Source organism: Myxococcus sp. CA051A, from assembly GCF_013336705.1.
Lineage (GTDB): Bacteria > Myxococcota > Myxococcia > Myxococcales > Myxococcaceae > Myxococcus > Myxococcus llanfairpwllgwyngyllgogerychwyrndrobwllllantysiliogogogochensis.
Genome location: NZ_JABUMS010000011.1, coordinates 1 through 55875, shown reverse-complemented (window position 1 = coordinate 55875; position 55875 = coordinate 1). Strand labels below are relative to the sequence as shown.

General features: G+C 69.1%; 47 protein-coding genes and 1 pseudogene (1 of these 48 only partly in view). 27 read left to right on the top strand and 21 right to left on the bottom strand.

Annotated elements, in window-relative coordinates; genetic code table 11:
* Nucleotides 1-1173 carry the 5' portion of a TldD/PmbA family protein gene (locus tag HUA74_RS29000; protein ID WP_174457155.1) on the bottom strand. It extends 309 nt beyond the left edge of the window, so 1173 of the gene's 1482 nt are visible here — the first part of the coding sequence; its start codon is at nucleotides 1171-1173; its stop codon lies beyond the left edge, outside the window.
* 175 nt (nucleotides 1174-1348) lie between these two features.
* On the opposite strand from HUA74_RS29000, the gene HUA74_RS28995 reads away from it, so the two are divergent.
* The 3 genes from HUA74_RS28995 to HUA74_RS28985 are packed head-to-tail and all read left to right on the top strand — an operon-like array spanning nucleotide 1349 to nucleotide 5340.
* Complete coding sequence (locus HUA74_RS28995) at nucleotides 1349-3466, top strand: FHA domain-containing protein (RefSeq protein WP_174457154.1); 2118 nt, start codon at nucleotides 1349-1351, stop codon at nucleotides 3464-3466.
* A 40-nt stretch (nucleotides 3467-3506) separates the two neighbouring features.
* Nucleotides 3507-4838, top strand: coding sequence for a cyclic nucleotide-binding domain-containing protein (locus HUA74_RS28990; protein WP_141647399.1), 1332 nt, complete (start codon nucleotides 3507-3509; stop codon nucleotides 4836-4838).
* Nucleotides 4839-4845: 7 nt separating this feature from the next.
* Nucleotides 4846-5340, top strand: a complete 495-nt coding sequence (locus HUA74_RS28985; protein ID WP_174457153.1) for a hypothetical protein — start codon at nucleotides 4846-4848, stop codon at nucleotides 5338-5340.
* Between the two features lie 18 nt (nucleotides 5341-5358).
* Here the strand turns inward: HUA74_RS28985 and HUA74_RS28980 are convergent, their stop codons facing one another.
* Nucleotides 5359-6939 (bottom strand): tetratricopeptide repeat protein, encoded by a 1581-nt coding sequence (locus tag HUA74_RS28980; RefSeq protein ID WP_174457152.1) that lies wholly within the window; start codon nucleotides 6937-6939, stop codon nucleotides 5359-5361.
* A gap of 92 nt (nucleotides 6940-7031) precedes the next feature.
* On the opposite strand from HUA74_RS28980, the gene HUA74_RS28975 reads away from it, so the two are divergent.
* Nucleotides 7032-8003 carry a homoserine kinase gene (locus tag HUA74_RS28975; protein WP_174457151.1) on the top strand — a complete coding sequence of 324 codons (972 nt, stop codon included), beginning with the start codon at nucleotides 7032-7034 and terminating at the stop codon, nucleotides 8001-8003.
* A 41-nt stretch (nucleotides 8004-8044) separates the two neighbouring features.
* On the opposite strand, the gene HUA74_RS28970 is transcribed toward HUA74_RS28975, so the two are convergent.
* The 3 genes from HUA74_RS28970 to HUA74_RS28960 all read right to left on the bottom strand — a co-directional run bounded on the left by HUA74_RS28970 (nucleotide 8045) and on the right by HUA74_RS28960 (nucleotide 11537).
* Entirely contained in the window at nucleotides 8045-8512 is a 468-nt protein-coding gene (locus HUA74_RS28970; RefSeq protein ID WP_174457150.1) for a DUF4440 domain-containing protein, read from the bottom strand.
* A gap of 71 nt (nucleotides 8513-8583) precedes the next feature.
* Nucleotides 8584-9111, bottom strand: coding sequence for a hypothetical protein (locus tag HUA74_RS28965; protein ID WP_141647394.1), 528 nt, complete (start codon nucleotides 9109-9111; stop codon nucleotides 8584-8586).
* 65 nt (nucleotides 9112-9176) lie between these two features.
* The gene (locus tag HUA74_RS28960; RefSeq protein WP_174457149.1) at nucleotides 9177-11537 is read right to left on the bottom strand and encodes a tetratricopeptide repeat protein; all 2361 of its coding nucleotides are present in this window, start codon (nucleotides 11535-11537) and stop codon (nucleotides 9177-9179) included.
* A 25-nt stretch (nucleotides 11538-11562) separates the two neighbouring features.
* Here HUA74_RS28960 and plpQ point away from each other — a divergent pair, with 25 nt between their 5' ends.
* The 4 genes from plpQ (at nucleotide 11563) to HUA74_RS28940 (ending at nucleotide 16717) form a co-directional block, all read left to right on the top strand.
* Entirely contained in the window at nucleotides 11563-11964 is a 402-nt protein-coding gene (gene plpQ / locus HUA74_RS28955; protein ID WP_141647970.1) for a motility regulator PlpA, read from the top strand.
* Nucleotides 11961-12512: a DUF192 domain-containing protein gene (locus HUA74_RS28950; RefSeq protein ID WP_174457148.1), complete on the top strand. Its 552-nt coding sequence runs from the start codon at nucleotides 11961-11963 to the stop codon at nucleotides 12510-12512. The genes plpQ and HUA74_RS28950 overlap by 4 nt, the downstream gene beginning before the upstream one ends.
* A gap of 153 nt (nucleotides 12513-12665) precedes the next feature.
* Nucleotides 12666-15023 (top strand): alkaline phosphatase PhoX, encoded by a 2358-nt coding sequence (locus HUA74_RS28945; RefSeq protein ID WP_174457147.1) that lies wholly within the window; start codon nucleotides 12666-12668, stop codon nucleotides 15021-15023.
* A gap of 29 nt (nucleotides 15024-15052) precedes the next feature.
* Nucleotides 15053-16717 carry a hypothetical protein gene (locus HUA74_RS28940; RefSeq protein ID WP_174457146.1) on the top strand — a complete coding sequence of 555 codons (1665 nt, stop codon included), beginning with the start codon at nucleotides 15053-15055 and terminating at the stop codon, nucleotides 16715-16717.
* Between the two features lie 7 nt (nucleotides 16718-16724).
* On the opposite strand, the gene HUA74_RS28935 is transcribed toward HUA74_RS28940, so the two are convergent.
* Together HUA74_RS28935 and HUA74_RS28930 are read right to left on the bottom strand one after the other, a co-directional pair.
* The gene (locus HUA74_RS28935) at nucleotides 16725-17918 is read right to left on the bottom strand and encodes an EAL domain-containing protein (RefSeq protein ID WP_174457145.1); all 1194 of its coding nucleotides are present in this window, start codon (nucleotides 17916-17918) and stop codon (nucleotides 16725-16727) included.
* A gap of 134 nt (nucleotides 17919-18052) precedes the next feature.
* Complete coding sequence (locus HUA74_RS28930) at nucleotides 18053-19291, bottom strand: hypothetical protein (RefSeq protein ID WP_174457144.1); 1239 nt, start codon at nucleotides 19289-19291, stop codon at nucleotides 18053-18055.
* Nucleotides 19292-19363: 72 nt separating this feature from the next.
* On the opposite strand from HUA74_RS28930, the gene HUA74_RS28925 reads away from it, so the two are divergent.
* Entirely contained in the window at nucleotides 19364-20392 is a 1029-nt protein-coding gene (locus HUA74_RS28925; protein ID WP_174457143.1) for a zinc-binding dehydrogenase, read from the top strand.
* A 7-nt stretch (nucleotides 20393-20399) separates the two neighbouring features.
* On the opposite strand, the gene ybaK is transcribed toward HUA74_RS28925, so the two are convergent.
* Genes ybaK through purE form a run of 3 tightly spaced genes read right to left on the bottom strand, consistent with a single transcriptional unit; the run spans nucleotide 20400 to nucleotide 22517 of the window.
* Nucleotides 20400-20876, bottom strand: a complete 477-nt coding sequence (gene ybaK, locus HUA74_RS28920) for a Cys-tRNA(Pro) deacylase (RefSeq protein ID WP_174457142.1) — start codon at nucleotides 20874-20876, stop codon at nucleotides 20400-20402.
* A gap of 4 nt (nucleotides 20877-20880) precedes the next feature.
* Nucleotides 20881-22023, bottom strand: coding sequence for a 5-(carboxyamino)imidazole ribonucleotide synthase (gene purK / locus HUA74_RS28915; protein WP_141647977.1), 1143 nt, complete (start codon nucleotides 22021-22023; stop codon nucleotides 20881-20883).
* A complete protein-coding gene (gene purE / locus HUA74_RS28910; RefSeq protein ID WP_141647982.1) occupies nucleotides 22020-22517 on the bottom strand; it encodes a 5-(carboxyamino)imidazole ribonucleotide mutase in 498 nt (165 codons plus the stop codon). The genes purK and purE overlap by 4 nt, the downstream gene beginning before the upstream one ends.
* A gap of 207 nt (nucleotides 22518-22724) precedes the next feature.
* Between purE and HUA74_RS28905 the strand changes: the two genes are divergently transcribed.
* A complete protein-coding gene (locus HUA74_RS28905) occupies nucleotides 22725-23966 on the top strand; it encodes a hypothetical protein (RefSeq protein WP_174457141.1) in 1242 nt (413 codons plus the stop codon).
* Between the two features lie 103 nt (nucleotides 23967-24069).
* Here HUA74_RS28905 and HUA74_RS28900 read toward each other — a convergent pair whose 3' ends face one another.
* Both HUA74_RS28900 and cglC read right to left on the bottom strand, forming a co-directional pair.
* On the bottom strand, nucleotides 24070-25491 hold the full coding sequence (locus HUA74_RS28900) for a VWA domain-containing protein (RefSeq protein ID WP_174457140.1): 1422 nt from the start codon (nucleotides 25489-25491) through the stop codon (nucleotides 24070-24072).
* An 86-nt stretch (nucleotides 25492-25577) separates the two neighbouring features.
* A complete protein-coding gene (gene cglC, locus HUA74_RS28895; protein ID WP_174457139.1) occupies nucleotides 25578-26099 on the bottom strand; it encodes an adventurous gliding motility lipoprotein CglC in 522 nt (173 codons plus the stop codon).
* A 257-nt stretch (nucleotides 26100-26356) separates the two neighbouring features.
* Between cglC and HUA74_RS28890 the strand changes: the two genes are divergently transcribed.
* The 8 genes from HUA74_RS28890 (at nucleotide 26357) to HUA74_RS28855 (ending at nucleotide 36746) form a co-directional block, all read left to right on the top strand.
* Nucleotides 26357-27181 carry an outer membrane beta-barrel domain-containing protein gene (locus HUA74_RS28890; RefSeq protein WP_141649328.1) on the top strand — a complete coding sequence of 275 codons (825 nt, stop codon included), beginning with the start codon at nucleotides 26357-26359 and terminating at the stop codon, nucleotides 27179-27181.
* Nucleotides 27178-27960, top strand: a complete 783-nt coding sequence (locus tag HUA74_RS28885) for an outer membrane beta-barrel domain-containing protein (RefSeq protein WP_174457138.1) — start codon at nucleotides 27178-27180, stop codon at nucleotides 27958-27960. Before HUA74_RS28890 ends, HUA74_RS28885 begins: the two co-directional genes overlap by 4 nt.
* Nucleotides 27960-30008 carry an adventurous gliding motility protein GltC gene (gltC, locus tag HUA74_RS28880; protein WP_174457290.1) on the top strand — a complete coding sequence of 683 codons (2049 nt, stop codon included), beginning with the start codon at nucleotides 27960-27962 and terminating at the stop codon, nucleotides 30006-30008. The genes HUA74_RS28885 and gltC overlap by 1 nt, the downstream gene beginning before the upstream one ends.
* Before the next feature lie 109 nt (nucleotides 30009-30117).
* A complete protein-coding gene (locus HUA74_RS28875; protein ID WP_174457137.1) occupies nucleotides 30118-31398 on the top strand; it encodes an MFS transporter in 1281 nt (426 codons plus the stop codon).
* 1 nt (nucleotide 31399) lies between these two features.
* The gene (plsX, locus tag HUA74_RS28870) at nucleotides 31400-32446 is read left to right on the top strand and encodes a phosphate acyltransferase PlsX (RefSeq protein ID WP_371745607.1); all 1047 of its coding nucleotides are present in this window, start codon (nucleotides 31400-31402) and stop codon (nucleotides 32444-32446) included.
* A complete protein-coding gene (locus tag HUA74_RS28865; RefSeq protein WP_141644869.1) occupies nucleotides 32443-33486 on the top strand; it encodes a phosphatase domain-containing protein in 1044 nt (347 codons plus the stop codon). The genes plsX and HUA74_RS28865 overlap by 4 nt, the downstream gene beginning before the upstream one ends.
* A 615-nt stretch (nucleotides 33487-34101) precedes the next feature.
* A complete protein-coding gene (pcnB, locus tag HUA74_RS28860; RefSeq protein ID WP_174457136.1) occupies nucleotides 34102-35820 on the top strand; it encodes a polynucleotide adenylyltransferase PcnB in 1719 nt (572 codons plus the stop codon).
* Nucleotides 35817-36746, top strand: a complete 930-nt coding sequence (locus tag HUA74_RS28855) for a DMT family transporter (RefSeq protein WP_174457135.1) — start codon at nucleotides 35817-35819, stop codon at nucleotides 36744-36746. The genes pcnB and HUA74_RS28855 overlap by 4 nt, the downstream gene beginning before the upstream one ends.
* Before the next feature lie 6 nt (nucleotides 36747-36752).
* Here the strand turns inward: HUA74_RS28855 and HUA74_RS28850 are convergent, their stop codons facing one another.
* A complete protein-coding gene (locus HUA74_RS28850; protein ID WP_174457134.1) occupies nucleotides 36753-37961 on the bottom strand; it encodes a DNA polymerase IV in 1209 nt (402 codons plus the stop codon).
* A 60-nt stretch (nucleotides 37962-38021) separates the two neighbouring features.
* Nucleotides 38022-39023: an aldo/keto reductase gene (locus tag HUA74_RS28845; protein WP_174457133.1), complete on the bottom strand. Its 1002-nt coding sequence runs from the start codon at nucleotides 39021-39023 to the stop codon at nucleotides 38022-38024.
* Nucleotides 39024-39105: 82 nt separating this feature from the next.
* On the opposite strand from HUA74_RS28845, the gene HUA74_RS28840 reads away from it, so the two are divergent.
* Both HUA74_RS28840 and HUA74_RS28835 read left to right on the top strand, forming a co-directional pair.
* The gene (locus tag HUA74_RS28840) at nucleotides 39106-40026 is read left to right on the top strand and encodes a LysR family transcriptional regulator (protein ID WP_174457132.1); all 921 of its coding nucleotides are present in this window, start codon (nucleotides 39106-39108) and stop codon (nucleotides 40024-40026) included.
* Between the two features lie 30 nt (nucleotides 40027-40056).
* Nucleotides 40057-40686, top strand: coding sequence for an HAD-IA family hydrolase (locus HUA74_RS28835; RefSeq protein ID WP_174457131.1), 630 nt, complete (start codon nucleotides 40057-40059; stop codon nucleotides 40684-40686).
* 114 nt (nucleotides 40687-40800) lie between these two features.
* Here the strand turns inward: HUA74_RS28835 and rpsD are convergent, their stop codons facing one another.
* A complete protein-coding gene (gene rpsD, locus HUA74_RS28830) occupies nucleotides 40801-41433 on the bottom strand; it encodes a 30S ribosomal protein S4 (RefSeq protein WP_141644875.1) in 633 nt (210 codons plus the stop codon).
* A 500-nt stretch (nucleotides 41434-41933) separates the two neighbouring features.
* On the opposite strand from rpsD, the gene HUA74_RS28825 reads away from it, so the two are divergent.
* Nucleotides 41934-42539 (top strand): hypothetical protein, encoded by a 606-nt coding sequence (locus HUA74_RS28825; RefSeq protein ID WP_174457130.1) that lies wholly within the window; start codon nucleotides 41934-41936, stop codon nucleotides 42537-42539.
* Between the two features lie 87 nt (nucleotides 42540-42626).
* Here HUA74_RS28825 and HUA74_RS46475 read toward each other — a convergent pair whose 3' ends face one another.
* The gene (locus tag HUA74_RS46475; RefSeq protein WP_256434715.1) at nucleotides 42627-42752 is read right to left on the bottom strand and encodes a hypothetical protein; all 126 of its coding nucleotides are present in this window, start codon (nucleotides 42750-42752) and stop codon (nucleotides 42627-42629) included.
* Nucleotides 42753-42811: 59 nt separating this feature from the next.
* On the opposite strand from HUA74_RS46475, the gene HUA74_RS28820 reads away from it, so the two are divergent.
* Complete coding sequence (locus HUA74_RS28820; protein WP_174457129.1) at nucleotides 42812-43213, top strand: hypothetical protein; 402 nt, start codon at nucleotides 42812-42814, stop codon at nucleotides 43211-43213.
* A 15-nt stretch (nucleotides 43214-43228) separates the two neighbouring features.
* On the opposite strand, the gene HUA74_RS28815 is transcribed toward HUA74_RS28820, so the two are convergent.
* Nucleotides 43229-43495, bottom strand: a complete 267-nt coding sequence (locus tag HUA74_RS28815; protein WP_174457128.1) for a hypothetical protein — start codon at nucleotides 43493-43495, stop codon at nucleotides 43229-43231.
* A gap of 74 nt (nucleotides 43496-43569) precedes the next feature.
* Between HUA74_RS28815 and HUA74_RS28810 the strand changes: the two genes are divergently transcribed.
* Nucleotides 43570-45522, top strand: a complete 1953-nt coding sequence (locus HUA74_RS28810) for a hypothetical protein (protein WP_174457127.1) — start codon at nucleotides 43570-43572, stop codon at nucleotides 45520-45522.
* Between the two features lie 169 nt (nucleotides 45523-45691).
* Nucleotides 45692-47560, top strand: a complete 1869-nt coding sequence (locus tag HUA74_RS28805; RefSeq protein WP_174457126.1) for a protein kinase — start codon at nucleotides 45692-45694, stop codon at nucleotides 47558-47560.
* A gap of 9 nt (nucleotides 47561-47569) precedes the next feature.
* Here HUA74_RS28805 and HUA74_RS28800 read toward each other — a convergent pair whose 3' ends face one another.
* Together HUA74_RS28800 and HUA74_RS28795 are read right to left on the bottom strand one after the other, a co-directional pair.
* Nucleotides 47570-48535, bottom strand: coding sequence for an RluA family pseudouridine synthase (locus tag HUA74_RS28800; RefSeq protein ID WP_174457125.1), 966 nt, complete (start codon nucleotides 48533-48535; stop codon nucleotides 47570-47572).
* Complete coding sequence (locus HUA74_RS28795; protein WP_174457124.1) at nucleotides 48532-49683, bottom strand: serine/threonine-protein kinase; 1152 nt, start codon at nucleotides 49681-49683, stop codon at nucleotides 48532-48534. Before HUA74_RS28795 ends, HUA74_RS28800 begins: the two co-directional genes overlap by 4 nt.
* A gap of 130 nt (nucleotides 49684-49813) precedes the next feature.
* On the opposite strand from HUA74_RS28795, the gene HUA74_RS28790 reads away from it, so the two are divergent.
* Both HUA74_RS28790 and HUA74_RS28785 read left to right on the top strand, forming a co-directional pair.
* Nucleotides 49814-51862: a serine/threonine-protein kinase gene (locus HUA74_RS28790; protein WP_174457123.1), complete on the top strand. Its 2049-nt coding sequence runs from the start codon at nucleotides 49814-49816 to the stop codon at nucleotides 51860-51862.
* Nucleotides 51863-52015: 153 nt separating this feature from the next.
* Complete coding sequence (locus HUA74_RS28785; RefSeq protein ID WP_174457122.1) at nucleotides 52016-52303, top strand: hypothetical protein; 288 nt, start codon at nucleotides 52016-52018, stop codon at nucleotides 52301-52303.
* Nucleotides 52304-52349: 46 nt separating this feature from the next.
* Here HUA74_RS28785 and HUA74_RS28780 read toward each other — a convergent pair whose 3' ends face one another.
* Together HUA74_RS28780 and HUA74_RS28775 are read right to left on the bottom strand one after the other, a co-directional pair.
* Complete coding sequence (locus tag HUA74_RS28780; protein WP_174457121.1) at nucleotides 52350-54488, bottom strand: putative metal-binding motif-containing protein; 2139 nt, start codon at nucleotides 54486-54488, stop codon at nucleotides 52350-52352.
* A complete protein-coding gene (locus HUA74_RS28775) occupies nucleotides 54485-55309 on the bottom strand; it encodes a tetratricopeptide repeat protein (protein WP_254625294.1) in 825 nt (274 codons plus the stop codon). Before HUA74_RS28775 ends, HUA74_RS28780 begins: the two co-directional genes overlap by 4 nt.
* A gap of 331 nt (nucleotides 55310-55640) precedes the next feature.
* Between HUA74_RS28775 and HUA74_RS45975 the strand changes: the two are divergent.
* Nucleotides 55641-55875, top strand: a pseudogene (locus tag HUA74_RS45975) (short-chain dehydrogenase); the annotation flags it as partial.

Below are 55875 nucleotides of genomic sequence, written 5' to 3'. Positions count from 1 at the left end.
TTCCTTCAGGATGTCGTCGGGGTGGTGGTTTCCCGGCGCGAGGAACGTGTTCGTCATGCGGGGGATGGGCAGGTGCCGGAAGGACTCGCGCCGCCCGCTGCCCGTGGAGCGCTGCCCCATCAGCTTCGCGTTGAGGCTGTCGTAGAGGTAGCCCTTGAGCACGCCGTTCTCGATGAGGACCTTGCGCTCCCCCGGCGTCCCCTCGTCGTCGATGTTGATGGAGCCTCGGCCGCTGGCCACCGTGCCGTCGTCGATGACGGTGACCAGCTCGGAGGCCACCTTCTCTCCCAGCTTGCCGGCGAACAGCGACGTGCCCTTGCGGATGAAGTCCGCCTCCAGGCCGTGGCCCACCGCCTCATGCAGGAGGATGCCGCTCCAGCCGGGCGCCAGCACCACCGTCTGCGGGCCCGCGGCGCAGTCCACCGCGCCCAGCGTGGCCACCGCCTGTCGCGCCGCCTCACGGGCCACCTCCTCCGGGGGGAAGGTGGCCCAGTGGGTGAACGGCACCCGGCCGCCCCCGCCGTACATGCCCGTGCGCCGCTCGTTCTTCTTGCCCTGCACCACCACCTGCACGGAGATGCGGCACAAGTCCTGGGTGTCCTCGGTGTAGCGCCCCTCCGTGTTGGCCACCGCGAGGCGCCGCGTCTGGTCCGCGTAGGCGCCATTGACCTGCGTCACCCGCGAGTCGAACGCGCGAGCCGCCTGGTCCGCGCGCGTCAGCAGGGACGCCTTGAGCGACACCTCCACGTCCGACAGCGGGATGGGGACCCGGTAGTGGCTGGGCACCGCGACGCGGGAGACGGGGAAGGCGCGCTCGGAGCCCTGGCCCTGGGCAATCATCGCCGCTGTGGAGGCCGCCCGCAGCAGCGCGGGCTCGTCCCAGTCGTCGGAGAAGGCGTACCCCACCTTTCCTCCGGAGATGACCCGCACCCCCACGCCCTGGACCAGGCCCGTCTGGGCGCTTTTGATGCGCGACTCCTCCAGCACCACGCTGGTGCTGTGGGTGCGCTCCACGTAGACCTCCGCGAAGTCACCCCCGCGCTCCATGGCCACCGCCAGCAGTCGCTCGAGCAGCGGCTGGGGCAGCAGGGGAACGGGCGAGGGCCGCCGGGCCGCCAGGGGGGCGAGCTGGGAAGAAGGGGCGCGTCGGGTCGGCGCGGACGCTTGGGGCATTCAGGAACTCCCTCGGTGAAGCGGTGGGGGGTGTGGAAACCTACATAGGAGGGGAAATCTCCGGGAGCAACGGACAATGGCCGCCCTTCTTTCCCCGCGGGCTGGCCTGTCGCATTCCCACCGTGGGGGCCGGCGCTTTAAGATGGCCGACGTTTCGGAACCTGGACCCCACCCCATGCCTGCTCGTCCTCCATCCTCTCCTCGCGCTGGCGCCGGCCGTTCCGGCGGTGACGCGGGGGCGGACTCTCCATCGGCGAAGCCGTCAGCCCGGGCTCGCCCTCCGCGCGAGGCGTCACCCGCCGACGAGGATTTCGCCGCACCCCTCTCCGGGGAAGAAGGCTATCCCGACGGCCCCGCGAACCCGGAGCTGTACGGTGACGCGCAACCCCCCCGCTCCCGCACGGATGAGACGCGCGTGGGCGCCGTGCCGGAGTCGCGCGAGGACGCGGTGCGCCGCGACGACGACGACGACAACTCCGAGTCCACGCGCGCGGGTCCGCCCGTGCAGATGCTGGTGCTGGCCGGACCGGACCGGGGGCGCAAGAAGCGCTTCCAGGGCGTGCGGATGGTGGTGGGGCGCGGCAAGGACTGCGACTTCGTGTTGGACGACCAGTCGGTGTCGCGCCGGCACCTGGAGCTCGTCTACGGCCAGACCGGCGTGGCGATGCGAGACCTGGGCAGCATCTCCGGCACCCAGGTGAATGATCAGCGCGTGGACGAGTGCCTGCTCAAGCACGGCGATGAAATCGCCATGGGCAAGACGCGCCTTCGCTTCGTGGACGAGGCGGAGCAGATCAAGGAGATGCGCGCGCAGGCGGAGGCTCGCGAGGCCGAGGAGAAGCGCGAGCGCGAGGAGGCCGCCAAGGAGAAGGACGAGGCCCGGAAGGCCGCGGGCGCCGCTCGTGGTTCGGACGTGGATCCGAATGATCCCCGGCTGAACGAGATGACCAACGCCAACTACCGGGTGCCGGACGGGTTCCAGGACAAGGCGCAGAACAAGGGCAAGGGCGCCATCGCCATCCCCCGTCCCCGTCCGCCCCCCAGGAGCGCCGTCACGGGCGGAGGGCCGAACTCGAAGACGAAGCTGCTCATCGCCGTGGGTGGCGGTGTGGTGGTGCTGCTGATGCTGGGCCTGTTGTTCATCCCCTCCGGGCCGCCGCCTCCGCCGCCGGTGGACCCCAACATCGAGCGCTCGAAGCTGCTGATGCAGAAGGCGCGCGAGGCGGTGCGCGCGGACGACTACGCCACCGCGGTGCGGCTCGTGGAAGAGGCGGAGAAGCTGCGGCCGGGCGTCGACGAGGAGGGCCTGGGCAAGGCTGCGAGCAAGCAGCTGGAGGTGGTGCAGTCCTTCGAGTCCGTGCGCGCGCTGATGGTCGCCCAGCAGTTCGAGGAGGCGCGCACGAAGCTCGCGGCCACGCCGCAGGGCACGGCCAAGATGGACGACATCCGGCGCAAGCTGGAGACGGAGCTGGAGGAGAAGGACGCCGCGTTCCGCATCCAGCAGATGGAAGACGCGCTCGCGGCCCGGGACCCGGAGGCGGCGCGTCCGCTGCTGGACCGCGTGCCGGACCTGAACAAGCCGGCCTATGCGCAGAAGCTCCAGGACCTGGAGGCGGAGCTGGCGAAGGAGTCCGCGGACGGTGCGCGAAGGGACCGCGCCAACCGCGAGCGCGCCGCGCTGAACGCCAAGGAGGAGCGCAAGCTCTTCCTCGAGGAGGCCTTCACCGACGTGGAGCGGCGCTTCAACGGCGGCGACTACCAGCGCGCGGTGCTCGAGTGTGACCGCGTCACGGAGAAGTACAAGGCGGAGAAGGACGTGAAGGAGCGGGCGCGCCAGTTGAAGACGCTCATTCCCCAGTTCCAGCGCTCGCTGGACGACGCGCAGAAGAAGCTGGCGTCCAACGCGCTGGAGTCGGCGTCGAAGCCGCTGCGCCGGGCGGCGGAGCTGTACCGGCAGATTGGCTTCCAGGGCTCGCTGGGCAACACGCTGGACGAGCAGCTGGCGTCGGCGGCCCTGGCGGCGGGACAGGCGGCGCTGAAGAAGGGGGACCTGGCGGCGGCGGGGCTCAACTTCCGCGAGGCCCTGCGCCTCAACCCGGGAGACCGCCGGGCGCGTGACGGCCTGGACGACCTGCAGAAGAAGGTGGAGGAGCTCTACATGCGCGCCTATATCGAGCGCGACAGGGACCCCCAGTCCGCGGCGGTGAAGTTCAAGATTGTCATCGAGACAGCGCCCGAGGGCTCGGATACGAAGCGCAAGGCGGAGATGTACCTGAGCGAGCTCCAGCCGTGAGCGGCGCTGCTGCAACAACGAAGGTTCGTGGAGACATGGGATGAGCGAGTCGTCGCTGCGTGAACTCGGAATGGACCTCATCGAGGAGCGCCAGTTCGAGCGCGCCCTCGCCGTGTTCGCGGAGGCCGTACGTCGCGTCCCCGCGGACCACCGCTCGCGGATGATGGCGGCCCGGTGTCTGGCGGAGCTGGGCGAGCGCGAACGCGCCGTCACGTCGTACCACGCGTGCGCTGAGGGACTCCTGCGCCGCGACTACCTGCTGTCCGCCATGGCCGCGTGCAAGCTGGCCCTGGAGCTGGCCCCCAACGAGCGACGCCTGAAGGACACGCTCATCCGCGTCCACTCGCGCGCGGTGCGCAGCGCGCCGGGCCGAGCCGCGGTGCCCCCGCCGCTGCCTCCGGAGACGCTGTACGACGGCAAGGTGGAGACGGACCTGATGGGCCTGGTGGGCGAGGAACTCTCCAACCGCGCCATTGAAGTACTGGCCGCGCCGGACCCGGGTGGCTCCGCGGACCCCAACAGCCGGCCTCCGCTGCCGCTGTTCGCGGAGCTGGACCGGGAGGCCTTCATCGACCTGGTGGGCCGCATGGCGTGGCGTCGGGTGAGGCCGGAGGAAGTCGTGAGCCGAGAGGGCGAGCCGGCCGACCACCTCTACGTGCTCGTCGCGGGCAAGGCGGAGGTGACGCGGCAGATGGACGGCGAGGCGAAGACACTGGGCTTCCTCGGCGGTGGCTCCATCTTCGGCGAGATTGCCCTGTTGACGGGCGCGCCTCCCACCGCGACGGTGTCCGCGGTGTCGGACACGGAGGTCTTCGAGATTCGCCGCGAGCACCTCAACGCCGTGGCCAAGAATCACCCGGCCGTGCCGCAGGTGCTGGCGGACTTCGCGCAGCAGCGCATGGCGCGAAACCTGATGGCGACTTCGCCCATGTTCCAGACGCTGCCGGAGTCGGAGCGCGGAGCCATGCTGCAGCGCTTCGCCTTCCGCGCGCTCCAGGGGCACGAGAAGGTGCTGGTGGAGGGTGAGCACTCGCCAGGGCTGTTCCTGGTGCTGGCCGGAGAGCTGGTGGTGCAGAAGGAGGACCCGGCGGGCGGCACCGTGACGCTGGGCGTGCTGCGCGAGGGCGACGTGGCGGGGGAAATCTCCCTGCTGACGGGCCTGCGTGCGTCGGCCACCGTGGCGGCCACGCGCAAGACGGCGGCGGCCTTCCTGGAGCGCAACGCGTTCCACGAACTGGTGCGAGTCTTCCCGCACATCCGCACGTACCTGGAGCAGCTGTCGGACCGTCGCCTGAAGCAGATTGGCGAGGCGCTGCGGCCCCTGGAAATCATCGACGCGGACGAGCTGGTGCTCGAGCCCGAGGCGGCGTGAGGAGCGAATGGTGATGTTGTCGCGCTCGAAGGTGGTGGGGGTGGCGCTGGCCCTCATGGCGGCCGGTGCGGTGCTCTACTTCTGGCCGCGTCGGGAGCCAGGTGTCCCGGAGGCCATCACCCGGCAGGTCATCACCATGACGCGCGCCGCGGAGCAGAAGGACATCTCCGGGGTGATGGAGGGCGTGTCCGAGCGCTTCAAGACGGACGGCGGCTGGGACAACCGGCAGGTCCGGGGCGTGCTGACGGGCCAGGTGCTGCGCGGCCAGTGGGTCCGCATCTTCACGACGAACCTGGAGGTGCACGAAGTCTCCCCCACGCAGGGCGACTTCCAGGCCCGCTTCATCTTCGGTCGCTCCCAGGCGGAGAACCTGAAGGACCTGGCGGCGGACAGCGTGCTCAACGCCTACCTCATCGAGGGGACGTTCGAGAAGGAGACCGACGGTGAGTGGCGCATCATCCGCGCCAAGTACCGTCCGCTGGAGGCCTCGGAGTTGCTGTAGACGCGCGGGCGCTCGGCCTCACTGGAGCAGGGCGCCCGTCTCGTTCATCCACGCCTTGGCCATGGGGCCCTGGCCCGCGGACTCCAGGCCCTTCTTCACGGAGTCGATGCGCGCGGCCAGCTCGTCGCGCGACGTCCCCTGTGAGCGGGCCCGCACGAGGCCAAAGTAGTAGTGCTGGCAGCCCGCCGCGTACGCGCTCTGCGCGAAGAGCAGGTCGCCCATGGCGGTGTACGCCTCCGGCAACGTGCCCGCGCCCGTGTCCGGAGCCACGGTGGCCAGCAGGGCCTTCGCACCCTCGTAGTCCTTGCGGAGCACCAGCAGCGCGCCCTTGGCGTACTGGGCTCGCGCCAGCCCGACGCCCTTCGCGGCGATGGCCTTGTCGTAGGCGGTGAGCGCGTCGTCCTGTTGGCCCGCGGCCTCCAGCAGCCCGCCCCGCGCCAGCCAGTAGCGGCCGTCCTGCTCCAGGAGGCTGACCTTCTTGCCGTCGGCGGTGGCCACCTGGACGGCGCCGAAGGTGCCCTCGTACGCGTCCAGCAGCGCCAGCGCTCCGGTGTTGTCGCCGGACGCCTGGAGGCTGCGCGCGCCATCCAGGTAGAGCAGGGGCGCGGTGCGCCGCTTCGCCACCGCGGCCTCGAAGGCGGCGCGCGCCTCCGGGCCCTTCCGCGCCGACAGGGCCCGGGCCCGGGCGAAGAGGGCGTAGACGTCATCCGGCACCGTCTTCAGCGCGGCGTCCGCTTCCTGGAGCGCCTCGTCCGTCGCGCCCCGCGTCAGCGCCAGCTCCGCCTTCAGGGCCCCCATGCGGGAGCGCAGCGAGGGTGTCAGCTCGGCGTCTTTCTCGGAGGCCGTGGCGAGCGCGCGCTGCGCCTCCTCCAGCTTCTTGCCCTGGTACGCATACGCGAGCCCCGCGCCCAGCCGCGCCATGAGGTGGTCCGGGTTGACGCTGGTGGTCTTCTCGAAGACCTCCACCGCCTGGGCGTGCTGGCCTTCGTCGAGCAGGGCCTCCGCGTACGCGGTGGTGAAGCGCGTGTCCCGGTAGGCCCCCTCGGCGGCGCGGGCGAACGCCTGACGCGCGCCGGGCAGGTCTCCCTTCGCCTGGAGCGTCAGGGCCAGGGCCAGCGTGAGTCGCGGGCTGTTGGCGCCCTGGGCCTGGAGGTCCGCGAGGTACTTCTCCGCCTCGGCCGTCTTGCCCTCCGCGAGCAGGTGCAGGGCGCGCGCGCTGTAGCGCTCGCCGGAGCGGGAGTCGAGTGCTTCGGCGCGGGACAGGTACTCGCGCGCCTTGGCATCGGCGCCGGGCTGGTGGTGCTCCAGCCACAGCACTGTCTGGATGTCGGCGGCCAGGGCCTGGCCGTCGCGGGCCTCGGCGTCCACCTGGAAGAGCGTCTCCAGCTCCGCCATGGCGCGGGTCAGGTCCGCGGGGTTGCCCCGGAGGGCCGCCGAGCGGGCCGCGCGCATGCGCTCCTCTGTCTCCTTTCGCACCGCGCCCCGGTGGACGAAGTAGGTGACGGCGCCCGCGAGCACCACGGCCACCACGGCCACCTGCACCAGCGCGCTCTTCCAGCTCTCGCGCCGCTTCCAGTCGCCCTGAACCTCGGTGCCCATGGACCTGTCTCCCCGCGCTGGAGTTGGATGCTATTAGGTACGCCCCTCCCAGGTGTCAATGGAGCGGGCCCCGAGCATGGGAGGAGTGAGCAATGGCGGTTCACACGGCGCTGTCCCCCGAGGTCTTCACTCGCGTCGCCGACATTTTCGGACTGGGGAGTGTGCGGAGCGTGACGCCCATTCCCCAGGGCTCCATCAACACCAACCACCGGCTGGAGACGGACACCGGCCGCTACTTCGTTCGCCACACGACGGTGCGCTCGTCGGATGACCTGCGCTTCGAGTCCGCGCTGCTCGCCCACCTGGCCGCGCACCATTTCCCCTCGCCCGTGCAGCTCACCACGCGCGACGGAGCGACGTTCGTCGAACTCGAGGGCGGGCGCGTCAGCGTCTTCCGCTGGCTGCCGGGCGAGGAGCTGCGCCATCCGAACCTCACCTCCGAGCACCTGGAGCGGCTGGGCACGGAGCTGGGCAAGCTGCACCGCGACACGCAGTCCTTCAGCGGCTCGCGCACCAACCCGTACTCACCGGACGTCGTGCGCGGGTGGCTGGCGGAGCTGTCGCGTCACCCGGATGCGACGCTGGCCACCATCGCCGGGGAACTGGAGCGCCTGCTCGACACGGCCGAGTCACAACGCCTGGGCCTGGAGCCGCTCGGCGTCATCCACGCGGACCTCTTCACCGACAACGTGAAGTGGCTGGGCGGCAGCGTGGGCGCCTTCTTCGACTTCGAGATGGCCTGCCGCGAGGCGTACGGGTTGGATCTGGTCATCACCCTGAACGCCTGGTGTTTCGATGGCGGCGGGTATCTGCCGGAGCTGTGCGAGGCGCTGGTGCGCGGCTACCAGGACATCCGGCCGCTGTCTGCCGTGGAGCGGGCCAACCTCTTCGGCCACGCGCTCTTCGGGGCGGTGCGCTTCACGGCCAGCCGCATCCGCGACTACCACCTGTCCCCGCTGCCGGCGGAAAAGCTGGTGCGCAAGGACTACCGCACCTATCTCGCCCGGGCGCGCGCGCTGTCGGCCATGGGGCCTTCGGGCTACGCGACGCTCCTGGGCTTGTGAGCCACCGGGGCGCCATGACGCGCCCCGGAGTCGACGCGGCTTCAGATGCCGGAGAGGATCTTCCAGCGGCCATCCTCCAGCCGGAACACCATCTGCTCCAACTCCGCCTCTTTCTGGGGGCGGGGGGTGAGGCTGGGCATGCGCCAGCTCACCTTCCAGTAATAGATGGCGGTGGCCATGTCCTTGCCCGCCTGCACCCGGCGCACGTCGAGCTCCACCTTGGGCGACTGGAGCTGCGGGAAGAGCGTCTCCAGGTAAGGCACGAGGTTGGCCGTGTTCAGGTCATCCTCGGGGTCCCCCGGCGTGCCGCCATCCTCGCGGAAGTCCTTGGACACCAGGGCCTGGATGCCCTTCGCGTCGCGTGCCTCAATGGCAGACCGGTACTGCTCCATCACTGACAAAATGGCCCGCGTGTCGGAGGTGTCGTCGATTTCGGTGCCGGGGATGCGCTTCGGAGCGCAGGCGGCCAGGAGGGTCAGGGCGCAGAGAGCGAGGAAGCGGATGAGCATGGCGGGGCCTTACGAAGACAATGGATGAGAAGTCAACCCATTCCCCCGGCCCCACCTGCACTCCGCGTGCCTCAGCCCTTGCGGATGACCTCGGAGATGAACCGATTGAGCACCGGAATCTCGTTGTCGAGAATCTTGAGGCCCTCGCCCTGGATGATTTTCTCGCCGATGAGCGCCAGCGGCTTCATCAGGAAGGGCAGCTTGAGGGAGATTTCGCCGTCCATCGACCGCTCCGTCTGCCCGGCGCCCAGGTCACGGAAGCGCATGGTGCCGGTGTTCACCAGCATCTTGGAGATGGTGCCCGACGTGGGCGTGTTGGTGAACGTGAGCTCCTTGCGGCGCTTGTCGTAGGTGGACGTCTCGATGAAGGCGAACCACTCGGGAGGCACGCGCTTGGGGCCGATGCTCTCGATGACCGGCTTGGGGCGGTAGCGCACCTTGCGCTTCACCAGGTCTCCCTCGGTCTTCACTTCAATCGGCGCCAGCTCCAGCAAGACGCCGTGGTACTTGAGGAGGAACTCGAAGTACCGCTCGTCGAGGAGCGCGCGCTCCACCTCGTCCACCGTCCCCTGGATTCGCTGCCTCGTCTCGAACCGCATCGCTTCCCTCCTGATGGGCTGGCTCGTCGCCGCTGTGTGGGCTGCCTGCCTAGCGGAAAGCGCGGCTAGCGGAAAGCCTGTCGTGGCACCAGGGGCCCCTGGAAGGTCTTCTCCTCGAAATCACACCGCTCCCGCCACTCCTGGGCGGTGGCCTTGAAGGCCGTTCCGAAGTCTGGAAGGACCCCGACCTCGTGGCGCACCGCGCCGCAGTCCCCGGCGAGGTAGGCGGCCTCCACCTTCACGCGCAGGGCCTCCCGGCGGAGGGCCTCCGGCAGCGAACCGTCCGCCAGCGCACGTTGGAGGTATTCGCCGGCGAGGACGGGCGAGCCCACCTGCTGGAGTCGGCGGCCCAAAAGGTAGTTGAGGTACGCGTCCTGGGGCACGGCCTGGAGGGCGCGCGTCAGCATCAGCAGGCGCAGCTCCTCGCGCGTCGACTGGAAGTACGCGTCGATGGCCTCGCGTCGCGCGGTGGAGTCCAGCGCCGCGAGCTTCACCTGGGCGGTGCGCGTCAGCTCGGGCGTGGCGTCCAGGGAGAGGACCTCGTCCAGGTAGCGGCGCGCCTGCTCGGGCTGCTGGCGTCGGGCCTCCACGTCCGCGCGGGCCATGGCGACCTCGGCCGCGGTGACGGCCTGGGCCTTGACCTGATGGGCGAGCGTGGAGAGCACGGTGGTGGCCTCGTCGTAGCGCTCCAGCGCGGACAGCGCGGCGGCTTCGCCCAGGCGGAACGAGGGCTCTTCTGGCTGGAGCGAGGCGGCGCGGGTGTAGCGCTCCAGCGCATCCGCGGGGTCTCCCACCAGCGAGGCGCGCGCGGACTCGGTGAGTCGGGCGACTTCGCGGGCGCAGGCGCGGCTGAACAGGCTGCCGGCGCGAAAGCGCGCGAAGGCGCGGGCGATGGCCGTGTCGTCGAGGGGCAGGGCGTCCACGTGGCGTTCCCACTCGGAGACCAGCTCGTCCAGCGGCCGGCCGTAGGCGTCGTCGAAGTCCGCGTGGGCGTAGAGCGCGCGCAGCTTGTCCGCGCCGTAGGTCTCCGCGAGGTAGAGCAGGAAGGAGCCGGCCACGGTGTACGCGCGAGCGGGAGCGGATTGGTAGAAGCCCTGCGGCCCCATCAACTTGCGCATGTCCGGGGCCAGCTTCTGGCGGCGCATGCCCGCGGCCCACTGGTGCAGGGTGAGGTCGCCCTGGGCGGGGCCGTCGGCGGCGACGGCGAACCCTTCGATGACGCCCATGAGGGGCCAGAGTCCCAGGCGCGTGGTGACTCGGAACGGGCCGCTGCCGGCGGGGGCGGCCATGACGTGCGCCAATTCGTGGTGCAGGGTGGAGTGGGGGAAGGGCTTGTCCTGGATGTGCAGCTCGTACCGCCAGGGCTTGGCGTACTGGGTGCGGCCGGCGCCCACCAGGCGCTGCTTCTCCTCTTCGTTGCGATAGAGCCACACGCGGATGCGCTCGGTGGGGGCCACTCCGAGGAAGCGCTGCACCTGCATCCACCGGAACTCCATGTCACGGGCGAGGCGGTCCACGTCCTCGCGCGACTTGCCCCGGGGGTAGTGGAGGCGGAAGTGCTCCGTGTCGCGCACGCCGCCCAGGGTGTCCGCGAGGTATGCGTCCGTCATCCGCGTGCGCAGCTGGGGGCCCTTCACCTCCAGGAAGAGGATGGCGGACATGGGGAGCGCGAGCGCCACCAGGCTCCAGGGGCGCACGCTCGCGCGGCGCAGGGTGCCGGCGCCGAGGTCCAGCATCGCGGCGGCGAGCCCCGCCAGGACCCAGGCCCACAGCAGGGTCTCCAGGCGGAACCAGCCCAGCGCGGGCGTCATCACCAGGGCCTCGTCGTAGAGGGGGCCGGGCAGGTGTCCCAGGAAGTGGTTGAAGGCGAAGACCTGGGGACCGGCGACGATGGGCCACACGGTGGGGACGAGCGACAGCAGGACGAGCAGCACGTGCAGTGCCGCCCCCCGGGAGGGCCGCCGGGCCTTGAAGCCGCAGAGGACTCCCGACGCCGAGGCCAGCACGGCCGAGGGGAGGGTGAGCATGGGATAGAAACCCACCAGCTCGAAGGGGTCGCACGAGGTGCGCAGCCAGGCGAAGACGGTGGAGGCGAGGAAGGGGGGGATGAGCGCGCCGACGTTGAGGACGAGGGCGGCGCCCAGGGCTCGACCCACCGCGGCGCCGGGGCTCTGGGGGACGGCGGCGGCCGGGGGCCTGGGTTCCTGGCCCAGAATGATGCGGCGCTCCTGGAAGGCGGCGGCGACGCCTGGACCCCCGCCGAGCAGGCCCACGGCGATGGCCAGGGCGAGGCTCAATTCGAAGCCGGGGACCCCGAAGAGGGGGAGGAGGACGAGGGCCGAGCCGCCGCCCGCCAGCAGGAGCAGGGGGGCCAGGACGGCCGGGCGGCGCGACAGAGCGCGGGCACGGGTGAGGACTTGCTCCATGGCCTCACCTATACTCCCCAGCCGCATGTCCGAACAGAAGACAGGTCCCGAGCACCGCCAGCACGGGCGCGCGCCCATCGAGCTGAAGGTCGACTACAAGAAGCTCAACTCGTTCTTCGCGGACTACACGAAGAACATCAGCAAGGGTGGCACGTTCATCAAGACGAAGAAGCCGCTGCCCATCGGCACGCGCTTCCTCTTCAAGCTGACGGTGCCGCACCGGGAGGCGCCCTTCGAGTTGTTGGGCGAGGTGGTGTGGTCCAAGGCGGACGGCGACGAGCCGGGCATGGGCATCCGCTTCATCTACAGCAGTGATTCGCAGCGGGTGGAGTTCGAGACGGTGGTGGAGCGGCTGATGTCCGACAGTCTCGGGCCGGAGCTCACCGAGAAGTTGCTCAACAAGCCGCTGCATCCCCAGCATCCATGAAGACGCCTCGTTGGCTCGCGCCCCTGCTCCTTCCGCTGCTGCTGGGCGCCTGCCAGCAGGAAGCGCAGGGCCAACAGCCTTCCACGCCTCCGGCCCCCGTGCGATCGCCTGTCACCGACGTCACCTCGAAGGACTATGTGAGCCCGCCGTTGCCGCGTGCGCACGTGCGGCTCAAGGACGCCTTTGGCGGGGTGCATCGGGTGGAGGTGGAGGTCGCCGCCACGCCGGATTCGCGTCAGCGCGGGTTGATGTGGCGCACGGACCTGGCGGAGGGGAAGGGCATGTTGTTCCTCTTCCCGTCGCAGGAGATGCAGGGCTTCTGGATGCGCAACACGCTCATCTCCCTGGACATCATCTTCATCACCTCGGACCTGCACATCGCGGGGGTGGTGTCGCGCGCGGTGCCGAAGACGCTCGACTCGCGTTCGGTGGGGGCGCCCAGTCAGTACGTGCTGGAGGTGCCCGCGGGCTGGGCGGAGAAGAAGGGCGTGCGCAAGGGCGCGCAGGTGGAGTTCGAGGGCGTGTCGACCATCAGCATCGCCCCGTGACTTCGGTGCTCGTTGCCCGTGCGTGACGTTGCGCGCGCGTGACGTGATGAAGAAGTGACGCACTGAACAAGCCGCTGCCACATGGCCTCCTCAGGATGCGCTCGCGCCCGGACACGCTCGTGTCGGGCGCGAAACCCCTGGAGGAAGTGCTTCATGTCTTCTCGACTGCTGCGGCTCGCGACCGGCGCGATGCTTCTGGGTAGCACCCTGTCCATCACCGCTTGCGAAGGTGACACGGGCCCCGCCGGTCCCGCTGGCTCGAATGGTCAGGACGGCTCGGATGGACAGCCCGGCACCCCTGGTGACGATGGCGACCCCGGCGAGAACGGTGGGCCCGGCCCCGCGGGCCCCGGTTCCCAGGGACAGCCTGGCCCCGGTGCTGTGACGCGCGCCCCCGGTGTGGAGGCCGGCACCCCACTGTCTTCCGTCATCGCACTCACGTTCCGTGGAGACCTGGGCACCGGCGCGACGAACCTCGCGGAGTACGTGAAGGCTCGCGTGGACCAGTTCGTCGCAGGCTCGCTGCCGACGCCGCTCGTCTTCCCCTTGCCTCCCGCGTCGACCGACTCGGTGCGCACGGTGCCGGGCCTGTTCTCCTCCACGGTGATCAAGTGGATGGACCCCATCACCTTCAGCAAGACGGGCGCTCGTTTCGGCGCCAACGTCGACTACATCGCGTTCTTCGGTGACGGCTGGTCCGCCCAGGGCAACGCGCCCCAGTTCAAGGGGAGCGGCTCGGCGGGATGGATGTGGATCAACCACGAGTACATCTCCGGCACGAAGCCCCGCGTCGGCACCGCGCCCATCGGCCAGCACCTGGACTTCGCGCGCTTCCTGCGCAACAGCGGGACTCTGTCCAACTCGGTGACGGATGGCACCACGTGGCAGGACGACGCGCTCATCGCCTACAACAAGGAATGGAAGAAGCAGGTGGGCGGCACCTGGATTCGCGTGGTGCAGGACCCGGCCACCGGCGAGTGGGCCGTGGACCGCAACGCGGGCAACCTGCGCTACGACGCCTCCAGCACGACGCTGGCGAAAGTCGTCGGCATGACGCTGTCCGGCGTGGACCGTGACGACTCCGGCGCCGACCTGGCCGCGGGCGTGGTCGCCGGCACGCACTCCAACTGCTCCGGCGGACAGACGCCGTGGGGCACCATCTTCACGGGCGAGGAGAACGTGCAGGGCGTCTACGGCGATCCGGAAGGCGGACTGTGGACCGGGAAGAACGACTGGATTCCCAACGCGCCGGGCATGGTGACGGGGGCTCCGCTCGCGCCCGACTTCTCGTCCCCCACGTCGGGCGACATGATCAGCTCCGACTCGCGCTCGTCGCACCGGAAGGACGGCTACGGCTTCCTCACCGAAATCGACCCGGGCCAGCCGGCGGACCTCTGGTACGGCAAGGACGCGTCGAAGCCCGGCGCGGGCCACCGCAAGCTCGGTGTCATGGGCCGAGCCCACTGGGAGAACGCGGCCTTCGTCGTCGACGCGAACTGGAAACTGCTCGTCGACCAGCCCATCGTCATCTACGGCGGCGATGACCGCCGAGGCGGGCGCATCTTCAAGTTCGTCTCCAGCCGTCCGTACACGGCGGGCATGACGAAGGCGGAGATTCGCGCGCTGCTCGACCAGGGCACGCTCTACGCCGCGCACTTCGCCGGCCTGGACAACGGCACCGGGGACACGCTGGTGGGCGGCGTCATCCCCACCGAGCAGGCGCCTGGACAGGGGCGCTGGGTGGCGCTGAGCCTGGACAGCGCGGACCTCGCGCCGAACGGCGAGGCGCTCGGGCAGCCGACGATGACGGTGGGCACCGCGCTGCGCGACGTCAGCTACAACGCCATCGGCGGCTTCACGGACGACGACCAGGTGCGCAAGCTGCTGTGGACGGCGGCGAACAAGGTCGGCGTCATGGAACTCAACCGTCCCGAGGACCTCGAGTGGAACCCGAAGGACCCCGGCGGCACGCCGCTGCTGTACGTGGCCTTCACCGAGCACGGCGACCCGACGGCGCTGGACCAGCAGGGCCGTGTCGCCACCGCCACGCGAGGGCCTGATGGGGCCTGGGTGACGAAGGCGCGCGGCGCCACGGACAACCGGGCGACGGACCGGGTGGGCTCCATCTTCGGCATGCGCGAGGCCAACCCGGCGGCACCGGGCGGCTCGCGGACGTTCACCTTCTTCCGCGTGTGGAAGGGCGAGACGGCGGCGACGAGCGCCACGCCGGAGTTCTCCGCGGCCAAGCCGGACAACCTCGCCATCGACCGTGACGGCGGGGTGTGGTTCGGCACCGACGGCAACTTCGGCGTCAACAAGGTGGCCGACGGCATCTACTACCTGAACCAGAGCCCGGCGCATCGGGACAGCGCGTACTTCCGCAAGGCCTTCCGCGTGCTGTCCATGCCGAGCGACGCGGAGGCCACCGGCCCCGCGTTCAGCGCGGACATGAAGACCCTGTTCGTCAGCGTCCAGCATCCGGGCGAGGACAGCTACAGCGTCTGGCCGTAGTCGCGCGCCCGTTCAGGAGAACGACACCCATGCCCATCATGTCGAAGGGAGGCGCCAGAGGCGTCCTCGTCCTGTGCCTCGCGCTGGGAAGCCTGCTCGCCTCCGCGGGGGTGTGGAGGCAGCGTGGTTCCACGCGCATCCCCGAGCCTCCCTTCGACCCGCTCGCGCAAGCCCTGGCGAGCGGGAGCACCGTGGCCAACCGTGAGGCCCCCATTCCGTCCATGTGTTACACGAAGACGGGAGGTGTCTCGAACCCCTGTTGGACGTGCCACACCGGGGGCGTCGGCTTCAACGTCATGGACGACGAGTCGCTGCAGGCCGAGTACGCCTTCAGCGACGTGGGCCTGCTGAACCAGTGGAGCAACCTCTTCGTCGACCGTACCGCCGCGCTCGCGGACATCTCCGACGACGAGGTGCTGAAGTACATCCGCGAGGACAACTACGCGTCACTGCGCGAGTCGTTGCTCCAGCGTCCCGGTGGCTTCAAGGGCTGGGTGCCGGACCTGAACCTCTCGCGAGGCTTCGACGCGGAGGGCTTCGCGCTCGACGGAAGCGGCTGGCGAGCCATCCGCTACAAGCCGTTTCTCGGCACGTTCTGGCCGACGAATGGAAACACGGACGACGTCTTCATCCGGCTCCCGGAGGTGTTCCGGCGCGACGCCGACGGAAGGCTCTCGCGAGACGTGTACCGGCTCAACCTCGCCATCCTCGAAGCGGCGATGACGGTGGACCCAGGGCTGCTGGAGGTGGTGGCGGCGCGGCGACGGGTGGAGCCGGTGGACGAGCGCTCGGGGGGCGTGGATGTGAATGGGGACGGCGTGTTGACCTCCGGTGTCGAGGAGGTGCGCGGCCTGCCGAAGACCTACGCGGGAGGCGCCGCGAAAATCGCCGTGCGCCGGGACTTCTATCCGCGCGGCGTCGAGTTCCTCCACACCGTGCGGTACGTGGACCCGGATGCGCCCACGTTGTTGTCGGCGCGCATGAAGGAGGTCCGCTACTCGCGCAAGGACGAGGAGTACGCGGGAGACCAGGTGATGGCCTTCTATGCGGCGGAGCAGGAGAAGAAGCTGCGCAACCGGCTGCCCGCGTTTCCGGGCACGCCCGAGCTGGGGCTCATCAACGAGTTCGGCTGGCGCCTCCAGGGCTTCATCGAGGACGCGAAGGGCCGCCTGCGGGTGCAGACGTTGGAGGAGCACGCGTTCTGCATGGGCTGTCACACCAACCTGGGCGTGACGGTGGACCAGACCTTCGGATTCCCGCGCAAGGTGCCGGGCAGGGAAGGGTGGCGGCATCAAGACCTGCGCGGCATCCCCGACGTGCCACAGGCGGGCCACGCGAAGCCGGAAGTGCTCACGTACTTCGAGCGAGTGAAGGGCGGCGACGAGTTCCGCGCGAACGAGGAGTTGCTCACGCGCTTCTTTCCGAAAGGCACGGTGGATGAGACGTCCGTGCGCCGGGCCGCGCGAGGAGGGGACAAGGACCTGGCGTGGCTGCTGACGCCGTCGCGCGAGCGGGCCGTGGCCCTGGGCCGCGCGTACATGGTGCTGGTGCGCGAGCAGGGCTTCACGAAGGGCCGCGACACGCTGCTGGCGCCTCCGAGGAACGTGCTGCCCCAGGTGGAGAACGGCTCCACGGGACTGGAAGACGCGGGCCTCATCTTCGAGGACGGTCGCCTGCACCTCGCGTGGGAGTGAGCCGGGCCTACTTCGCCGTGTGGCGCTCCACGAGCTCGGTGGCGCGCAGCAGCAACTGCTTCATCGTGACGGTGCCCAGGAACTCGCCCTGTGCATCCGTCACCACCACGGGGTCGTAGACGGCCTCCGGCGCGCGCGCCATCGCCAGTCCGACGAGCGCCGTCACCGCCATCTGGTCCTCGACCACCAGCGGAAGCTCTTGCCGCCCGCCGCCCGCCGCGAGGCTCCGCCGTGTCACCAGCGTCTGGGGCCGCGCGCCGTCCAGCACCACCACGTGGTCCACCTGCGGCGCATCGCGGAAGAGGTTCGTCACCGCCTCTGACGTCGCCGTCGCATCGGCCGTGGCCCGGCGAATGACGAGACCTCCCACCGTGCTGTCATCCGCGCGCTCGCGCAGGAGCAGCGCGCGCATGGCCACGCGACGTCGCGTCTCGAAGGCCTCCGTGGGACGTCCGGGAATCGGCGCGGGACGGGCGAGCAGATATCCCTGCGCGTGACGGATGCCCAGCCGCAGCAGCACCGTCATCTCCTCCCACGTCTCCACGCCCTCGGCGATGAGGATGGCGTCCACGCTGGAGGAGAACGCCACCAGCGACTTCACCAGGTGCTGCCGGTAGTCGTGCAGGTGGATGTCCCGCACCAGGGCCTGGTCCAGCTTGATGAAGCGCGGCACGCAGTGCACCAGCGTCACCAGTCCGGAGTGTCCCGCGCCGAAGTCATCCAGCGCGAGCCCGAAGCCCTGCTCCGAGCACTCACGCGTCAGGCGCTGCAGCAGCGCGCCATCCTCGATGACCGCCTTCTCGGTGAGCTCCAGCACCAGATGTCGAGGCCCCAGCCCGTGGCGCTCCAGGAGCGCCAGCGTGGAGCCATCCCCGAAGCGCGGGTCGCTCAACACGTCCGGACTCACGTTGAAGAAGAAGGGCGCGCGCCGCTGGTCCTCCGGCAACGTGGAGATGCGGCGCAGCGCGGACGTCCAGCACGCGCGCTCCAGCTCCCACGTGTAGCCCGACATCCTCGCGTGCGTGAACAGCTCGTGCGGTGACTCGAGCGTTCCCTGTCCGCGCGACAGCACCTCGTGTCCGATGACCTCGCCATCTCGCAAGTCGACGATGGGCTGGAAGGCGGAAGTCACCCCGGGCTCGGAGCCGTTCCACAACCAGAGAGGAATCGGACCGGGCTGTCGGACGAGGGGGTGGGTCATGACGGGGCAAATGTTACCTGACGGTACCCACGTCTACAGTTCATGCCTGCGCACTACCGTCACAACTCTTACTCAGCGTACGAGCCGACGGCCTCCCCCCGGCTCGATTGGCCCTGACATCCGGGGAATCCTGCTCATGGGACGCGAATTCGAGAATCCGCGCCTGCTTCAGAGGGCCCCTCCTCGACGGGTTGGACCGGGTTGACAGCCGAGGGCGACTCCGTCCGGACGGGCTCGGGGACCTGGGCCAGCGTCGCCTGGGTGGCCACCGCGTCCAGGCTCTGACCTTCTTCCCACTGCACGGAGGACAGCGCGCGGAACCGACGCGCGAGCGATGACAGCTCCGCGGCCTTGAGCTGGGCCTGTCCACTGCGCAGCGACAGCAGTGCCACGCGCGCGCGCTCCAGCAGGGCGACTTCCGCGCGCAGCCTCGCGAGGATTCGCTCGCGTCGCAGCTTGAGTTCTCCCAGCCGCTCGACCTCTTCCGCCAGCGACGCGGCCGCGGACTCCAACTGTCGACGCGCCACCGCATCCGTGCTGGCCTTGGCGCTGCGTTCCAGCTCCGCGCGCTCGGCCTGCAGCTCCGCCTGGGCGCGCTCCTCGAGCTGCGCTTCCACGCCGGCCCACTCGGAGGCCAGCTCCACCGCGTCGCGAGTGATGCGCGCCAGCGTGCGGGCCAGCTCCTCTCGCGCGGGCTCTCGCGGCAACAACGCGAGCGACTGACCGCACTGGCGATACAGCGCGAGCGCGCGCTCACACTGCGTCCGGAAGTCACCGGCCAGTCGGGGAATCAGCTCCTCGGCGCGGGCCTCCACGGGGTCCGCGGTGAGGGCCAGGTGCGCGGCCACCGAACTCAGCCCCACGAAGAGTCCCAGGATGGCGCCCGTTGCTCCCGCCGCGAGCAGCGCGGGCGTGGCCAGGTCCGCCAGCCGCGCGGAGAACACGCGGGCAATCTCCACGCCGCCCAGCGTGAGCCCCGCGCTCAGCAGCGCGCCGAGTCCCAGGTGCACGAGGGTGGGGCGCGCCTCCGCCACCTGTCCCTCCACGCCCTTCTCGCTCAGCCGCGCGCGCACCAGCAGAGAGCCCGCCGCCGCCGCGCTGCACGCCACCGTCCAGGCGGGCGCCATTCCCAGCGCATACGGCACCGCCGTCAGCACCACACCCAGTCCCCCCAGGAGGATGCGGTCCCAGCGGTCTCCCTGCGCACACGCCAGCACCACGGTGGCGGGCACGAGCCAGGCCAGTGGCAAGGGCAGTCCGATGCGAGCGGTGACGAGCTGCAACAGGCCCGCGCCGGCCCCCGCGGCGAGGGCGCGCGTCACGGTGCGCTCAAAGGCTTCGCGGTGGTGCAACTGCAAAATGGTGGCGTTCATCGACACTCCGGACCTGGAGGAGGCCCAAGGGACTCCCCCTTTCACGTACGGGCGAATTAAAAGGTCTGCCGGATGAAAGCCCCCCCTGTCCCCATGGTGATGCGCGCGCTGGTCCTCAAGGCCTATGACGGGCGGCCGGAATCCCTCCAGGTGGAGCGCCGCGCCGTTCCCCGACCTTCCGCGAAGCAGGTGCTGGTGCGCATGGCGGCGTCGCCGATCAACCCGGCGGACCTCCAGTTCGTGCGGGGCCAGTACGGGGTGCGCAACGCGCTGCCCACGGTGCCGGGCTTCGAGGGCAGTGGCACGGTGGTGGCCTCGGGGGGCCTGGCGGGGCAGTTGCTCGTGGGGCGTCGCGTCGCGTGTGTCGCGCCCGTGGGCGGAGATGGCCTGTGGGCGGAGTACGCGGCGGTGCCGTTGCAGCAGTGCATCCCCCTGCGCGCGCACATCACCTTCGAGCAGGGCGCCAGCCTCTTCGTGAACCCCTTCACCGCGTGGGTGCTGATGGAGCGCGCGCGCGAGGGCGCGCACGTGGCCCTGGCGCAGACGGGCGCGGCGAGCAGCGTGGGGCGGATGCTGGGCGCGCTGGCGCGGCGGCGAGGCGTGCCCATGGTGCACGTGGTGCGGCGCGCGGAGCAGGTGGAGCTGTTGCGCGGCCTGGGCGCGGAGCACGTGCTGAGCAGCGACGAGCCGGAGTTCCAGGAGCGGCTGCGCCTCATGTGTCACCAACTCAAGGTGTCACTCGCCTTCGACGCGGTGGCGGGGCGGCTGACGGGCCAGCTGTTGGGCGCCTTGCCCGAGGGCGGTCGCGTGACGGTGTATGGCGCGCTGTCGGAGCAGGAGTGCCGCTTCGACCCGGGCGACGTCATCTTCGGGCGCAAGACGGTGGACGGCTTCGCGCTCTCGGAGTGGGCGCGCCGGGGCTTCGGCCGCGAGCAGCTCAAGGCGCTGATGGGCGTGCCGTCCCTGGTGGGCCGTGAGCTGGAGACGCCGGTGCGCGCGCGGCTGCCGCTGGAGTCGGCGGGGGATGCGGTGCGCATCGCCTCGGCGGACATGACGTCCGGCAAGGTGCTCTTCATGCCGGAGCAGGGGTCGATGGTGTGAAGGCCGCTCAGGCCTTGTCGCGGGAGATGGGGCCGACCTTCGCCTTCGTCACCCGCAGGTAGTCAGCCGGCGCCAGCACCAGCTGCGTGCCGCGCACGCCCGCGGACACGGCCACCTCGTCGAACAGCTCCAGCGTTTCATCGACGTAGACGGGATAGTCCTTCTTCCCACCGATGGCCGTGCAGCCGCCGCGCACATAGCCGGTGAGTGGCTGGAGTTCCTTCAGCGGCACCGTGTCCACCTTGCGATCTCCGCTCAGCCGGGCCAGCGCCTTGAGGTCCAGCTCCGCGTTGCCGGGCACCACCGCCATCAGCACGCCGGTGCGGTCGCCCCGCGCGACGAGCGTCTTGAAGACCTGCTCCGGTGGCATGCCCACCTTGGTGGCCACCGACTCCGCGGAGAGGTCCTCCGGGTCCACCTCGTAGTCGCGCAGCGAGTACTTCACGCCCAATGAGTCGAGCAGCCGCGCGGCGTTCGTCTTCATGGCCTCAGACTCCGAGCACCGCGGCCGCCGCCTTCACCCTCGCGAGCGCATCCTCGGGCGTGGTGCCCACCGCGGACAGGTGCCCCATCTTCCGGCCCTTGCGCGCGTCGCGCTTGCCATACAGGTGCAGCCGCACGCCGGGCAGCGCCAGCGCGTCCTCGAACCGGGGGCCGCCTTCGCGCAGCCACAAGTCCCCGAGCAGGTTGACGATGGCCGCCGGACGCACCACCTCCACCGAACCCAGGGGCAGGTTGCACGCCGCGCGCACCGCCTGCTCGAACTGCGAGGTGAGGCAGGCCACCTCCGTCGAGTGGAAGCTGTTGTGCGGACGCGGCGCCAGCTCGTTCACCAGCACGGTGCCGTCGCGCAGCAGGAACAGCTCCAGCACCAGCAGGCCCTCCACCTGGAGCGCCTCGGTGATGTCGCGGGCCAGCTCCGTGGCTCGTTCGGCGACGCCGGCCGGCAGCGGGCCGGGCAACAGCGACCACGCGAGGATGCGCTCCTCGTGGTGGTTGAACGCGGGCGGGTACACCGCCAGCTCGCCCTTCGGACTGCGCGCCACCAGCACGGACAGCTCCGACTGGAGGTCCAGCGCGGCCTCCACCACGACGGAGCGCTCACCCAGCTCGCGCCATGCGGCGGGAGCCTCGGCGGGCGTCTTGACTTCCACCTGACCGCGCCCGTCGTAGCCGCCCTCGCTCGACTTCACGAAGCACCGACCGCCCAGCGCCTGGATGGCCTGGGCCAGCTCGTCGGCCGAGTGCGCCTCACGCCACGGCCCCACGGGAAAGCCTCCCTTCGCGAGCCAGCCCTTCTGTCGGCCTCGGTGCTGGATGACGTGCAGCACGGACGCGCCCGGACGCATGGGCGTGTGGCGGGCCACTGCCTCCAGCGTGGCCAGCGGCACCTTCTCGATTTCGAGCGTCACGGTGTCGCAGCCTTTCGCCAGCTCCTCGGCGGCCGCGATGTCCGCGAAGGAAGCGGTGAGGCAGCGGTCGACGACGGAGCGCGCGGGGCACGTCGCGTCCGGGTCCAACGCCTGCACCTGGAAGCCGAGCGTGCGCGCGGCCAGCGCCATCATCCGCCCGAGCTGCCCCCCGCCGAGGATGCCAATCGTCCCGCCGGGGAGCACCACGCGAGGGCTCATGACAGCTCCCGGTGGGCCATGACTTCGTCGGTGCGCGCCTTGCGCCAGGCGGCCAGCCGCTCGCGCACCTCCGGGTACTTCAGCGCGAGGATGGCCGCGGCGTGCAGGGCGGCGTTGGCCGCGCCCGGCTTGCCAATGGCCTGCGTCCCCACGGGCACGCCCTTGGGCATCTGGACGATGGAGAGCAGCGCGTCGATGCCGTTGAGCAGCGTGGTGGGCATGGGCACGCCGATGACGGGCAGCAGCGTCTTCGCGGACACCATGCCCGGCAGGTGGGCGGCGCCACCGGCGGCGGCGATGATGAGCGACAGGCCCCGCGACTCGGCCGTGGACGCGTACTCCATCATCCAGTCCGGCGTGCGATGCGCGGAGACCACCCGCACCTCGTGGGGGATGCCCAGCTCCTTCAGCACGTCGATGCCCGGCTGCAGGTACTCGAGGTCACTCTTGCCGCCCATGATGACCCCGACCCAAGGGGTGTTTCCGCTCGCCATTCGGTCCACGCCTCCGTGCCTCCAGCCGAAGGCGGGAGGAACGCGGAGATAGGGCCGGGCGATTCCGACGGTCAACCTGGAAGTCACCCTTCGCGCCCGCGTGCACGGTGGGTGCGCTCGCTCGCTTCGACTCACTCCCCACTCAAGCCACGCATTCCCTGTGTGCTCGTCTGGCGCCTTTCAATCCAGTCATGTCAGATTATTCCGATGAAAATCCCCCTCCATCGTGTCGTCGTTCATCGAGCGTTCGCTCCAGGACTTCTCTGTGTCCTGGTGGGCCTGGGCTGTCAGGCAGGGGGCGACGACACCGCGCCGCCCGTGCGTGGACAGGCCGTGGTGGCTTCGCTGGACTCGCCATCCTCTCTGCCCACGAGCCACCATCAGATTGTCTTCAGCGCGAGCGGCCCCATTGACGGGATGCACTGCGTCGCCATCGACGAGCCCCAGGACCCGAATGGCTGGAGTGACAATTACCTGTGCTCGCCGACGGACCTCGGCTTCGTCTGGGTCCACGCCGACGAGCTGCCCCTGCCCCTCATGCGTTGCACTCCCGTGACGGAGCGCTCGGAGCCCGGGAGTTCGTGGGCCGAGAACTACCTGTGCATCCCTCACGAATCTCCGCTCACCCTGACCTGGTCCAGCGCGGGGCCGCTGCTTGGCAAGGAGTGCGTCAGCTTCAACGAGCCCCAGGACCCTCACGGGTGGAGTGACAACTACCTCTGCCTGGAGGCGCCGCTGGTGATGCGCTTCAGCGCGTCGGGCCCCATCGAAGGGATGACCTGCACGCTGATGAACGAGCTGGCCGACCTCGCGGGAGGGTGGGGGGACAACCATCTCTGCACGAACAAGGACATCGGCCTGCGCTGGACCATGGACGGCACCTTGCCGGCCGGGGCGCGCTGCAACCCGATTGTCGAGAGCGCGGAGCCGGCGGAGACCACGTGGCACGACAACTTCCTGTGCGTGCCCGAGGAGGCGGAAGCGATGTTCGCCTTTTCGTCAGCGGGACCGCTCCAGGGCCCGGACTGGCGCTGCACCCGGTTGCTGGAGACGGAGGACCCCCATACCTGGGACGACAACTACCTCTGCTACCGCGAGGTGCCGCTGGGGTTCCAGTTCTCCTCCGCTGGCCCCATCCAGGGCAAGGCGTGCACGGCCATCACGGAGACGACCGACGTGGCGGGCACGTGGAACGACAACTTCCTGTGCGCCGAGCGCGACGTGGGCCTGCGCTGGAGCGAGACCGGGGCGATTTCGGGCATGCGCTGCACGCGCATCCGCATGTCAGGGGAGACGGGGTGGGATGACAACTACCTCTGCGTGCCGCCGACGTCCGCCCTGAACTTCGTGTGGTCTCAGATGGGCCGCTACGCCAACAAGATCTCCGTGCCCTTCGCGGAGCCCGCGGATCCTCACGCCAACTGGATGGACGCGTACCTCTGCTACTAGCCGTCCCCTGAAATGAAACACCCCGCCTCCGCCCGGCGCTGTCGAGCACCGTGCGGGAGCGGGGTGGGGCGGCGGGCCCGAGTGAGGCGCAAGGCCTCGAAGGTCAGTAGGTGGAACCCACCTTGCCGAAGCCGCGCAGCGCCTTCACCTTGGACTTCTTCGTGGCGGAGCGGACCTCCTCTTCGCTTCCGGCGCTCTCGTACTCGTCCAGCGTGGCCTGCTGCTCGGCCAGGTCCGAGGCCACCGCCGCTGGACTCGCCACGGTGCTGGCCTCCTTGAACATCACCTGGTTCTGCTGGATGTAGCCCTTGGCCTCGTCGCGGCGGCCCTCGCGCAGGGCCTCGGCGGCCTTCTGGAGGTTCTGCGCGCTGCGCGCCCGCACCGCGTACACCGTGGCGTCCTTGTCCTGCCTCGCGACAACCTCTTCCTGCCGGTCCGTCACCACCGCGGACAGGGCGGCGCCGTTCTCCACGCCCACGTTGCGGATGAGGTCGGTGTAGTTGAGCGTCAGGTCCGTCACCCGCACCGTCTGGCCCACCGCGTCGCCCGTCGTCGACAGGCGCACGACGACGCGCTCCAACTGGCCGGCGGAGAAGTTCGGCAGCGAGACCATCACCTGGTTGCCGGACTGCCGCGCGTTGTAGCCCAGCACCTCGCCCAGCACCGTGCCCGAGGGCAGCGTGAAGGTCAGCGTCACGTCCCGCGCCACCGTGGTGGAGGCCTGCTGGAGGTCCTTCTGGAAGAGCGCGGCCAACTGGCCGGCGTCCTCCAGGTAGCCGTACGCACCGGCGCCGTACTCGGCGAAGCCCTGCATCAGGTCCTCGTTGAAGTCGGTGCCCACGCCAATGGCGCTCACCGTGATTCCCGTGGCGCGCAGCTCGCGCACCTGCCGCGTCAGGCCCTCGTCGTCGGTGATGCCCTCGGTGGGCTGGCCGTCGCTCAGGAGGATGAGCCGGTTGACGCCGAAGCCCTCCTGCGCGGTGGACAACTGGTAGCGGCCCGCGGACAGGCCCGCGGAGATGTTGGTGCCGCCGTCATCCCAGATGCCATCCACGTACTGGAGCATCCGCTCGCGCTGCGCGGGCGTGGCCGGCGCCGACGGAAGGCTCTTCACGTCCGAGCCGTAGTGGACGATGGCCAGCCGGTCCTCGTCCCGCAGCAGCCCCACCAGGTGCCGCGCGGCCTGCTTCGCCTGCGCCAGCTTGTAGCCGCTCATGGAGCCCGACCGGTCGATGACCAGCGCCAGATTCACGGGGCGGCGCTTGGAGCCGGGGACCTCCGCGCCCATCAGGTCCACCGTGGCGAAGACCTCCGAGCTGCCCGCGGGCACATACGGATGCGACAGGCGGCTCGTCATCGTCAGCGAGCCGGGCGTGCCTTGCACGGGGAGGGGAGGCGTCGGAGGCGGCGTCTTCACCTCGACGACGGGATCCGTCCTCGGGCGGGTCACCTGGGGCAGGCCCAGCACCAGGGCGGTGAGGGCCAGGCCACCGGCCAGGGACAGGAAGAGGACCGTTCGATTCATGAGGCAGGGCTCCTTGCGCGGACGACGCGGGCCCTGCCTTTACGAATCAAGCGCGGGAAAAGGTCTACCTCCCGCACACGAAAGTGTCACCCACCCTGCGCGCTGATGTTCCCGGCGCAGAAGAAGGGCGAGTTGTTCTCGCCGAAGGTCCGTCGGTAGAAGTCCTCATCCGCGGAACGCAGCGCGTCGAGCGTGTCCTCGTCCAGCAGCAGCGAGCGGCAGGTCATCCGGCCCGGCAGGTCCGGATTCACGTCGGAGGTGTCCTTCACCTCGCACGCGTCGGAGCTGGCCCCGTCGATGCACGGCTTGCTGCAGTAACCCATCGCCGGCGCCGTCGGGTTCACCGCGCCATCCTCGGTGCGCGCGCGGGGGTAGTCCTGATCCCGCACACAGATGAGGTCCTCGCACTCGACGGAACCAAAGGAGATGAAGTCCTGGCGGTCCGCCACTTCACTCTCCAGCACCGGCATGGTCTTGGTCGGCGAGTTCTCCTCGGGCAGCGCCTTCCGGACCAGGGTGCACGGCTTGCCAATCTCGCTGCTGACCTTGCATCCCCCGAGCAACAGCGCGGTGGACACGAGGAAGGCGGCTCGCACGGACATCTTCATGAGACCTCGACAAGGGGGAGGGGGCACGGGGGGCCCACGACTAGCGCGCCCAGGGTAGCACAGCACCTCCGGGTGCCAACGCTCACACACCGCGGTGTCCACTCTGGAATTGTTCAGGAATACCGGAGAGATACAGAGTAGACAGGCATGCGCTGGGCGGTTGCTGCTCGGGAATACGACCGATAGGATGGCGAAGCGAAGAGTCGCGCTGAACCCCCGGTGGAGTCTTTCCCCCCCTCCCCCACGGAGCCCCCGGTTTGAATCGCCACACGTTGCTGCTCGCGCTGTGCCTGGTGCCCGCCCTGGCACCTGCGCAGAGCCAGGAGGGCATGGGACTCGACCTCACGGAAGAGACCCAGCCCAAGTCCGAAGAATCACCCACGCCGCCGCCGGCGGAGGAGGCCGCGCCCGCAGCGACCGCCACCCGACCCGTGGAGGAGGAGGCTCCTCCTCCCGAGGCCTTGCCGCCGCTGACCGACATCACCCAGGAAGACCGGGTGAAGAGCGTCCAGCGAAAGGTGTACCGGAAGCAGGGACGCTTCGAGCTGACGCCGCTCATCAGCGTCTCCGTCAATGATCCGTTCTATTCGAAGGTGGGTGTCTCCCTGCGGGGCGCCTACTACCTGGCGGACACCCTGGCCATCTCGGCGCGTGGCTCGCTGATGCAGGTGGTGCCGTCCGACGACGTGCGCACCGCCAAGCGCGCCTTCTACAGCAAGATCTACAACTCGGTGCCCGAGTGGTCCGCCATGGGCGACGTGGAGTGGAGCCCGCTGTACGGCAAGGTGGCCTTCCTCAACTCCATCCTGCACTTCGACGGCTATCTGCTGGCGGGCGCGGGCGTGGTGAAGACGGAGACCTCGTCCTTGCCGGGCCGCGGGCTCAACCCCGCCGCGGACCTGGGCCTGGGCATGCGCTTCGTGGCCCAGGACTTCATCGCGGTGAACGTGGCGCTCATCAACACCTCCTATGTGGATCAGCCCCTGGGCAGCGCCAAGGGGGCCATCCAGAACGTCATGACCCTCAACGCCGGCATCTCGCTGTTCCTGCCCTTCCGTTCGACGGGGAGGGACGCGGAATGAAGCCCGTCTTCCGTTGGCTGTTGACCCTCTGTCTCGCCATGCCCGTGCTGGCGAACGCGCAGACCACCTCCGAGGAGGAGGAGGCCGGCGACGTGTCCGAGGTGGACAAGGACCGGCTCGGCCCCCTGCGTGAGCGGGTGCGGCCCGTGTCGGGCCACGTGTTCCTGAAGAAGGGGCGCTTCGAGTTCAGCCCGTCCGCGACGCTGTCGCTGCGCGACGCCTTCTTCACCAAGTACATCTTCGGTGGCGTGCTCACGTATCACCCCATGGAGACGCTCGGCATCAGCCTGCGGGCGGGCTACGCGGTGAACGCGGTCGCGGGCTCGGCGCAGATCTGCACCTTCTCCGACGGCACGGATGGCTCCACGCGCGGCTGTAAGTCGCCCGCCAAGAGCGAACTGGATGGTCAGGCTCCCGGGCAGCTCAAGCTGCTGGGTGGCGCGGACGTCCAGTGGGCGCCCATCTACGGCAAGCTGTCGCTCTTGGCCGAAAGCTTCATCCACTTCGACCTGTACGGCGTCGTGGGTGGCTCGGTCATCCAGTACCGGGGACCGGACCTGGATGACGCCACGGGCCTCTTGGCCAAGGACTACCTCACCCCCGGCGGCAACGTGGGCGTGGGGATGCGCTTCTTCTTCAACCGCTGGGTGACGCTGCGCACGGAGGTGCGCGACCTCATCTATGTGGAGAAGGGCCGCACCGACAACTATCTGCGCAACCAGCTGCTGTTCGAGCTGGGAGTGTCCTTCTTCTTCCCGTCGTCCAACCCTGGGTCATGATGCTGCGCTCCTTCAGGCTCATCCGCCTCGCCGTCCTCGGGCTCGCGCTCGTGTGGACGGCCCCTTCGTTCGCCCAGAACTTCGAGGGACTGGACCTGGGTGGTCAGTCCAAGTCCAAGAAGAAGAAGAAGGGTGCTTCAACCACCCGGTCCTCCAAGGCCTCCAAGTCGAAGAAGAAGCCGACGCGTGGCTCGCGGGGCAAGACGCCTCCCGCGCCCGTGGAAGACGACGCTCCGGCGGAGGCCACCGGTCCCATCGAGGCCACCCCGGCCGCGGTGACCAGCCCCACCTCTCCCTCCGAGGCGACGCCCGCTCCGGCGCCCACGCCCACCCCGCCCGCGGCTCCCGCGAACAGCGGCGGCTTCGGGCTGGACCTGACGCAGGAGACGCCCAAGACGCCCGCGCCCACCATGTCCTTCGACGCGGTGGACGTGTCCGGCAAGACGGCGGACCGCCAGCGGCTGGACATCACCGTCAGCCTCTTCAAGAACGACGAGTACGAGAAGGCCGCCATGTCGGCCCACGAGCTCCTCGCGGACCCGAAGCTCGCGGGCCTGCACACGGAGGCGCGCTACGTGCTGGCCAAGTCGCTCTACCGCATGGGCATGTACCACTCGTCGCTCGGTGAGTTCTCCAAGCTGCTCGCCCTGGGGCCCTCCACCAAGTTCTTCAAGACGAGCCTGGAGTGGCTGTTCTTCATCAGCCGCAAGACGAAGAACGAGACGGTCATCCTCGACGAGATTGCCCGTCACGCGAACCAGGAGTTCCCGGAGAAGTACCGCAACGAGTTCCGCTACCTGCTGGCGCGCTACCACTTCGTGCGCGGCCGCGCGCTGGACCAGGTGGGCCAGAACGCGGACGCGGACAAGAGCTTCGCGGAAGTGCAGCGGCTGACGTTGCTGATTCCCAAGACGGACGCGTTCTACCCGCGCGCGCGGTACCTGGACGGTCTGGCCTCGTTCCGCAACGGCAGCCGTCAGAAGGACGCGGCGGCCAAGCGTGGCAACGGGGAGATGCTGGCCTCGGTGGAGGCGATGAAGGAAGTGGTGCGCCTCACCCGCCCGGTGGCCGGCAAGTCCGCGGACCAGGTCAAGCTGGACAAGTCGCTGCGCGAGCTGGCGTTCATGCAGCTGGCCCGCACGCACTACGGCATGCAGCAGAACCGCTTCGCGCTGTTCTACCTGGGCAAGGTGGAGCGCGGGAACACGCAGTGGCTGGAGTCGCTCTTCGAGGCGAGCTGGGCCAACTACCGCGTGGGTCAGTTCGAGCAGGCGCTGGGCAACCTCATCACGCTCTCGTCGCCCTTCTTCCGCGAGGAGTACTTCCCGGAAGCGCTCATCCTCAAGGCGGTCATCTATTACGAGAACTGCCGCTACCGCGAGTCCAACATCATCCTCCAGGACTTCGAGCGCACGTACCTGCCGGTGCATGACCAGCTCGAGTCCCTGGTGAAGAAGAACATGGAAGCGGGCGAGTACTACTCGGTGCTCGCGGACGTGCAGAAGAAGAACAAGGACGGCCTGGAGAAGAACGAGACGGACGTCATCCTGGAGCGCATCCTCCGCCTGGCCCTCACGGACCAGGACCTGCGCAAGACGAACGACTCCATCCTCGAGCTGGAAGGGGAGATGGACGCGTTCGCCAGCCGGGGTGACACCTTCAAGTACTCCGAGCTCTCCAAGAGCCTGCTGGAGGAGCTGAAGGTCCACCGCACGGGCCTCATCTCCAAGGCGGGCATCATGGCCAAGGGCAAGCTGGAGACGGAGCTCGTCGCGCTCAAGCAGCTGCTCGCCAACGGCCTGCGCATCAAGTTCGAGACGACGACGAAGGAGAAGGAGTTCCTCGAGGACCAGCTCAAGGCGGGGGGCCGTACGTCCATCGTCAAGAAGTACAAGTTCTCGGTGGCCGTCTCCGACGACCAGCTCTACTGGCCGTACGAGGGTGAGTACTGGCGCGACGAGCTGGGCACGTACCAGTACACCCTGACCAAGGGCTGCATCGACCGCGACACGGCGAACCGGAACGTCCAGTCCGCCGAGGCGCTCTAGCAGAGAGCGTCAAATCGTCGCGGGGCGCGGAGTTGCCGCGCCTTTCAGACCGCCGGAGCGCTATCTTCCGCGCTCCGGCGGTTTTTCATTTCCAGCAAGGGAGCTACGGGTGAGCCGGACGGCGTCACTGCGCGTCGTCTTCGGAATCGTGTCGCTGGACCTCATCGGGTTCGGCATCCTGATTCCGCAGCTGGGCGTGTACGGAGTGAAGTTCGGAGCGTCGCCCTTCACGGTGGGGCTGCTCATCTCCGTCTATTCGCTGATGCAGCTGGTGGCGGCCCCCGTGCTCGGCCGGCTGAGTGACAGGTACGGCCGCCGGCCGGTGTTGCTGCTCAGTCAGGTGGGCTCGCTGTTGGGCTACGTGCTGTTCGCCCTGGCGCACTCGCTGCCGCTGCTCTTCCTGGCGCGCGTCATCGACGGCATCTCCGGCGGCAACATCGCCACCGCGCAGGCCGTCGTCGCGGACATCACCCGCCCGGAGGAGCGCGCGCGGGGCATGGGCGTCATCGGCGCGGCCTTCGGCCTGGGCTTCGTGCTGGGGCCCGCGCTGGGCGGCTTTCTGGGCGCATGGGGCGGCAACCTGGCCATTGGCCTGTTCGCGGCGGGGCTGGTGGCCGTCAATCTGGTCTGCACCTGGTTCTTCCTCCCGGAGTCCCGGGTGGAGGGGGGGCCGGAAGGCCATGTGCGCACCCTCAAGGGCGCCGTCCAGGCGCTGCGGTTGCCCGTCGTCGCGCGGTGCCTGGTGCTGATGCTGCTGTTCACGACCGCGTTCTCACAGATGGAGGGGACGTTCTCCGTCTACCTGCTCACGCGCTTTCTCTCCGTGGGGCCGGTGGCGCTGGAGGGAGGGCTGTTCCTCCACCCGGTGATGACGGACACGGCGGTGCTCCGCGAGGCGAGCCTGCGCGCGGGCTGGCTCTTCGCGGTGGTGGGCGTGCTCAGCGCGCTGGTGCAGGGTGGGGTGGTGCGCAGGCTGGTGGGAGGGGAGGGGGGCGGGGGCTCGGGGCGAGAGGCCCAGGTGGCCACGGCGGGCTTCGGGGTGACGGCGCTGGGCCTGGCGCTCCTCCCGGTGGCGCCCACGTACGGGTGGCTGTTTCCCGTCATGGGGCTGTTGGCGGTGGGCTCGGCCTTGACGAACCCCTGCCTGTCCGCGCTGGTATCACTGCATGCGCCCCCGCAACGACTCGGTGCGGCGCTGGGGGGCTTCCAGGCCGCGGGCTCCCTGGGGCGGATTCTGGGGCCGGCGCTGGGCGGGTGGCTCTTCACCCGCTTGGGGCCCGGGGTGCCGTACGGGACGGCGGCGGGAATGCTCGTGGTGGGGGCGTTGGTAGCGGCCAGCCTCGTGACTCAGGCGAGAATGGCAGGCGCGAGGGCCGGACAAAGGTCGTAAGATGGGGGCCATGGTGGTCAAACAGCCGCAGCCCGTGACGATTGCCTTCGACGTGATGGGGACGGACCATGGGCCAGCGGAGGTGGTGCGCGGAGCCGCGCAGCTCTCCCTGGACTCACCCCACATCCATGCGTTGCTGGTGGGGGACCGGACGCTCATCGACAACGCGCTCGCGGAGACGAAGCACAACGGCGAGCGCATCTCCGTCCAGCATGCGGCGGACTTCGTGGGCATGGACGAGAAACCCGGCGAGGCGCTGGCGCGCAAGCCCAACGCGTCGGTGGCGGTGGCCGCGCGGCTCGTCGCGGAGGGCGAGGCCCAGGCGCTGGTGTCCGCGGGCAACACGGGCGCGGGCGTGCTGGCGTGCGCGCGCCACTTCCAGCTCATCCCCGGCGTGCGCCGCGCGGCGCTGGCCACGGTGTATCCGACGCGCTCGGTGCGAGGCGCGAAGGAGGACCCGTTCTCCCTCATCCTCGACGTGGGGGCGACGGTGGAGGCCACGGCCGATGACCTGGTGACGTTCGCCGTCATGGGCTCGCAGTACGCGCGCATCATCTCCCGCAACGAGCGGCCCAAGGTGGCGCTGTTGTCCAACGGCGTCGAGCCGCAGAAGGGCCCGCCCCGGGTGGTGGAGGCGCACGCGCGGCTGTCGGAGATGAAGGACATCAACTTCATCGGCAACGTGGAGGGCATCGACATTCCCAAGGGCACCGCGGATGTCATCGTCACCGACGGCTTCACGGGCAACGTGTGCCTGAAGATGCTGGAGGGCGTGCACGAGACAGTCGTGGAGCTGGCCCAGTACGCCTACAAGGAGAGCCTGCGCTGGCGCGCGGGCCTGGCCATGCTGTCCAGCGGGATTCAGCGCATCAAGGACATCACCGACTGGAACCAGTACGGCGGTGCGCCCATCCTCGGGTTCGACCGCATCTTCATCAAGGCGCACGGGCGCTCGAAGGCGCGCGCCATCGCCAACGCGGGCAAGGTGGCCGCCAAGGTGGTGGCGAACAACCTGGGGAGCTCCATCCGGGAAGGTCTTCAGAAGTGAGTCTGCCGGACCGCATCGACCCGCGACCGCCGCGGCGCATCTACCGCTGGGATCTGGACAAGACGTACCTCCAGACGGACTTCGATTCGCTCAAGGACCTGCTGCGCACGGCCTTCCAGAAGGCGCACGAGAAGGTCGCCATCCCAGGCGCGAGCGCGCTCATCCGCGAGCTGTCGGAGAACGGCGACTCGCGGCTGTGCATCGTCTCCGGCAGCCCCAAGCAGATGCGCGCCGTGCTGGAGGAGAAGCTCAAGCTGGACGGCGTGCGCTGGGACGAGTTCGTCCTCAAGGACAACATCGGCAACCTCTTGCGCGGGCGCTTCCGCGCGCTGCGCGGGCAGGTGGGCTACAAGCTGCCGGCGATTCTGGAGAGCCGGGTGAAGGCGCCCGCGGAGGCCGAGGAGGTCCTCTTCGGTGACGACGCGGAGGCGGATGCGTTCATCTACTCGCTCTTCGCGGACCTGATTGCCGGCCGCGTGGACGAGCGCGTGTTGTCCCAGGTGCTGGAGGCGGGCGGTGTCTATCCGGACGACGCGGAGCGCGTGCGCGCGGCGTGGAAGCAGATTCCGGTGGCGGACCCGGTGCGGCGCATCTTCATCCACCTGGACAAGCTGACGCCGCCCGCGCACTTCACGGCGTACGGGCCTCGCGTCGTCCCCATCTTCAACTACTTCCAGGCCGCGCTGGTGCTGTTGGCGGACGGGCATCTGTCCGCGCCGCAGGTGCTGAAAATCGCGGTGGAGATGGTGCAGACGGCGGGGCACAACATCATCACCCTCTCCAACTCCTTCCAGGACCTGCTGCGCCGGGGCCTGCCGCTGCAGCAGGCGGCGGTGGCGCTGTCCCAGGCGCTGGAGGGGCCCAACAAGCTGCTCGCCGCGATGCGTCCGATGCCGGACATCCTCTCCGCGTTCAGCAAGCGGCTCGCGGCGCTGGGCACGCCGCCGCCCCCTCCGCCCGTGCAGGCGGTGGACTACGTCTCCCTCATCCACCACGCGCTTCCGCGAAACCACAAGGGCCGCACCAAGCCGTCTCCCTGAGCCCGCCAGGACAGGAACCGCGGCGCGCGCGCACCCCATGTGCGAGGGGTGCCCGAACTCAACGGGAGGGTGGCTGCCTGGTGTCCAGACGACCGACCAGGCGGGTGGGACGCGTCCGGGCCCGCCGGGGTGCTGCCCAGGCGGGCTGGTGCACGGTGCTTGGGCCGGTTCCAGAACGTTTCACGCGCTTCCAGTGTTGATACGGAACAGAGTCATCCGGGAGGGCGGGAGCCCGCCGCCGGCTGCCGGCCATGGGGTTGATACTCGTGGCGGACTCTTTTTCACCGCCTGGAGCGAGCCTGGAACAGGATGCCCTTCGACGCCTCCCCGAATGCACGGTCGAGCCCCTTGTTGCTGGAAAAGGGACGGGTGGGGTGGAAGCGCTCCACCTGTCCGGTGGACCCGCAGAAAGGGCGCTACTCCCTCCCAGGGTGGATGCGCTATAGACGGCTGCCCCTGAAGCGCCCCGTTTGGGGTGTCCATGGTGATGACGCGAGTTTTGACTGAAACGCCGCCTGCCGGCGGTCCGCTGCCACCTGCGCCCGATAAGACGCGCGCGAGGTTGCCTCATCCGAGGCGGCAGTGGGCTCCGAGCGCGGCGCTCAAGAGGTTTCCATGTCTTCCAATCTGGAGCTGACGACTGCCCCCTCGGAACAGGCGAGTGCCCCCGAGTCCGTGGCCGCCGAATCGGCCCTCCCCGAAGTTTCTTCCCACTCCGCTGTCTCCGCCGACGAAGCGCCCGAGCCCAGAAGCCAGATGAGCCCGCTCGAGGACGACGCCGACGACGAGTCCGATGACGACGACGAGGTCGACGCGCTCGACGGCGTCTTCGACGAGACGGGTCTGGCCGCCGCGGAGGTGCTCGCCGCCGCCGAGGCGCAGGACGCCGCCGAGGCCGCCGAGGACGAGGTGGAGCAGGTGCCCACCGTGCTCGAGCCGGAGCCCGAGCCGACCCCCTACGAGCGCGCGCTGCACGCCCCTCATGTCCGTTCCACGGGAGAGCCGGCGGAAATCGACCCGGACGAACTGGACCCGGACGCCCTGAAGGTGGTTCTGCGGCTGCATCAGCACGGCCATCAGGCGTACCTGGTGGGCGGCTGCGTGCGCGATCTGCTGCTCGGCAAGAAGCCCAAGGACTTCGACGTCGCCACCAGTGCCCACCCGGGCGAGGTGCGCGCCATCTTCCGCAACTGCCGGCTCATCGGCCGTCGCTTCCGGCTGGCGCACGTCTACTTCAAGGGTGGGAAGATCATCGAGGTCTCCACCTTCCGCGCGAATCCGACGGAGCTGGAGGCCGCGGCGCCTTCCGCTCCGGAGGATGAGGGCGAGGCCGGGGGCGATGACCTGCTCATCACCCACGACAACGTCTTCGGCACCGCGCAGCAGGACGCGCGCCGCCGCGACTTCACCATCAACGGCCTGTTCTACGACGTGAGCGAGGGACGGGTCATCGACTACGTCCGCGGCCGTCGTGACTTGGACGAGCGGTTCATCCGCACCATCGGCGACCCGGAAGTGCGCATGCGCGAGGACCCGGTGCGAATCCTGCGCGCCGTGCGTTTCGCCGCGAAGCTGGACCTGGACATCGAGTCGCGCACGTACGCGGCCATGGAAGGCGCGGTGGAGGACCTGCCGCGCTGCGCTCCCGCGCGTCTGCTGGAGGAGACCTTCCGGCTCATCCGCGGCGGCGTGTCAGCACCGGCCCTGAAGCTGCTGGACGCGCTGGATGCGATGAAGTTCCTGCTGCCGCCGGTGAATGCGTACCTCAAGCAGCACGGCAAGGAAGGCGAGAAGACCTTCTACTCCTTCGCGCAGGCGCTGGACCGCCGGGTGGCCGCGGGTGAGCCGCTCGACGACGCCATCCTCCTGGCGGCGCTGCTGGTGCCCATCAGCCACTCGGGCCCGCCCGCCGAGCCGCAGGAGGGCGGTCGTCCTTCCGTGTCGCAGGTGGTGGAGGAGCTGCTCGCCGGCTTCGTCCAGTCGGCCCGGCTGCCCCGCCGCATCGCCGAGCGCTGCCGCATGCTGCTGCTCGCGCAGCGCACGCTGTCCGGCGAGCGCCGCCGCAAGAGCGCGGCCTTCCGGCGTCACCCTCTCTTCGGCGAGGCCCTCACCGTGTTCGAGATGACGGTGGAGGCGACCGGAGAGCACCGTGAGCAACTGGACGCGTGGAAGGCCGGCGAGGTGCCGCCTCCTCGCCCCGAGGCCTCCGACAGCGAGGGCTCCGAGCCCGGTGGCCAGCGCAAGCGTCGCCGCCGTCGTCGTCGTCGTCGTGCCGGGGGAGAGGGCTCCGCCTCAGCGGGTTCTTCATCCGGCTCCGGCGCCGGCGAGGCGTGAACCCGGCGCCCCCCGCGGAGGTCCCCCGGACGCGTGTCTACGGGGGACTGGTGCTGGGCGTGGTGGCCGTGTCCTGGGCCGCGCCGCTCATCCGCTTCGCGGAGGCGCCGTCCCTGGCCATCTCCGCATGGCGCCTCACCTTCGCCTCGGTGCCGCTGCTGGCGCTCGCGCTGGTGCGGGGCCGCTCGGAGCTGACGTCCCTCTCCGCGCGGACCTGGGGCTGGCTGGTGTTGTCCGGCCTGGCGCTGGCGCTGCACTTCGCGACCTGGATTGCGTCGCTCCAGTACACCACCGTGGCCAGCTCGGTGGCGCTCGTCACCACGCAGCCGGTGTGGGTGACGCTGTTCGCGTGGCTCGCCCTGGGGGAGCGCGTGGGCCCTCGTGGTGTCGCGGCGCTTGTCCTGTGTCTCGCGGGCAGTGTCCTCATCGGCGCGCGGGACTTCGCGGCCGGGGGGACGGCGCTCTGGGGCGACCTGCTCGCGGTGGCCGGCGCCGTCATGGCGGGCGTGTACTTCGTCGTGGGCCGTCGCGTGCGCGAGTCGATGTCGCTGGGCACGTACGTGGGCATCGTCTACTCGGTCGCGGCGGTGGCGCTGATGGTGGCGCACGGCTTCGTCGACTCGCCGCTGACGGGCTTCACGCCAAGCACCTGGATGGTGTTGGTGGGGCTGGCCCTGGTGCCGCAGCTCATTGGCCACTCGCTGCTCAACGCCTCCGTGCGTCACCTCTCCGCGCCCTTCGTGGCGGTGGCCTCGCTCGGTGAGCCCGTGCTGTCCACGCTGTGGGCCGTGCCGCTCCTGGGAGAGAAGCCCGACTGGGTGCAGCTCGTCGGTGGAGGACTGGCGCTGGTGGGCGTATTGGTCATGTCCCGGGACGAGGCCGCGCGTCAGCCGCCGCCGCCCGACATGGTTCCCGCCGCGGACTGAGCGCGCTCAGCGCTTGGGTTTGTCCTTGTCCACGGGGCGCTCGGAGCGGTGCTCGTCGCCACCCGGGGCGTCGCTGCCCGCGATGTCCGCGGTGGTGATGGCCTTGCTGCCGAAGCGCTCCGCGATTCTATCCAGCGCCGCGTTCAGCTTCGCCGTCCGGGGCGGCGCGGCGGGGAAGAGTCCGAGCTGGGGCGGCACCTCGTCGAGCTGCACGCTCACCCCGGTGAGGCGGATGGGCTTGCCCTCATGTGAGCGCTCCAGCAGCTCCAGCGCGGTGCGATAGAGCGTCTGCCCGTCGTCCGTCGCCTCGCGCAGCGTGGTGCGGCGGGTGAGGAGCGTGAAGTCCGAAAGCTTCAGCTTGAGCTGCACCACTCGGCCCTTCACTCCCGCACGCCGCAGGCGCCGAGCCACGCGCAGCGCCTGGGCATGCACGTGGGGCTTGAGGGTCTCCACGCCCGCGAGGTCCTCCTCGAAGGTGTCCTCGGCGCCCACGCTCTTGGCCGCGCGGTCCGGCACCACCTCGCGCATGTCGATGCCCTGCGACAGCTCCCACAGGTGCCGACCGCTGGTGCCCAGCCGCGCCTCCAGCCACTCCGGGTCCTTCGTCGCCACGTCGCCGATGGTCTTCAGCCCCGAGCGCTGGAGGGCCTCCTCCGTCTTCGGCCCCACGCCCCACAGGCGCGACACCGGCAGGCCCGCGAGGACCGCCACCGTCTCCTCCGCGCGGACCTCCCGCTGGCCGTTGGGCTTGGCCAGGTCCGAGGCGATCTTCGCCACGAACTTCACCGTGGCGATGCCCGCGGACGACGGCAGCTTCAGCTCGTCCGCGATGTCCTTGCGGATGCGCCGCGCGATATCCGCGGGCGAGCCGAACAGGCCCACCGAGGCCGTGACGTCCAGGAAGGCTTCATCCAGGGACAAGGGCTCGATGAGCGGGGTGTAGCGCTCGAAGATGGAGAAGACCTGCTCGCTGGCCTCCGCGTACGCGGGGAAGCGTGGCTTGACGATGATGGCATGGGGCGCGGCCTTCACCGCGCGCGCCATGGGCATGGCGCTGCGCACACCGAAGGGTCTCACTTCATAGGACGCGGCGACGACCACGCCTCGCTGGGCATGCCCGCCAACGATGACAGGTTTGCCCTTCAGGGCTGGGTTGTCCCGCTGCTCCACGGACGCATAGAAAGCGTCCATGTCCACGTGGATGATGGCTCGCATCGCACCAACCACTCTAGCGGCTCTGTCTGACGTTGCAGGGGCTCCAATTGGGCTTGGGCGCTACCGGCGCTCGCTGTCCAGCAAGCGCATCTGCTCGGGCCCATAGCGTCCACCGGAGACAGCCCCGAGCGAGTCGAGCGCGGCGACGTCTTCGCTCGTCAGGGGCCGATTCAAGGCCCCCAGCGCGTCGTCGAGCTGTGCCACGTTCTTCACCCCGATGACTGGCACGAACCCGGGCTGTCGTGCGAGCACCCAGGCGATGGCGAGCTGTGCGGGCGACATCCGCCGCTCGTGCGCGAAGCGGTGGAGCGAACCCACCACGTCCTCGTTCTTCTCGCGATGCTCGCCACTGAAGCGGGGCAGATGGGCGCGGAAGTCACCGGCGCCGGTGGGCTTGCTCCCGGTCAACAGGCCTCGGGAGAGGACGCCGTAGAGCGTCGCGCTGATGCCGAGCTCCCGGAGGGTAGGGAAGATGGTCGACTCGGGACCCCGGCTCGCGAGGGAGTACTCGATTTGCAGGTCGGCGATGGGGTGGACGCGGTGCGCGCGGCGGAGGGTTTCGGCGCCGACCTCGGAGAGGCCGATATGGCGGACGTACCCCGCCTTCACCAGGTCCGAAATCGTGCCGATGGTCTCCTCGATGGGGACGTTCGGGTCCAGCCGTGCGGGGCGGTAGATGTCGATGACGTCGACGCCCAGGCGCTTCAGCGAATACGTGGCGAAGTTCTTCACGGCGGCGGGGCGTAGGTCCATGCCGAGCCAGCTCCCATCCGGGCCCCGGAGCGCGCCGAACTTCACGGAGAGCTGGACCCGCTCGCGGCGCCCGGCGATGGCGCGTCCCACGAGCAGCTCGCTGTGGCCCATGCCATAGAAATCGCCCGTGTCGAGCAGCGTGACGCCGCGCTCAATGGCCGCGTGCACGGTGCGCAGGCTCTCATCGTCGTTGGTGGCGCCGTACATGCCGGACATGCCCATGCATCCCAGGCCGAGTGGGAAGACCTCGGGGCCCGTGGTGCCTGGCTTCACCGTGTGCCGCGTCTGCCTGGCTTCGTGCGTGCTCATCGCGTCTCCCTTTGTCGTGCCGACGCCACAAGAATTCGCGAATCGCCATCCTGAAATCCAATCAATAGGATGCATCCCGAACATGAACGCCATCTATGAGAAGTCGCTGGACCTCAACCTGCTGCGCGTCTTCGTCGTCGTGGCCGAGCTGGGCAGTGTCACCGCTGCTGCGGCGCGCCTCTATCTCACGCAGCCCGCGGTGAGCGCGGCGCTGAGGCGCCTGACGTCAGCGGTGGGCTCACCGCTGTTCGTCCGGGATGGGCGCGGACTCGTTTTGAGCGCGCGGGGGCGGCGACTGCTGGCCTCCGCGAGGCCACACCTGGAGGCCCTGGTGGAGGCCGCGCTGGCTCCCGCCGCGTTCGACCCACGGACGAGCGAGCGAACGGTGCGCCTTGGCCTCTCCGACGCGAGTGAGTCCTGGCTCCTGCCGCGCCTGCTCCACGTGCTCGCGAGTGAGGCCCCTCACCTGAAGCTCGTCGTGCTTCCGGTGCAGTTCCGCACCGTGGGAGGGTTGCTGAGCGCGTCGGCGGTGGACCTGGCGGTGACGGTGGCGGATGAGCTGCCTTCGGGCATGCGGCGACTGGAGCTGTTCACCGAGCACTTCACGTGTCTGCACGACGCGCGTCGGCTTCGCCTCGGGAAGACGCTCACACTGGAGCGCTACCTGGCGCAGGAGCACGTCATTGTCTCGTACAACGGAGACCTGCGCGGCGTGGTGGAAGATGTGCTCGGCCACCAGCGGCGGGTGAGGGTGTCGATTCCCACGTTCCATGGCCTGGGCGCCCTCCTGGAGAACAGCACGCTCGTCGCGACCGTGCCGGGGATGGTCGCTCGGGACGTGGTGGCGCTGCGCCCGTTCCTTCGTCCGTTGAAGCCGCCCTTCACGTTGAGAGGCGCTCCCATGGAGTTGCTCTGGCGGAGCGCGTCCGAGGACGACGAGGCCATCCGCTTCGTCCGCGAGCAGGTTGTCAGCGTGGTGCGGAGCCTGCGGCGCGCGTCGTGAGGGGTTTCTGGTATGACTCCGCGGCGCCTCATGTCTCCCTATCGCCTGGTCATCTTCGACTTCGACGGCACCTTGGCGGACTCCCTGCCGTGGTTCCGCTCCGTCTTCAACGACATGGCCGACCGCTTCGGCTTCTCACGGCTGACGCCGACGGAGTTCGAGGCGATGCGAGGCATGTCCGGACGCGAAATCATGGCGCACACGAAGGTGCCCATGTGGCGGCTGCCCGCCATCGTCAGCTACATGCGCAAGCAGAAGCTGTCCGCCGCCTCCTCCACTCCCTTGTTCCCGGGCGTGCCGGAGCTGCTCGCGGAGCTGAAGCACGCCGGCGTGACGGTGGCCATCATCAGCTCGGACAGCGAGGTGTCGGTGCGCTCGGTGCTGGGCCCCGTCGTCGAATCGGTGACGCACTTCGACTGTGGCGCCGCCATCTTCGGAAAGGCCGCGAAGTTCCGACGCATGCTCAAGCGCGCCGGGGTGACGACGGCCGAGGCCCTGTCGGTGGGCGACGAGATTCGCGATATCGAGGCGGCGCGAGAGGCTCGCATCCCCGCCGGCGCGGTGGGGTGGGGCTACACGCTGGCGGACGCACTGGCGCGCCATGCTCCCGCGCACCTGTTCCACTCCGTGGCGGAGCTGAAGGCGGCGCTGCTGCCCTGAGCACCCAGGCGCCTCGGTGTGACGCGCCTGGGAGTCCGTCGAACGGGGGCCTCGGGCGCGAATGGGAGGCCCTGGAGCCCGACCCATTCGCGGTGATTCCGAGTGCCCGCCGCGTCAGCTGCGCTGCGCGTAGTACTCGACGATGAATGGCTCGTTCACGTCGACGGGAATCTCCTCCCGCTCCGGGGTGCGCACGAAGCGCAGGCCCTCTCCGTCACCGAGCACCTGCACGTACGGCGGCACGGAGCGCCCCTTCATCCGCTCGAAGGACTCGCGGACGATGAGCAGCTTCAGGTGGGCAGGGAGGTAGCGAATCTCGCTGCCCGGCTTGACGCGGAAGCTGGGGATGTCCGTCGCGGCGCCATTCACCTGGAAGTACCCGTGGCGGACGAACTGGCGCGCCTGTCGGATGCTCGTGGCCAGCCCCGCGCGCAACACCAGCGCGTCCAGGCGGCTCTCCAGCAACTGCAACAACACCGTGCCCGTGTTGCCCGGCGAGCGACGCGCTTCCATGAACGCGCGGCGGCACTGCTTCTCCAGCAGGCCGTAGTACAGCTTCAGCTTCTGCTTCTCCCGCAGCCGCCGGGAGAAGTCGCTGTTGCCCATGCGCGCCGTGGCGCCGTGCTGGCCGGGCGGATAGGGACGCCGCAGCACCGGGTCCTTGTCCGGGTCCTTCGCGGTGATTCGCGAGAGCGGAATCCCCAGTCGCCGGCACATCTTGCCCCTCGGTCCCAGATCACGTGCCACGTCTCGTCCCTCCGTATCCGGCTCGATGCTGTCGAGCTCAGTTGATTTTGATAATCAGTATCAATATCAAGATCAGTACCGTGAATACGGGCCTCGGGTCAAGCCCCACCGTGCGAGTTGGGGGTGAGGGGCGCTCACGGACGGTGTCGTCCGGGCATCGCGGGTGAGGGGGACCCCGGGGTCGGCGAGGCTCGGAGGCACGTCTACGCGTGATGTGATGGAGGCTTCGACGCGGCGCGACTTCGGGCGTCAGGTGAAGGATTGAGAGGCGCCTGGCGGGTGCAAACCCAGGCATGGCGCGTCAATCGACCAGCGCTTTGCGAACGCTCTGGGAGTGGTCAAGCGAGACACCTGTTGGTTCTCGGCGCATGGGAGATGAGAGTCGATGCTGGCAAATTATGACGCCGGTGCGTTGCATTCCGCGAGGGCGGTCCGCGCTGTGAGTCGTTGAGGGACGGCGATAGAGTCCTCGTCCTCCTCTCATCGGAGTCTCTCACCTCATGACTGTCTTCAAGCAGATTGCCTTTGCGTGTGCCGCGGTGTCCCTTGTCGCCTGTGGTGGACTTCCCGAAGGGGAGGCTCCCCAGGAGACGCTGGACGCGCAGCAGGCCGCGCTGACCACCAGCTCCTTCGGCGGCTGTTCGTTCACCATCTCCTCGGCCGTGATTCCCGTGGAGCTTCCTCCTCGCCATGCCATCACCCTGACGCGCAATGCCTCGGGGACGTGTCCGTATCCCGCGGCCAGCGTGGAGCTGGGCCGCTCCTACAACACTCCACACATCGCGGTGCTCGGCACCAGCGTGGGCCTGGCCACGGCCTTCTCGTACAAGCAGTCCCCGAGCGGCAGTGCCAACACCCAGTGCAAGGTCAATCACATCGACGCGGCCACGCTCACGAAGCTGCGCGACACGAACATCGTGGTGAACTTCGGCGCCGGAAACGTCCCCGTCTGCAACCTGGACCAGACGGACGCTGGCACCACGCTGGTCGTCTACGGCACGAAGACGGGCCCGCTCCCTGGCGAGACGGGGAGTGGCAGCAACTACGTGGCCACGTATTACAACTTCTTCACCAGCACCACGGCGCCTGTCTATTACGCCTACTGAGGCGACTCGAGCCCCGCGGAGGCACTGCTCCGCGGGCCGTCGGACTTCATCTCCCGGCGTCCCGAGCGCTCCTCGCCCGCCTCAAGGTCAGGTGCCGCTCTTGTCGAACACGGCAGTGAAGGACGCGCCGTTGTTGTAGACCCGCGGCTTCTTCATCCAGTAGCGCGCCGTCACTTCCGCCACCGCCCGCGCTTCCAACAGTCCATGCCGCATGCTTTGGCTGAAGTGGTAGGCTTCACGCGCCGTATCGACCTCAAGCCAGGAGATTGTCGATGAAGCCGAGCTTCATTGTCGGAGGACTGTGGGCCCTGTGCGTGCTGGTGGGCTGTGGTGGCGCGGAACAGGAGCCTTCCGAGCAGACGGTGTCGGAGCAGGCCGTGACGTGCCAGCAGGCCTGTCAGTCCGAGTACCTTGCCTGCATGCGGGAGAACGCCGGAAGCGGCCCGGGCAAGGCGCTGTGTGCCCAATCCCTCACGTGGTGTCGCGCGGCTTGTCCCCCGGCGCTCGGGGCCGAGGCGTCGGTGTCCGAGAAGCCCGCTCACCTGCTGCCGCCATGCGCGTCGTATGAAAGCTTTCTGTGCTCGGGGGCCTCTAGCGTGGTCGACTGCTACCACGACAACGGGCAGTTGGGTGGCTGTACCTGCTCGGAAGAACTCATCTGGAGTTGCTACTGAGGGGCTCGCCTCTCTTCAGCCCGTGGGGAGGAGCACGCCACTGTCGTTGTCGTCCTCCTCCGCATGGAACCCGATGAGGCAGTTCGCGATGACCTGAAGCAGCTCGCCGTCCGCGTGAGGATGACGACGGGCGGCGAGCCAGCCATCTTTCGTCCGGGCCACCCGGGCAAGATACGGCTCGGGTGGGATGCGCCCGTGTCGCAAGCGCGTCATCGCGAAGGTGATGGGCGAGTAGCGCCGGGCCGGAGAGAAGCGGCGGGTCCTCTCGATGACAGTTCCCACGAGATGCGAGGCCCGGTGGGCGCGGCGCTCTCCGACTTTCTGTTTGGATTCGACTCCCACCCCTGGGAGTCCCCATGCGAACGTGTCGTGCAGCCGAGTCTGCCGTCGCCGGAGTATTGCTCGTCGTCTCCACCTTGTTCCTGGGCTGCATGGGAGGAGAGGCTGACGAGCCTCCCGAGCCGCTCGATGGCGTCGTCATGGCGCGACAGGGACAGGGGTTGGTGGACGGCAGCAACATCACCGAGTACGCCGCATCGTGTCGCGCGGAGCTGGGGCGACTGACGGACGCCACGTTCAACTGCCGGGACGGGACGCTGCTTCACACCACCAACACGCCCGACGGACTGACCTGTGACAAGCCGGTGTGGCTGGACCTGGGCGGCAAGTACTGCGTCGACAATGCACGCCTCCTGAAGCTCAAGACGAGCAACCCGAACACGGAGGCGCGCGTCATCTGCCGCCGCTACAAGGCGGGGCTGGACACGTCGGAGAGCTTTCAGGATGTCGCCATCGTCGTCGCCAACAAGACGTCGGGGGCGACATGCTACTTCCAGGCCTTGAGCGGCAGCGGCGCGGACCTCAATGGCAAGAATGTGCCCAATCCGATGGCGGACCCCGCCTCCGCGGATGCGGCGGAGCGCGCCGCCGCCACGGCGGCCACGGCGTTCTACATCAGCCCTGAAAGGCTCCGGGACAACTCCAGCCTGCACTGCTCCAAGTGCCATGACAGTGACCCCTGGATGCACTCGCCCTACATCGACCAGGTGGCGGCGAGCGCGGATGGGTTGCCCGCGGGATTCAAGAAGGGCAAGTACAAGCTCGTCGAGGAGGCCTATCTCACGAACGGAGGGCGTGGGTGGCCCAAGCCGGAGTCGGTCACCACCGCTCAAGTGAAGGACGGTGATGGAAATGTCGGCAATCAGGAGTGCACCACCTGTCACCGCATCGGCACCAAGAACACGTGCGCGGACTGGTTCCCCAGGTCCGTCGACAAGGCCGCCATCCCCGGACGAAACGCGGCGAACGGCGTGTGGCCGAAGAGCCACTGGATGCCGGAAGTGCTTCCCGCCACGAAGGCCAAGTTCCACACGCTCTATGACAACCACATCAAGGCGCTCGAGTGCTGCTGCACCACGCCGTGGAAGCTGGGCTGCACCACCTTCACCGACCTGACGGACCTGACCAAGAAGCGTCAAGGAACAGGCGCGGTGGATTTCAAGCCCGGTGCGCAGAAGTGTGTGGATGGCACGACGGGGGAGGTGGCGCTCGGGGTCAGCATCGCTCCCATCATCGTCGCGGCGCGAGGCTCCGGAGAGAACTCCTGCACCTCACCCCTCACCGCGCCGCTCTGCGCCAGCTTCACCATCGAACGCACCGATTTGGAAGGCATCACCACCACGCTCACGGAGGGGCCCAACGGAGACCCGTTGATGGCGTGCGCCAGTCATCCGCAGTCGCCCTATCCCGGGCCTCACGAGTCATTCCTCCCCCTGGAGCCAGGGGACCTGGTGACGCTCTCCGCGCCGCAACGGTATGCCTTCGCGGACAACCATGACCTGCTCGAGTTCGTGGGGTGGCAGGTCTCGGAAAACTGCCCCTGTGCGAACGGCGGCAGCACGACGTGTCAGTTCCGCACGCGCGGCAGCCGCCACTGGTACGGAACGGACCCCGAATTGCCAGAGGTGACGTACGAGGGCGACCCCGAGGGCTTTCATTGCCAGGCGCTCTACCAGCGCACGGAGGTCTGCCGGGTTCCCGACGCGGGCGTGGATGCCGGCACGGACGCGGGCGTGGATGCTGGATACGACGGAGGCCCAGTTGACGCGGGTTGGGATGGTGGCGTGCGTGACGCGGGAATGGCTGACGCGAGTGTCGACGCCGGAATGGCCGACGCGGGAATCGCTGACGCCGGGGTGAAGCGCTGTGATGGCGGGGTGAGCGTCCGTGTTCCTTTTGGCGCGGGCGGCCCCACTCCCGTCGAGGACTGCGAGGCGACCGAACAACCCGAGGAGCCCGAGGAACCTTGACCCGGGGCGGGTCTGAATGACCACACGGGCCGGTGCGCTCTTGGCGTGGCACCGGTCCGCTTGTCCTTGGGCCTCCATCGAGTTTCCGCCCGAAGAAGTGTGACTCCAGACATGCGGCGAAGGGCTTGATCTGGGCTGATGCGATTCATGGGGCTACATTGCGCGCCCCATGGATTCTGTTTCCTCCAAGCCCTTTGGTCGCTATTCGTTGGTGTCAAGGCTTGGCAAGGGCGGCATGGCGGAGGCGTGGCGCGCGCGGCTGGTGGGGGAGGCGGGCGTGACGAAGCCCGTGCTCATCAAGAAGGTGCTGCCGGAGTACGCGCAGGATGAGCGCTTCATCCAGATGTTCATCAGCGAGGCTCGCATCTCCGCGTCGCTGTCCCACGGCAACATCGCCCAGGTCTTCGACTTCGGACGGACGGAGGGCGAGCACTTCCTGGCGATGGAACTGGTGGACGGGCCGCCGCTCCATCGCATCATCAAGCGCGCGCTCCAGCATGGCCTGAGTGCCGTGCCGGTGGCCCAGGCTGTGTTCATCGCGCTGGAGGTCTGTCGAGGGCTGCATTACGCGCACACGCGCGCGGACAGCCGGGGTGTTCCCCTGGGCATCGTCCATCGGGACGTCTCTCCGGAGAATGTCCTGGTCAGCTACGAGGGGCAGGTCAAGATCGTCGACTTCGGCATCGCCAAGGCGCGCGAACTGCGAGGGTTCAAGACCGAGCCCGGTGTGGTGAAGGGCAAGTACCTCTTCTTCTCGCCGGAGCAGGCGCGAGGCGAGGACGTCGACGCACGCACGGATGTGTGGGCGGCCGGTGTGGTGCTCTACCAGATGCTGTGCGGGCGTCTGCCGTTGCAGGGCCCCGAGTACGTGGTGATGCACCAGTTGCAGGAGGGGCGGTTCCCGTCACCGAGGGCGCTGCGCCCGGAGCTGCCCGTGGAGCTGGATGCCATCGTCCAGAAAGCGCTGGCCGTGAAGAAGGAGGAGCGCTTCGAGTCCGCGCACGCCTTCGCCGAAGCGCTCTCCGGGTTTCTCTATGCGACGACGCCTCGGTTCTCACCCATGTCAGTGGCGTGGCTCGTCCAGACGCTGTTCACCATGGAGTTGCGTGAAGAGGGACGCGAGCCCCAGGTGCCCACGCCCTTTCGGGAGGAGCTGGCTCGCGCCGCGGAGACTCGCACTGTCGCCACGATGAACGAGGTTCCCGTGGTGACGCAGGTCTCCACCCACCGGTGGACCTCGTATCGACAAGGCCTGGGCGCGGGGCTTGGAGCCGCGCTCCTGTTCTCGGCGGCGCTGGGTGTGGTGACGTGGACGCTGAGCGGGAAGTCGAGCCCCGAGGTGTCGGCCCCCGCCCCGAAAGCGGAGCAGGCTTCCACGGCCCCATCGTCGCCCACGACAGGGGCCCCGGTGCCTTCCGACGAGCCGGCGGAGGTCCAGGTTCCGGCAGTCCCGTTGTCTCCCGAGAAGACCCCCGAGGTCGCAAGTCCGAAGTCTCTGCCCGAGAGGGACGCGGGCACAGCGACCGTCGCACCCGCTCGCGAGGACAAGTCCCCGACTGTCGCATTCGCCATCCCCGTTGATGCTCCGAAGCCAGGGAGCGCGCCATCCGCTCCGCGTCCTCCTCCTGTCGTGTCCGCCGCGGGCGTCAAGGCGCTGTCGCCCGAAGACGAGTTCGCCGCGCTGATGAAGGCAGGGCGGTCCGCGGAGCAGGCAGGTCGTACCAAGGCCGCGATGGTCAGCTATCGCAAAGCCCTCGTGCTCAAAGACGGCTCGCATGAAGCCCGGAAGGAGCTGGGGCTCCTGCTGGTGAGCGGCTTCGAGTCGGAGAAGTCCTTGCGAGAGGGCGTGGTCCTGCTCCAGCACGTCGTTCGCGCGGATGGGGGCGATGCTCGCGCCTGGTTGTCGCTGGGGATGGCCTACCAGTCCCTGGGAGACAGCAACCAGGCGGCGGAGGCCTTCAAGAAGTACCTCCTGCTGGTGCCCACGGGCGGCGCATCCAATGCGGCTCGGGCGATGCTCAAGTCCCTGGGGAAGTGAGCAGCCCCTTCAGCTCGCCGGACTCTCGTCCTCGCGCTCGCCGCGAGGCAGGGGCAAGCCCAGCCGCTCCAGCTCCGCGCGCAGCTCCGGGGGCAGGGGACTCGTTACATGCATCGGCTTCTTCGTCTCCGGATGCGCCAACCCGAGCGCCCGTGCATGCAGGAAGAAGCGCCCCAGCCCTGGCGCCTCGCGCCCGCCGTAGAGCGTGTCGCCGACGATGGGCGCGCCAATGCCCGCCATGTGCGCGCGCACCTGATGCAACACGCCCGTGAGGATGCGCACCTCCACCAGGCTGTACTCGCCCACGCGCGCCAGCACGCGGAAGCGCGACACCGCCTCGCGCGCGTCCTCGGCACCGTGTGGCGCGGGCTCCACCCGGTCCGGGTGACGCGGGTGATGGCGCAGCGGCAGCTCGATGTCGCCCTCGTCCACCAGGGGCCCCGTCACCAGCGCGAGGTAGCGCTTGTCCACCGCGCGCTCACCGAAGGCCGCGCGGACGGCATCCCACGCGGTGCGCGAGCGCGCGGCCACCACCACGCCCGACGTCTCCACGTCCAACCGGTGGCACAGCCCGCCTTCGCGCGGGTCCACCGACGCCTGCGCGCACTCGGGGTAGCGCGCCACCAGCGCGTTGGCCACCGTGCCCGTCTCTCCCGACTGGAGCGGATGCGAGGGCCGGCCCGCGGGCTTGTCCACGAACACCAGCGCGGCGTCCTCGTGCAGCACGACGAGGGGGAACTCCTCGTCGGGCACCGCCTCGCGCGTCTCCTCCTCCACCACCACGGAGATCTGCTGCCCGGCCGTGAGCGTGAGGCCCTTCTTCGCCGCCCGGTGGTTCACCTTCACCGCGCCCGCATCGAAGAGTCGCTTGAGGCGCGCGCGCGACAGGCCCAGCGCCTCGCCCACGAAGAGGTCCACCCGCTGGCCCGCCTTGTCGGCGTCCACGGTGAAGGTGTGCAGCTTGGAGGGATTCACTCGGAAAGAGCCTCGTAGACTTCCTCGGCCGTCTGGAACCGGTCGTCCGGCTCCTTGCGGATGAGGCGGTGGGCCACGCGTGCGAACTGCGGGTCCCCATGAAGGTTCAGCGCCAGCACCGGCGGAGGCTCCGTCTCCAGCACCTGCCGCCACAGCTCGTGCGGCGTCTTCGCATCGAAGGGAGGCCGCCCGCTGAGCAGCTCATAGAGGATGACGCCCAGACTGTACAGGTCCGAGCGCCCATCCAACGGCTCCCCGAGAATCTGCTCGGGCGCCATGTAGCGGTACGTGCCCACCAGCTTGCCCGCCTCCGTAATCGCCACGTCGTCCGCGAGGAACTTGGCCAGCCCGAAGTCCATCAGCCGCACCTGCCGGTCCTCGTCCACCATGACGTTGGACGGCTTCAAGTCCCGGTGCACCAGCCCATGCCCGTGGATGTAGGCCAGCGCCTCGCAGAGCTGGAGCATGGTGTCCTTCAGCCGCCCCATGCGCTCGGGACGGTTGAGGTCCTCCTCGCGCGGCGCCCGGCCGTCGTCCACCGGCTTGCGAGCCGCGGGCGGAGGCATGTCGAAGCCCTCCATCGAGTCGTCCGAACCCGAGCCGGAGCCCGAGCCCAGTTCGTCCTCGCCTTCCGCCGCGCCGTAGGCGTCCAGGTCCTCACTGGGAGGCTCCTCGTTGAAGGCGTCCATGCTGAACAGCCCCTCCGCCGCGGGGCGGGCGTCACCCGCCGCGTCCGCGTTGGAGATGCTGTCGCTGCCAGGGCCGAAGTCCTCGTCCGCGGTGCGGCGCACCGTCAACAGGCCGCGCGGCGTGGTGCCGCTGATGGGCGACAGCAGGTCGTCCCCTCGGATGTCCAGGTAGTGGCGCAGCGTGAGCCCTTCAATCAGCTCCATGGCCAGGTAGGGCCAGCCCTGATGGACCCCCGCCTCGAAGACCTTCACCACGTTGGGATGGGACAGGTCCGCCAGCGTCTCGAATTCGCGCGCGAGTCGTCGCGCCGCCCGTTCGTCCAGCGCGGGGCCGGCCGACAGCAGCTTGAGCGCGACTTCGTCGTTGCTGCGGCGGTCCAGGGCCCGGTACACGGTGCCGGCCCCGCCGCTGCCGAGCGTCTCCAGGACGCGGTAGGGACCGATGACCTTCGGGGGCATGCGTGCGCGGATCCTACGGACGGCGTCGCGTCACGGTCAAACTTGATGATGCCTGGTTGCACGGTCCTGGGCAGAACACTCGGGCAGGCATTTCACTTTTCCAGGGAAACCTGGGAGAACCCTTCATCAAATGCAAGTCGGGAAGTATCAACTCGTCCGGAAGCTTGCCTCGGGGGGCATGGCGGAGGTCTTCCTCGCCAAGGCCGCGGGCCCCATGGGCTTCGAGAAGACGCTCGTCCTGAAGCGGATCCTCCCGCACCTGGCGGAGGACCCGGCGTTCGTGGAGATGTTCCTGGGGGAGGCGCGGCTGGCCGCGCAGCTGGAGCACCCGAACATCGTCCAGATTTTCGACTTCGGCGAGGCGGACGGCAGCTACTTCCTGGCGATGGAGTTCATCGACGGGCCCACGCTGCGGCGGCTGGTGAAGCGCGCGGCGGAGCAGCCGCTGCCTCCGATGATGTGCGCGAAGCTGGTGTCGCTCGCGGCGGAGGGCCTGGCCTTCGCGCATGACTTCTGTGATCCGGCGACTGGAGAGCCCCTGGGGCTCATCCACCGCGACGTGAGTCCGGACAACATCCTGGTGTCGCGGCAGGGCGCGGTGAAGGTGGTGGACTTCGGCGTGGCGAAGGTGGCGGGGCAGGGGCACCGCACGCAGACGGGCGTGGTGAAGGGGAAGGTGGCGTACATGCCACCGGAGCAGCTCCGGACGAAGCCGCTGGACCGGCGGGTGGACGTGTACGCGCTGGGCGTGGTGCTGTACGAGCTCCTGACGGGCAAGCGTCCCTTCGACGCGACGACCGAGGCGAGCACGATGCAGGCCATCCTGTTCGAGCCGTTCATCCCCGTGGTGGAGCGCCGGCCGGATGTGCCGGTGGCGCTGCAGAAGATTCTGGACCTGGCGCTCGCGAAGGAGCGGGACACCCGCTACGCGGACTGCCGCGCGCTCCAGGCGGACCTGGAGCGCTACCTGCTGTCGTCGGGTGAGTCCGTGGGGGCGTACCAGCTCGCGCAGTTCGTGGCGAAGCTGGTGGCGGAGGGTATGTCGGGGCCGGTGGTGGCCTCGCCCGCGGCGATGGGAGGTGCGACGCCCGCGAAGCCCGGGAGCACGCCGAAGTCCATGGCGGCGCCTCCAGAGGCGAAGGGGCCTCCGCCTCCGCCCGTGGACTCGACGTCGCCCACGACGCCCATGCCGCTGTCGGTGCGGGGGATGATTGCGGAGGGACGTCCGCAGCCCGTCTCGAATGAGGGAGGCAAGGGCTCGGACGCTCCGGAGCGTGCGGCGAAGGCGGCGGGGGCGCGACGCAAGCCGGCCTCCCGTCCGATGCTGCCGGCGCAGGGTGGGGTGGCTTCCGAGGCTCGAAACGCGGGGGAGGGATGGAACGCTTCGGGCATCGCCGCGGTGACAGCGCCCGCGGGGCCGTCGGGGGAGTCCGAGCGGGATGCGGAGGAGCGCGTCCCGACGAATGGTGGCGGGGCGGACGAGGACGCCATCTCCACGGGCGCGCAGGTGCGTGCCCCCAAGGCGAGCAAGGCCTCGACGGGACTCCTCGCCGTGCTCGTGGGTGGAGCGGTGCTCGTGCTCGGTGGCGTGGCGGTGGTGGCCACTCGGGGCGAGCAACCCATTGTCGTGGTGCCTCCTCCGCTTCCCTTGGGGAAGAGGCCGGAGGCGAAGCGTCCGTCGACGGTGGAGTCGCCCAAGCCTTCCACCGCGCAGGAGCGGGTCGCGGGCGGGGATGCCCCGGCGGCGGGACGGGAGCCGCAAGTGGCGGTGATGAAGGCGGAGCCTCCGCCCACCGCGCCGGTACCGTCACCGAAGGGGGTGACCGCGACGCCCGTGGAGAAAGCGCCGCCGGCTGTCGTGTCCGCTGCTGGCGGCACTTCCGCCGCGCCAGTACCCGTGTTGCCCGAGGTGAAACCTGTCGCGAAGGCCGCGCCGCCACCGCGCCCGCGCGCGAAGGTGGTGGCCACGGGCATGTTGGAGTTCCGCATCCGCCCCTATGCGAAGGTGGTGCTGAATGGGAAGGACCTGGGGCAGACGCCGATAGACCCCATCGCGGCGCCCGAAGGCAAGAACACCATCAAGCTCATCAATCATGAACTGGGCAAGGAAGTGACGCAGACGTTCGTGGTGAAGGCGGGGCAGAACAACACCTTCAAGTACAACTTCCACGCGGACTAGACGCATCTTGACCGTGAGGTGGGCGGGGCCTGACGCACTGCTCTTCCCGTGTCCCCGCCTGTGCCGGCGATGTCACCCGGCGGGGGTGGGGGCCCTGGAAAGTGGCCTGGGGCGGATGCGCATTGTCGGAATGAAATTGTAGGCTTTGCGCCCATGCACCTTGCAGAGAAATGGCTTTACGGGCTGGTTGGCGGCAGCGGGGCTTTGCTGCTCGTGTTCTTCATCCGCGCGATTGAGCTTGAAAGTCGCGGCGTCAGTGGCGGCCCGGATTTGGAGCTGTTGGCCTTCCCCGCCGCCTCGATGATTCCCGCCTCCGGGCTGCTCTGGCTGTTCTTCGGGCACAAGCTGGAGAATCACAAGCTGTGGATCATCGTGTCCACGCCGCTCCTGTTCGTGCTCACGGTGGTGGCCGCGGGCGTTCTCGTGCCTGTCTCCTACTGACCAGGCCGAGCCGAGCGCCCGGGCTCATTCACAACCCGGGGCGCACTCAAGGCCATGCGGGCCAGTGGAGGATGCGGCCACTGGTGCCCACGACCCAGAGGTCGTCAGGGCCGGTGCCCGTGATGTCATTGAGGCGGATGCCTCCCGTGGAGTGGACCTGCTGCCAGGTCTGCCCATTGTAACGGTAGACGTGTCCGCTCTTGCAGGTCGCATAGGCGGACCCCGCGCCAAAGGCAATGACCGAGGTCAGGTCGTGCGTGGTGGGAAAGGACAGCCGGGTCCACTGACCCAGGTGCCACCGCAGGACGGTGCCTGTGTCTCCCACCGCGAAGGCCAGCCTGGCGTTCGCCACCCAGACACCCCGGAGCGTGTCGAGGTCGGGTGCGACGTCCTCGACGGCCTCGGTATCCCACTCGCCGGAACTTCGGTTGTAGCGATAGATACGCGCGTCCGTCGCGGGGCCTCCCACGATGAAGACGGTGTCCGCCGTCGCTCCATGCACGTCGTAGACATAGTGAAAGTTGTTGTTGATGGGGTTGTAGGTCGGTGTTCCGGTGCCGTTCCAGGTGAAGGCCGCGCCCTCGTCCGAGGCCAGGCTGTCGGTCGCTCCATAGAGCGTGAGCACGTTGTTGTTCCGCACTCCCACCATGCCGTGGACCCACAGGTTGTCGTTCTGGACCTGGACGCAATTCGACGCCGAGGAGTCCTGGCGGGCCTTCCTCCCGTCGACGGAGCCGAGCCACGCGCGACCGGTGGTCGGGTCCGCCCAGACGCTGGTCCACGCGGCGTCCGTCATGCCGCAGCCAAAGTCCGAGAGGACCGTGAACGTCACCTGCCCGGGGGTCAGCCTTGCTCGAAAGTTCTCGTCGCCGGCCACCCAGACTCCGCCGCGAGTCCAGGAGGAGGCGGAGAGCCATGTCTGACTGGTGGAGGCCACCGTCTGCCCGGCCCAGGTGGGAGTGAGTCCTCCCGGGCACTGGGTCGGGCCTTCCTTTTGACCGTCGCAGTCGTTGTCCAGGTCGTCACACAGCTCCGGCGCGCCAGGATGGGTGATGGGGTTCCCATCGTTGCAGTCGCCGGTGTTGCTGACGTAGTCGCCAGCGGGGTGCACGCAGGAGCGGATGGCTCCGGAGGTCTGGCCAGAGCCGTCGCCATCCTCGTCCAGGTACCAGGCCGGGACGGACTGCGTGGCCCCGCAGACGAGAGTGGTGCCACTTGTGTCGCATTGGAGTTGTCCCGTGCACTGCGTCGCAGAATCCGTGCACGTCGAGCCGAGCCCGGGGAAGCCCTCGTCGAGGATTGCATCGCAGTCGTTGTCGACTCCGTCGCAGCGTTCCAGCGCGCCCGGGTAGATGCTGGCGTTCGTGTCATCACAGTCATCCGGGGGGGCGGTGACGTAGCCGGCTGGCACCGCGTCACAGAAGGTCGTCGGGGTGACTCCCTTCTGCCCATGTCCATCTCGGTCCTGGTCCAGGTAGGCCAACCGCGCGGAGGGACTGTCGCAGTAGAGGAGCTGGTCCGTCACGTCGCAGCGGTAGACACCCTGGCACCCCGCGCTGAGCGTGCACTGACCTCCCAGGTTGAAGTGCGCCTCATCGTTGATTCCGTCGCAGTTGTCGTCCTGCGCGTTGCACCGCTCCGCCGCGCCGGGGTTGATGTCACTCTGGTCATCCTGGCAATCCGTTCCGCCGTTGACGCGACTGACATAGCCATCCCGATCCGCGTCCTGGGCCTCGATGCGGAGCGTGGCGGGGACCCCCCTGTTGTTGGCCACCGTGACACTCGCGAGGTTGATCTCCACCGCGACTCCCTCGCAGCTCTGCTCGAAGGCTCTTGCCTCCACTTCCACGGTGGGTCCCCAACCTTTGGGTGGAGAGACGACGACTCGAAGATTGAAGCCGGGCCCCGCGCCGATCAGGGCGTCCCTGAAGGTTTGTGAGACTTCCTTCCCGCTGCCCGCGTCCCGGGCACGGACGAGCACGCAGCGAGGGCTGAATTCCACGAGGGCTACCGTGAGGTGGATGCTTCGACATGCGGTGCCACCGCCGAGCACCGCATTGGCCGGTTGACCGTCGAAAGCGGTCTCGAGGTCAAGATGGCCGTCGCAGTCCGGATACAGCTCATCCATGTCTGGCACGGTGCAGGCCGTGGCGAACAGCAGGCACAAGAGGGCAGGGCGCATCATGGATGCACCTCCTCGTTCTCGGGCTCGGAGCCGGTGAAGTAGGTGATGACCGCCCCCGCGACCGAGGTGACCGCGACGCCGAGCAGGACATTCGCGGCGAGTGCCTGTCCCCGGGCCGAGTCCAGGTGCCCTTGCTGTGCGTCGACCTGCGTGGCCTCGCGGGCATTCTGGATGTTCCCCCGGGAGCGAAGTCCGAAGTAGCTCCCGACTCCGCCCGCCGCGAGCCCGGCCCCCGCGAGGACCATCGAGATGGGACGGAGCCTGGACAGCTGTCCGCTCGGAGGCGCCATTCGCAACTCCGCGGCCTCCTCCTCCGGGTGGACTGGAACCAGCGCGACCTCGGGGACTTCCTGGATGGGACGCTCCAGGTTGTCCGGGTGGGGGACCTTCGGCTCCGGCATGGCGGTGGCACCGGTGCTGCCCGCGTTCGTGGGCGCATTCCGCGCAAGGTCCCGCGACACCTCCCGGCGCACGTTCTCGAAGTCCCGTTGCACCTTGGGGGACACCTTCACGGGAAGCGACGCCAGGGGACGCAGCGTCAATCCCTGCCGGAAGGCGACGAGGGACTTCTGTCGCTGGCCGAGGTCCGCCAGCACCAGGCCTTCGTAGAGCAACGCGTCGGCTCGCTCATCCTCGGTCCTCGCCAGGGCCTTGGCATCCGCGAGCGCGAGCAATGCCTGTTCGTACTCCAGTTCCTCGTACAGTCGTGCCGCGTCGCGCAGGCGCTCCCGAAAGGCATCAGGCGCTGTCTCAATCCGCGTCGCCCGTGAGACGACCGGCTGCGCCGAGGCCGCTCCCGCGAGGGCCAGGGTGAGGCTCATCAATGGTGGGAGGACCCTGATGAATCTCTGGAATGCGGACTTATCCATGCATGGCCACGCTAGCATGACTTCCGGCGAGAGGGCCGGGTCGACGCAAGGCCTTACGAAGGCCGCGGGCGGGGTATTGCATTCGCGTCTGTCGATGTGCGCGGGTGCGCCGCGAGAAGCCCTGTCGCCAGGGCAATCATTCGGGTTCGCAGTGACGCGGGCTCCACCACCTCGAAGCCACCGCCCACCTCACAGAGCTGGCCCAGCGCGATGGCCTCCCGCTCGAAGTCCACGACGACAGTCTTTCGGCCGTCCGCCACCTAAGAAGCCACTCGAAGGACGCATCGCCCTGGTCGCGGGAGCCACGCGGGGCGCGGGCAGGGGCATCGCGACCCGGCTCGGCGAGGCCGGCGCCACCGTGTACTGCACGGGCCGCGGCGTACGCGGCCGTCCCGCCTCTGGCTCGAAGCGCCCGGAGGTCCTCGAGGAGACCGCGGAGCAGGTCACCGCGCTGGGGGGCCACGGCATCGCCGTGCGGTGCGACCACACCGTCACGGAGGAGGTCGCCGCCCTCTGCG

Bases quoted from the DNA above. Each gene is read 5' to 3' on its own strand.
- cglC (WP_174457139.1), bottom strand. From the start codon at position 26,099: ATGAAGATGTCCGTGCGAGCCGCCTTCCTCGTGTCCACCGCGCTGTTG.
- HUA74_RS28835 (WP_174457131.1), top strand. From the start codon at position 40,057: ATGTCTCCCTATCGCCTGGTCATCTTCGACTTCGACGGCACCTTGGCG.
- HUA74_RS28810 (WP_174457127.1), top strand. From the start codon at position 43,570: ATGCGAACGTGTCGTGCAGCCGAGTCTGCCGTCGCCGGAGTATTGCTC.
- HUA74_RS28995 (WP_174457154.1), top strand. From the start codon at position 1,349: ATGCCTGCTCGTCCTCCATCCTCTCCTCGCGCTGGCGCCGGCCGTTCC.
- HUA74_RS28850 (WP_174457134.1), bottom strand. From the start codon at position 37,961: ATGCGAGCCATCATCCACGTGGACATGGACGCTTTCTATGCGTCCGTG.
- HUA74_RS28905 (WP_174457141.1), top strand. From the start codon at position 22,725: ATGAAAATCCCCCTCCATCGTGTCGTCGTTCATCGAGCGTTCGCTCCA.
- HUA74_RS28945 (WP_174457147.1), top strand. From the start codon at position 12,666: ATGTCTTCTCGACTGCTGCGGCTCGCGACCGGCGCGATGCTTCTGGGT.
- plpQ (WP_141647970.1), top strand. From the start codon at position 11,563: ATGTCCGAACAGAAGACAGGTCCCGAGCACCGCCAGCACGGGCGCGCG.
- HUA74_RS28775 (WP_254625294.1), bottom strand. From the start codon at position 55,309: ATGAGCCTCACCCTGGCCCTCGCGGGAGCGGCCTCGGCGCAGCCGGTC.
- HUA74_RS28950 (WP_174457148.1), top strand. From the start codon at position 11,961: ATGAAGACGCCTCGTTGGCTCGCGCCCCTGCTCCTTCCGCTGCTGCTG.
- HUA74_RS28960 (WP_174457149.1), bottom strand. From the start codon at position 11,537: ATGGAGCAAGTCCTCACCCGTGCCCGCGCTCTGTCGCGCCGCCCGGCC.
- HUA74_RS28825 (WP_174457130.1), top strand. From the start codon at position 41,934: ATGACTGTCTTCAAGCAGATTGCCTTTGCGTGTGCCGCGGTGTCCCTT.
- HUA74_RS28845 (WP_174457133.1), bottom strand. From the start codon at position 39,023: ATGAGCACGCACGAAGCCAGGCAGACGCGGCACACGGTGAAGCCAGGC.
- HUA74_RS28925 (WP_174457143.1), top strand. From the start codon at position 19,364: ATGAAAGCCCCCCCTGTCCCCATGGTGATGCGCGCGCTGGTCCTCAAG.
- HUA74_RS28935 (WP_174457145.1), bottom strand. From the start codon at position 17,918: ATGACCCACCCCCTCGTCCGACAGCCCGGTCCGATTCCTCTCTGGTTG.
- HUA74_RS28785 (WP_174457122.1), top strand. From the start codon at position 52,016: ATGCACCTTGCAGAGAAATGGCTTTACGGGCTGGTTGGCGGCAGCGGG.
- purE (WP_141647982.1), bottom strand. From the start codon at position 22,517: ATGGCGAGCGGAAACACCCCTTGGGTCGGGGTCATCATGGGCGGCAAG.
- HUA74_RS28795 (WP_174457124.1), bottom strand. From the start codon at position 49,683: ATGCCCCCGAAGGTCATCGGTCCCTACCGCGTCCTGGAGACGCTCGGC.
- HUA74_RS28990 (WP_141647399.1), top strand. From the start codon at position 3,507: ATGAGCGAGTCGTCGCTGCGTGAACTCGGAATGGACCTCATCGAGGAG.
- HUA74_RS46475 (WP_256434715.1), bottom strand. From the start codon at position 42,752: ATGCGGCATGGACTGTTGGAAGCGCGGGCGGTGGCGGAAGTGACGGCG.
- ybaK (WP_174457142.1), bottom strand. From the start codon at position 20,876: ATGAAGACGAACGCCGCGCGGCTGCTCGACTCATTGGGCGTGAAGTAC.
- HUA74_RS28975 (WP_174457151.1), top strand. From the start codon at position 7,032: ATGGCGGTTCACACGGCGCTGTCCCCCGAGGTCTTCACTCGCGTCGCC.
- pcnB (WP_174457136.1), top strand. From the start codon at position 34,102: ATGTCTTCCAATCTGGAGCTGACGACTGCCCCCTCGGAACAGGCGAGT.
- HUA74_RS28780 (WP_174457121.1), bottom strand. From the start codon at position 54,488: ATGATGCGCCCTGCCCTCTTGTGCCTGCTGTTCGCCACGGCCTGCACC.
- HUA74_RS28820 (WP_174457129.1), top strand. From the start codon at position 42,812: ATGAAGCCGAGCTTCATTGTCGGAGGACTGTGGGCCCTGTGCGTGCTG.
- HUA74_RS28885 (WP_174457138.1), top strand. From the start codon at position 27,178: ATGAAGCCCGTCTTCCGTTGGCTGTTGACCCTCTGTCTCGCCATGCCC.
- HUA74_RS28980 (WP_174457152.1), bottom strand. From the start codon at position 6,939: ATGGGCACCGAGGTTCAGGGCGACTGGAAGCGGCGCGAGAGCTGGAAG.
- plsX (WP_371745607.1), top strand. From the start codon at position 31,400: ATGGGGGCCATGGTGGTCAAACAGCCGCAGCCCGTGACGATTGCCTTC.
- HUA74_RS28790 (WP_174457123.1), top strand. From the start codon at position 49,814: ATGCAAGTCGGGAAGTATCAACTCGTCCGGAAGCTTGCCTCGGGGGGC.
- HUA74_RS28940 (WP_174457146.1), top strand. From the start codon at position 15,053: ATGCCCATCATGTCGAAGGGAGGCGCCAGAGGCGTCCTCGTCCTGTGC.
- HUA74_RS28900 (WP_174457140.1), bottom strand. From the start codon at position 25,491: ATGAATCGAACGGTCCTCTTCCTGTCCCTGGCCGGTGGCCTGGCCCTC.
- HUA74_RS28930 (WP_174457144.1), bottom strand. From the start codon at position 19,291: ATGAACGCCACCATTTTGCAGTTGCACCACCGCGAAGCCTTTGAGCGC.
- HUA74_RS28805 (WP_174457126.1), top strand. From the start codon at position 45,692: ATGGATTCTGTTTCCTCCAAGCCCTTTGGTCGCTATTCGTTGGTGTCA.
- HUA74_RS28965 (WP_141647394.1), bottom strand. From the start codon at position 9,111: ATGCGGTTCGAGACGAGGCAGCGAATCCAGGGGACGGTGGACGAGGTG.
- gltC (WP_174457290.1), top strand. From the start codon at position 27,960: ATGCTGCGCTCCTTCAGGCTCATCCGCCTCGCCGTCCTCGGGCTCGCG.
- HUA74_RS28970 (WP_174457150.1), bottom strand. From the start codon at position 8,512: ATGCTCATCCGCTTCCTCGCTCTCTGCGCCCTGACCCTCCTGGCCGCC.
- HUA74_RS28985 (WP_174457153.1), top strand. From the start codon at position 4,846: ATGGTGATGTTGTCGCGCTCGAAGGTGGTGGGGGTGGCGCTGGCCCTC.
- HUA74_RS28840 (WP_174457132.1), top strand. From the start codon at position 39,106: ATGAACGCCATCTATGAGAAGTCGCTGGACCTCAACCTGCTGCGCGTC.
- purK (WP_141647977.1), bottom strand. From the start codon at position 22,023: ATGAGCCCTCGCGTGGTGCTCCCCGGCGGGACGATTGGCATCCTCGGC.